59 protein-coding genes and 2 pseudogenes (2 of these 61 cut by a window edge) are annotated in these 55,288 nt (G+C 65.9%); 23 read left to right on the top strand and 38 right to left on the bottom strand.

Features of this window, described 5'->3' with window-relative positions:
• The 4 genes and pseudogenes from G6N13_RS25885 to G6N13_RS13140 form a co-directional block, all read right to left on the bottom strand.
• A pseudogene (locus tag G6N13_RS25885) lies at positions 1-240 on the bottom strand (aldo/keto reductase); its annotated part reaches 27 nt to the left of the window's first position; the annotation flags it as partial.
• Between the two features lie 38 nt (positions 241-278).
• On the bottom strand, positions 279-434 hold the full coding sequence (locus tag G6N13_RS24560; RefSeq protein WP_220096750.1) for an aldo/keto reductase: 156 nt from the start codon (positions 432-434) through the stop codon (positions 279-281).
• Positions 435-635: 201 nt separating this feature from the next.
• Positions 636-1,448 (bottom strand): annotated as a pseudogene (locus tag G6N13_RS13145) (DUF4436 domain-containing protein).
• Between the two features lie 136 nt (positions 1,449-1,584).
• The gene (locus tag G6N13_RS13140) at positions 1,585-3,042 is read right to left on the bottom strand and encodes an HNH endonuclease signature motif containing protein (RefSeq protein WP_163697614.1); all 1,458 of its coding nucleotides are present in this window, start codon (positions 3,040-3,042) and stop codon (positions 1,585-1,587) included.
• A gap of 16 nt (positions 3,043-3,058) precedes the next feature.
• On the opposite strand from G6N13_RS13140, the gene G6N13_RS13135 reads away from it, so the two are divergent.
• Complete coding sequence (locus G6N13_RS13135) at positions 3,059-3,229, top strand: hypothetical protein (RefSeq protein WP_163697612.1); 171 nt, start codon at positions 3,059-3,061, stop codon at positions 3,227-3,229.
• Positions 3,230-3,259: 30 nt separating this feature from the next.
• Entirely contained in the window at positions 3,260-3,715 is a 456-nt protein-coding gene (locus G6N13_RS13130; protein WP_163697610.1) for a pyridoxamine 5'-phosphate oxidase family protein, read from the top strand.
• Here the strand turns inward: G6N13_RS13130 and G6N13_RS13125 are convergent, their stop codons facing one another.
• A complete protein-coding gene (locus G6N13_RS13125) occupies positions 3,716-4,513 on the bottom strand; it encodes a dienelactone hydrolase family protein (RefSeq protein WP_163697609.1) in 798 nt (265 codons plus the stop codon).
• A 9-nt stretch (positions 4,514-4,522) separates the two neighbouring features.
• Positions 4,523-5,164: a DUF4245 domain-containing protein gene (locus G6N13_RS13120; protein ID WP_235677748.1), complete on the bottom strand. Its 642-nt coding sequence runs from the start codon at positions 5,162-5,164 to the stop codon at positions 4,523-4,525.
• 55 nt (positions 5,165-5,219) lie between these two features.
• Here G6N13_RS13120 and glpX point away from each other — a divergent pair, with 55 nt between their 5' ends.
• Both glpX and G6N13_RS13110 read left to right on the top strand, forming a co-directional pair.
• Positions 5,220-6,251 carry a class II fructose-bisphosphatase gene (gene glpX / locus G6N13_RS13115; RefSeq protein ID WP_108053436.1) on the top strand — a complete coding sequence of 344 codons (1,032 nt, stop codon included), beginning with the start codon at positions 5,220-5,222 and terminating at the stop codon, positions 6,249-6,251.
• A gap of 20 nt (positions 6,252-6,271) precedes the next feature.
• Complete coding sequence (locus G6N13_RS13110; protein ID WP_163697604.1) at positions 6,272-7,687, top strand: class II fumarate hydratase; 1,416 nt, start codon at positions 6,272-6,274, stop codon at positions 7,685-7,687.
• On the opposite strand, the gene G6N13_RS13105 is transcribed toward G6N13_RS13110, so the two are convergent.
• The 3 genes from G6N13_RS13105 to G6N13_RS13095 all read right to left on the bottom strand — a co-directional run bounded on the left by G6N13_RS13105 (position 7,684) and on the right by G6N13_RS13095 (position 9,183).
• Entirely contained in the window at positions 7,684-7,833 is a 150-nt protein-coding gene (locus G6N13_RS13105) for a hypothetical protein (protein ID WP_163697602.1), read from the bottom strand. The two genes, G6N13_RS13110 and G6N13_RS13105, sit on opposite strands and share 4 nt — an antisense overlap.
• A 70-nt stretch (positions 7,834-7,903) precedes the next feature.
• Positions 7,904-8,257 (bottom strand): cation:proton antiporter domain-containing protein, encoded by a 354-nt coding sequence (locus G6N13_RS13100; RefSeq protein WP_163697600.1) that lies wholly within the window; start codon positions 8,255-8,257, stop codon positions 7,904-7,906.
• 44 nt (positions 8,258-8,301) lie between these two features.
• Complete coding sequence (locus G6N13_RS13095; protein WP_163697598.1) at positions 8,302-9,183, bottom strand: polysaccharide deacetylase family protein; 882 nt, start codon at positions 9,181-9,183, stop codon at positions 8,302-8,304.
• A 175-nt stretch (positions 9,184-9,358) separates the two neighbouring features.
• Between G6N13_RS13095 and G6N13_RS13090 the strand changes: the two genes are divergently transcribed.
• Positions 9,359-9,631 (top strand): hypothetical protein, encoded by a 273-nt coding sequence (locus tag G6N13_RS13090; RefSeq protein ID WP_163697596.1) that lies wholly within the window; start codon positions 9,359-9,361, stop codon positions 9,629-9,631.
• Here the strand turns inward: G6N13_RS13090 and G6N13_RS13085 are convergent.
• The 5 genes from G6N13_RS13085 to G6N13_RS13065 form a co-directional block, all read right to left on the bottom strand.
• Positions 9,609-10,928 (bottom strand): RNA 5'-3' helicase PhoH2, encoded by a 1,320-nt coding sequence (locus G6N13_RS13085; RefSeq protein WP_163697594.1) that lies wholly within the window; start codon positions 10,926-10,928, stop codon positions 9,609-9,611. The genes G6N13_RS13090 and G6N13_RS13085 overlap by 23 nt on opposite strands.
• 184 nt (positions 10,929-11,112) lie before the next feature.
• The gene (locus G6N13_RS13080) at positions 11,113-11,943 is read right to left on the bottom strand and encodes an acyl-ACP desaturase (protein ID WP_163697592.1); all 831 of its coding nucleotides are present in this window, start codon (positions 11,941-11,943) and stop codon (positions 11,113-11,115) included.
• Between the two features lie 61 nt (positions 11,944-12,004).
• Positions 12,005-13,471: a glycine hydroxymethyltransferase gene (locus G6N13_RS13075; RefSeq protein WP_163697590.1), complete on the bottom strand. Its 1,467-nt coding sequence runs from the start codon at positions 13,469-13,471 to the stop codon at positions 12,005-12,007.
• Positions 13,472-13,577: 106 nt separating this feature from the next.
• A complete protein-coding gene (locus G6N13_RS13070; protein ID WP_163697587.1) occupies positions 13,578-13,988 on the bottom strand; it encodes a hypothetical protein in 411 nt (136 codons plus the stop codon).
• A gap of 91 nt (positions 13,989-14,079) precedes the next feature.
• Positions 14,080-15,291, bottom strand: coding sequence for a DUF885 domain-containing protein (locus G6N13_RS13065; protein ID WP_163697585.1), 1,212 nt, complete (start codon positions 15,289-15,291; stop codon positions 14,080-14,082).
• Positions 15,292-15,321: 30 nt separating this feature from the next.
• On the opposite strand from G6N13_RS13065, the gene coaA reads away from it, so the two are divergent.
• Positions 15,322-16,260, top strand: coding sequence for a type I pantothenate kinase (coaA, locus tag G6N13_RS13060; protein ID WP_163697583.1), 939 nt, complete (start codon positions 15,322-15,324; stop codon positions 16,258-16,260).
• Here the strand turns inward: coaA and G6N13_RS13055 are convergent.
• The gene (locus tag G6N13_RS13055; RefSeq protein WP_163697581.1) at positions 16,257-16,676 is read right to left on the bottom strand and encodes a hypothetical protein; all 420 of its coding nucleotides are present in this window, start codon (positions 16,674-16,676) and stop codon (positions 16,257-16,259) included. The genes coaA and G6N13_RS13055 overlap by 4 nt on opposite strands.
• A gap of 176 nt (positions 16,677-16,852) precedes the next feature.
• Positions 16,853-17,650, bottom strand: coding sequence for a (2Z,6E)-farnesyl diphosphate synthase (locus tag G6N13_RS13050; RefSeq protein ID WP_163697579.1), 798 nt, complete (start codon positions 17,648-17,650; stop codon positions 16,853-16,855).
• A gap of 53 nt (positions 17,651-17,703) precedes the next feature.
• Between G6N13_RS13050 and trhA the strand changes: the two genes are divergently transcribed.
• Complete coding sequence (trhA, locus tag G6N13_RS13045) at positions 17,704-18,438, top strand: PAQR family membrane homeostasis protein TrhA (RefSeq protein ID WP_163697577.1); 735 nt, start codon at positions 17,704-17,706, stop codon at positions 18,436-18,438.
• Here trhA and G6N13_RS13040 read toward each other — a convergent pair.
• Genes G6N13_RS13040 through mca form a run of 4 tightly spaced genes read right to left on the bottom strand, consistent with a single transcriptional unit; the run spans position 18,435 to position 21,939 of the window.
• Positions 18,435-18,800, bottom strand: a complete 366-nt coding sequence (locus G6N13_RS13040; RefSeq protein ID WP_163697576.1) for a nuclear transport factor 2 family protein — start codon at positions 18,798-18,800, stop codon at positions 18,435-18,437. The two genes, trhA and G6N13_RS13040, sit on opposite strands and share 4 nt — an antisense overlap.
• 10 nt (positions 18,801-18,810) lie before the next feature.
• A complete protein-coding gene (locus G6N13_RS13035; RefSeq protein WP_163697574.1) occupies positions 18,811-20,850 on the bottom strand; it encodes a thioredoxin domain-containing protein in 2,040 nt (679 codons plus the stop codon).
• The gene (locus G6N13_RS13030) at positions 20,795-21,070 is read right to left on the bottom strand and encodes a hypothetical protein (protein WP_163697572.1); all 276 of its coding nucleotides are present in this window, start codon (positions 21,068-21,070) and stop codon (positions 20,795-20,797) included. The genes G6N13_RS13035 and G6N13_RS13030 overlap by 56 nt, the downstream gene beginning before the upstream one ends.
• Positions 21,067-21,939 (bottom strand): mycothiol conjugate amidase Mca, encoded by an 873-nt coding sequence (mca, locus tag G6N13_RS13025; protein WP_163697569.1) that lies wholly within the window; start codon positions 21,937-21,939, stop codon positions 21,067-21,069. Before mca ends, G6N13_RS13030 begins: the two co-directional genes overlap by 4 nt.
• A 143-nt stretch (positions 21,940-22,082) precedes the next feature.
• On the opposite strand from mca, the gene G6N13_RS13020 reads away from it, so the two are divergent.
• From G6N13_RS13020 to G6N13_RS13010, 3 genes are all read left to right on the top strand, one after another.
• Entirely contained in the window at positions 22,083-22,517 is a 435-nt protein-coding gene (locus G6N13_RS13020; protein ID WP_163697567.1) for a DUF4307 domain-containing protein, read from the top strand.
• A gap of 235 nt (positions 22,518-22,752) precedes the next feature.
• On the top strand, positions 22,753-23,247 hold the full coding sequence (greA, locus tag G6N13_RS13015; protein ID WP_163697566.1) for a transcription elongation factor GreA: 495 nt from the start codon (positions 22,753-22,755) through the stop codon (positions 23,245-23,247).
• Positions 23,248-23,259: 12 nt separating this feature from the next.
• The gene (locus G6N13_RS13010; protein ID WP_163697565.1) at positions 23,260-23,919 is read left to right on the top strand and encodes a GOLPH3/VPS74 family protein; all 660 of its coding nucleotides are present in this window, start codon (positions 23,260-23,262) and stop codon (positions 23,917-23,919) included.
• On the opposite strand, the gene G6N13_RS13005 is transcribed toward G6N13_RS13010, so the two are convergent.
• The 5 genes from G6N13_RS13005 to G6N13_RS12985 all read right to left on the bottom strand — a co-directional run bounded on the left by G6N13_RS13005 (position 23,911) and on the right by G6N13_RS12985 (position 28,935).
• A complete protein-coding gene (locus G6N13_RS13005) occupies positions 23,911-25,083 on the bottom strand; it encodes a cystathionine gamma-synthase (protein WP_163697564.1) in 1,173 nt (390 codons plus the stop codon). The genes G6N13_RS13010 and G6N13_RS13005 overlap by 9 nt on opposite strands.
• 27 nt (positions 25,084-25,110) lie before the next feature.
• Entirely contained in the window at positions 25,111-25,641 is a 531-nt protein-coding gene (locus tag G6N13_RS13000; protein WP_163697563.1) for an Rv1078 family RDD domain-containing protein, read from the bottom strand.
• Between the two features lie 13 nt (positions 25,642-25,654).
• The gene (locus G6N13_RS12995) at positions 25,655-26,311 is read right to left on the bottom strand and encodes an Rv1078 family RDD domain-containing protein (protein ID WP_163697562.1); all 657 of its coding nucleotides are present in this window, start codon (positions 26,309-26,311) and stop codon (positions 25,655-25,657) included.
• A gap of 149 nt (positions 26,312-26,460) precedes the next feature.
• Entirely contained in the window at positions 26,461-27,855 is a 1,395-nt protein-coding gene (locus tag G6N13_RS12990; RefSeq protein WP_163697561.1) for a cystathionine beta-synthase, read from the bottom strand.
• Positions 27,856-27,888: 33 nt separating this feature from the next.
• Positions 27,889-28,935, bottom strand: a complete 1,047-nt coding sequence (locus G6N13_RS12985) for an alpha/beta hydrolase (RefSeq protein WP_163697560.1) — start codon at positions 28,933-28,935, stop codon at positions 27,889-27,891.
• 191 nt (positions 28,936-29,126) lie between these two features.
• On the opposite strand from G6N13_RS12985, the gene G6N13_RS12980 reads away from it, so the two are divergent.
• Both G6N13_RS12980 and G6N13_RS12975 read left to right on the top strand, forming a co-directional pair.
• A complete protein-coding gene (locus tag G6N13_RS12980; protein WP_163697559.1) occupies positions 29,127-30,092 on the top strand; it encodes an SGNH/GDSL hydrolase family protein in 966 nt (321 codons plus the stop codon).
• 44 nt (positions 30,093-30,136) lie between these two features.
• On the top strand, positions 30,137-31,354 hold the full coding sequence (locus tag G6N13_RS12975) for an acetyl-CoA C-acetyltransferase (protein WP_163697557.1): 1,218 nt from the start codon (positions 30,137-30,139) through the stop codon (positions 31,352-31,354).
• Between the two features lie 32 nt (positions 31,355-31,386).
• Here G6N13_RS12975 and G6N13_RS12970 read toward each other — a convergent pair whose 3' ends face one another.
• Positions 31,387-32,253: an endonuclease domain-containing protein gene (locus G6N13_RS12970; RefSeq protein WP_163697549.1), complete on the bottom strand. Its 867-nt coding sequence runs from the start codon at positions 32,251-32,253 to the stop codon at positions 31,387-31,389.
• A 205-nt stretch (positions 32,254-32,458) separates the two neighbouring features.
• Positions 32,459-33,310: a Bax inhibitor-1/YccA family protein gene (locus G6N13_RS12965; RefSeq protein WP_163697547.1), complete on the bottom strand. Its 852-nt coding sequence runs from the start codon at positions 33,308-33,310 to the stop codon at positions 32,459-32,461.
• 213 nt (positions 33,311-33,523) lie between these two features.
• On the opposite strand from G6N13_RS12965, the gene G6N13_RS12960 reads away from it, so the two are divergent.
• From G6N13_RS12960 to G6N13_RS12950, 3 genes are read left to right on the top strand one after another with little or no spacing between them, the layout of a single operon-like run.
• Positions 33,524-34,561, top strand: a complete 1,038-nt coding sequence (locus G6N13_RS12960; RefSeq protein WP_163697545.1) for an enoyl-CoA hydratase/isomerase family protein — start codon at positions 33,524-33,526, stop codon at positions 34,559-34,561.
• 9 nt (positions 34,562-34,570) lie between these two features.
• Positions 34,571-35,344, top strand: a complete 774-nt coding sequence (locus G6N13_RS12955; RefSeq protein ID WP_163697544.1) for an enoyl-CoA hydratase — start codon at positions 34,571-34,573, stop codon at positions 35,342-35,344.
• A 9-nt stretch (positions 35,345-35,353) separates the two neighbouring features.
• Positions 35,354-37,066, top strand: coding sequence for an alpha/beta hydrolase (locus G6N13_RS12950; RefSeq protein WP_163697541.1), 1,713 nt, complete (start codon positions 35,354-35,356; stop codon positions 37,064-37,066).
• Here the strand turns inward: G6N13_RS12950 and G6N13_RS12945 are convergent.
• Together G6N13_RS12945 and G6N13_RS12940 are read right to left on the bottom strand one after the other, a co-directional pair.
• Entirely contained in the window at positions 37,050-37,442 is a 393-nt protein-coding gene (locus G6N13_RS12945; RefSeq protein WP_163697539.1) for a rhodanese-like domain-containing protein, read from the bottom strand. The two genes, G6N13_RS12950 and G6N13_RS12945, sit on opposite strands and share 17 nt — an antisense overlap.
• 5 nt (positions 37,443-37,447) lie before the next feature.
• Entirely contained in the window at positions 37,448-38,035 is a 588-nt protein-coding gene (locus G6N13_RS12940; protein ID WP_163697537.1) for a cysteine dioxygenase, read from the bottom strand.
• A gap of 116 nt (positions 38,036-38,151) precedes the next feature.
• Here G6N13_RS12940 and lpqV point away from each other — a divergent pair, with 116 nt between their 5' ends.
• From lpqV to G6N13_RS12925, 3 genes are all read left to right on the top strand, one after another.
• Positions 38,152-38,583, top strand: coding sequence for a lipoprotein LpqV (gene lpqV, locus G6N13_RS12935; RefSeq protein ID WP_163697535.1), 432 nt, complete (start codon positions 38,152-38,154; stop codon positions 38,581-38,583).
• A 142-nt stretch (positions 38,584-38,725) separates the two neighbouring features.
• On the top strand, positions 38,726-38,905 hold the full coding sequence (locus G6N13_RS12930; protein ID WP_163697533.1) for a hypothetical protein: 180 nt from the start codon (positions 38,726-38,728) through the stop codon (positions 38,903-38,905).
• Positions 38,906-38,998: 93 nt separating this feature from the next.
• Positions 38,999-39,997, top strand: a complete 999-nt coding sequence (locus tag G6N13_RS12925; RefSeq protein WP_163697531.1) for a patatin-like phospholipase family protein — start codon at positions 38,999-39,001, stop codon at positions 39,995-39,997.
• On the opposite strand, the gene G6N13_RS12920 is transcribed toward G6N13_RS12925, so the two are convergent.
• The 6 genes from G6N13_RS12920 to G6N13_RS12895 form a co-directional block, all read right to left on the bottom strand.
• Positions 39,978-40,829, bottom strand: a complete 852-nt coding sequence (locus G6N13_RS12920; protein WP_163697529.1) for a patatin-like phospholipase family protein — start codon at positions 40,827-40,829, stop codon at positions 39,978-39,980. The two genes, G6N13_RS12925 and G6N13_RS12920, sit on opposite strands and share 20 nt — an antisense overlap.
• Positions 40,826-41,680 carry an ankyrin repeat domain-containing protein gene (locus G6N13_RS12915; RefSeq protein WP_163702076.1) on the bottom strand — a complete coding sequence of 285 codons (855 nt, stop codon included), beginning with the start codon at positions 41,678-41,680 and terminating at the stop codon, positions 40,826-40,828. The genes G6N13_RS12920 and G6N13_RS12915 overlap by 4 nt, the downstream gene beginning before the upstream one ends.
• A 164-nt stretch (positions 41,681-41,844) precedes the next feature.
• On the bottom strand, positions 41,845-42,993 hold the full coding sequence (locus G6N13_RS12910) for an aromatic ring-hydroxylating oxygenase subunit alpha (RefSeq protein WP_163697528.1): 1,149 nt from the start codon (positions 42,991-42,993) through the stop codon (positions 41,845-41,847).
• A gap of 9 nt (positions 42,994-43,002) precedes the next feature.
• Positions 43,003-43,881 (bottom strand): ABC transporter permease, encoded by an 879-nt coding sequence (locus G6N13_RS12905; RefSeq protein ID WP_163697525.1) that lies wholly within the window; start codon positions 43,879-43,881, stop codon positions 43,003-43,005.
• A gap of 61 nt (positions 43,882-43,942) precedes the next feature.
• A complete protein-coding gene (locus tag G6N13_RS12900) occupies positions 43,943-44,797 on the bottom strand; it encodes an ABC transporter permease (protein ID WP_163697523.1) in 855 nt (284 codons plus the stop codon).
• Between the two features lie 47 nt (positions 44,798-44,844).
• Entirely contained in the window at positions 44,845-46,089 is a 1,245-nt protein-coding gene (locus G6N13_RS12895) for a polyamine ABC transporter substrate-binding protein (protein WP_163697521.1), read from the bottom strand.
• 134 nt (positions 46,090-46,223) lie between these two features.
• Between G6N13_RS12895 and G6N13_RS12890 the strand changes: the two genes are divergently transcribed.
• Together G6N13_RS12890 and G6N13_RS12885 are read left to right on the top strand one after the other, a co-directional pair.
• Positions 46,224-47,600 carry an aspartate aminotransferase family protein gene (locus G6N13_RS12890; RefSeq protein ID WP_163697519.1) on the top strand — a complete coding sequence of 459 codons (1,377 nt, stop codon included), beginning with the start codon at positions 46,224-46,226 and terminating at the stop codon, positions 47,598-47,600.
• A gap of 25 nt (positions 47,601-47,625) precedes the next feature.
• Positions 47,626-48,768: an ABC transporter ATP-binding protein gene (locus tag G6N13_RS12885; RefSeq protein ID WP_163697518.1), complete on the top strand. Its 1,143-nt coding sequence runs from the start codon at positions 47,626-47,628 to the stop codon at positions 48,766-48,768.
• Here G6N13_RS12885 and G6N13_RS12880 read toward each other — a convergent pair.
• A complete protein-coding gene (locus G6N13_RS12880; RefSeq protein ID WP_163697516.1) occupies positions 48,765-49,418 on the bottom strand; it encodes a TetR/AcrR family transcriptional regulator in 654 nt (217 codons plus the stop codon). The two genes, G6N13_RS12885 and G6N13_RS12880, sit on opposite strands and share 4 nt — an antisense overlap.
• 116 nt (positions 49,419-49,534) lie before the next feature.
• On the opposite strand from G6N13_RS12880, the gene G6N13_RS12875 reads away from it, so the two are divergent.
• The 3 genes from G6N13_RS12875 (at position 49,535) to G6N13_RS12865 (ending at position 53,972) form a co-directional block, all read left to right on the top strand.
• The gene (locus G6N13_RS12875) at positions 49,535-51,157 is read left to right on the top strand and encodes a phytoene desaturase family protein (protein WP_163697514.1); all 1,623 of its coding nucleotides are present in this window, start codon (positions 49,535-49,537) and stop codon (positions 51,155-51,157) included.
• Positions 51,154-53,205, top strand: a complete 2,052-nt coding sequence (locus tag G6N13_RS12870; protein WP_179964983.1) for an acetate--CoA ligase family protein — start codon at positions 51,154-51,156, stop codon at positions 53,203-53,205. The genes G6N13_RS12875 and G6N13_RS12870 overlap by 4 nt, the downstream gene beginning before the upstream one ends.
• A gap of 227 nt (positions 53,206-53,432) precedes the next feature.
• Positions 53,433-53,972: a glycosyltransferase gene (locus G6N13_RS12865; protein ID WP_163697511.1), complete on the top strand. Its 540-nt coding sequence runs from the start codon at positions 53,433-53,435 to the stop codon at positions 53,970-53,972.
• An 87-nt stretch (positions 53,973-54,059) separates the two neighbouring features.
• On the opposite strand, the gene G6N13_RS12860 is transcribed toward G6N13_RS12865, so the two are convergent.
• Together G6N13_RS12860 and G6N13_RS12855 are read right to left on the bottom strand one after the other, a co-directional pair.
• On the bottom strand, positions 54,060-54,407 hold the full coding sequence (locus tag G6N13_RS12860; RefSeq protein WP_163697510.1) for a cupin domain-containing protein: 348 nt from the start codon (positions 54,405-54,407) through the stop codon (positions 54,060-54,062).
• Between the two features lie 20 nt (positions 54,408-54,427).
• On the bottom strand, positions 54,428-55,288 hold the 3' portion of the coding sequence (locus G6N13_RS12855; RefSeq protein WP_163697508.1) for an NAD(P)/FAD-dependent oxidoreductase. Its footprint extends 336 nt past the window's final position; the window shows 861 of its 1,197 coding nt (coding positions 337-1,197); its start codon lies beyond the right edge, outside the window — the gene reads right to left on this strand; the stop codon is at positions 54,428-54,430.

Here is a 55,288-nt window from a genome sequence, read left to right as displayed (position 1 = left end):
GGAGTTGAGACCACGGGCTCGCTCCAGAGAGACCTCAGAGATGTTGGCCTCCGTCATCCAGCGGCCCACACTGGCTCGCGAGCCGGCCGGAACCCCGTTGAGGTCGCGCGATGTCAGCAGGCCCTGCTCCGGGGCACCATCGAACATGTTGTAGCAGGGGTGGTGGATCGTCAGAGGCACGCCCTCTGCCCTGAGAGCGGCAGCAGCGAAACGGGTTTCGTCCGGATCGTAGTTCGAGATGCCGACATAGAGCGCCTTGCCCTACCGTACAGCGCGGGCTAAGGCCCCATGGTCTCTTCGATGGGCGTCTTGGGGTCGGGTCGGTGTGAACAGAAGATATCGACGTAGTCGACGTTCAGGCGCGACAGGGATTGGTCGAGTGAGGAGAGCATCGTCTCCCGCGACCCCCACTCGACGTGGGGCCCCTCGGACATGTCGTAGCCAGCCTTCGGCGAGAATGCGCCCGAAATTGGGCTCTTCCGATCCAGCCGGGGGACCGTGATTGTTGGCCGCATCGAAGTGGATCACGCCTAGGGCGAAGGCGCGGTGCGCGATGGCGCACTACACTTCGAGAGGTCGATCGTCGCCGAAGTTGTTCCACAGCGATCAGAAAAACTGATCGATGCTGTCGCGGCTCAGTCGACCTGGTTGAACCAGGAGATGACGACCATCACCGTTGCGGCGACCAGCGCGACGATAACCCACAGCACCAAGGCCATATCGATCCAGGCTCCCGGAGGCGGAGCGCCGGGCAGGATATTGCGCAGCGGCACGATGGCGAACAACATTGCGGCATACCAGGTGGCGAACGGCATCTGGAATTGCTTGCGCCGGGTGATCACCAATATCGAGGTGAAGATGGCGATCGTCGGCAGCGTGAGCAGAACGATGACGATGCCGAGGTCGAAGGCCAGCGGGCCGAGCGCGCGGCTGAAGGTGACCTGGGTGGCGTCACCGTCGCCCCTGGCGTTGGGCGACGGTGCCACCTGCTCACTGGACAGGTCCCCGCCCTGCAGGGCGCCGGCGATCTGAATCTTGGCCGGGATGATCTTGCGATCCTCACCCTCACCGACCAGCAAGTCAGCGCTGATGCCTGGTGTCTCATAGCGATCGAACGGCCAGGTGTTCACATCACCGTCGACATCGATGGTTGTCGTTACCTATGCCGGTGCCGCACCTGCCGGAAACTTCAACTCTCCCAGAGAATTCCACGGGTGCAAGCGGACCGCAATGCCTTCCTTGAGGGTGTCCAACTTCTCGTCGAGGAGGGAGTCTGCCGGGATGACAAGTACTTTGGCATCAACCTTGTAGTCGACGGTACGCAGCGTCTGCAGCGTGATGAGGACCGTCGTCTCGGATCCGTTGCCCTCCCCGGACGCCTCGAGCTCCTTGGCGGAACCGGACAGCCACCAGTAGCCGAACAAGGTGACGATGTAGGCAAGCCCCACTACCAGCGCCACGAGGATGCCGACGGTCTTACCGCGCTTGGCGGCGGGAGCCGGGGTCGCCGGCTCAGCGTGGGTCGGGGTCACGCGGGGAATGGTATGCGGACCCGCCCAAAATCACAGCCCTTTGCCAGAGCCCTTAAAAGGGCGGTGGGTCGTGGTCGTTTGCGGGTCGCGCGGAGCCCAACAATGCGCTGTGGCGGACGGTCCGCTCAGCGCGATTAAGGCACCGCTCGTCAGCGATGTATTTCGCACGGTTTTGCGCCCTCGTGGTCTTGCGCCGCGGCATCTGGACGGTTCGATCACCGTCCGACACGGCGATCGGTGGCCCCTGCGGAGCCGGGGTCGGGGCCATCAGGGAGGGGAACAGCAAGGCACTGCCCGGCGTGGTGACATACGTTTGCTGCCCGGGCAGCGACCAGATAATTGTGCCGTCTGCCAATTGCCTGTCGCGCCAACCCCAGAAGGTTTTGAGAATGTGGCAGTGACGGCAAAGGGATTTGAGATTGCCGGCGTGCGTCGGGCCGTACGGGTGCGGAACCGTATGGTCCAGATCGCATTGTGTGGCGGGCTTGTCACAGCCCGGGCCGCGGCAGGTGAGATCGCGGGCGCGCACGAAGTCGGCCAACGCACGGGAGGGGCGGTAGCCGGACTCCGGTGGGAGGTCGACCGGGTGGATCAGGGGGCTCAGCTTGGCATGTTTGGCCAGCTCCAGCAGCAGCTCACCGGGGATCAAGGTGTTGGCACCCAACACATGTGCCGGGTTATCGGAGCGACCTTGCAGGGTCGCTTCGTCGGCGACGACGTGGATGACGATAGGCCCCGGGGCCGGCTTGCCAGCCGCAGGGCAGTTCGCCTCGCCGCATTGGCAGGCCAACCGATCGGCGCGAGCAGCCAGTGCACCGTAGGCGTCGGCACGGCGCTGCTCCTTGGTTCTAGGGTCGGCCTCGCACACCGTGTTGGCCATCGCGTCGAGTCGTTGATCGAACGCCTGGGCATCGGTGGAGTACACCCGCGCGATGATTTCGGTGCAGCCATCCATGTCATCGGAGACGATCACCTCGCGGTCCTTGGCGCGGTTGCGGCGGCGACGCACGGCGTCAGGGTCGTGCTTGATGACGAGGCGATCGATTTCGGATGCCAATTTCCCGTCGGTCATCGACGGCCACCGGGCCGCCCGCCCGGCCAGCTTGCGGTCGACTTCGGCCAAGACCGCCTCATCGGTGATGAGGCCGGTGCGGAACACGACCGTTTGGAACATCCGCATATCGATCTCCCCGGCCAGGAACACCGCGGCGACTTCAGGCAGCTGCCGCATGGCCAGGCCGTAGGTCATATAGCTGCCGGCCTTGCCAAGGTTGACCCGGAGCGCGGCGGCTAACTCGGCCCCGACCGCCGCCCAGGTGTCAACCGCCCAGTCCTCTCGCTCGCCGCGTTCGCGACGCCGCAATTCGAACAGCTCCGCCGTCGCGGCCAGCTTCCTGGCGGCGTCCTGATTCTCGGCCCTGGCGGAGCTACAGATGCTGGTCAGCAGCGCACGCGACTCGGCCGTCTCCGAAGGCTCGAAATAGTCGTGCAACTGGCTTGATCCGAACATGCGTTCGATGCTACCCATGGGGGGTGACAACATCTGCCACAGCTGTTACGCCGTCGCGTGGGGTCAGGGCAACGTCGCTCAAAACATTTGGGACGGCCCGGATCCGCCTCCGCCGCTACCGCCGTGGGCCATGACGACCCGCGAGCAATGCGAGCAGATCCTGTGGACGTTCTGCCCCCACGCGTGATTCATGATGCGGCGCAGGCATGCTGAACCCATGACGACATGGCGCGATGTCCAAGCGGCAGAACCCGAATTCGCGGACCGGGTACAGGCCCTGTTCGATGCGCACACGCACAAGACGATCGCCACCCTGCGGGCCGACGGGTCACCGCGTATCTCCGGCATCGAGGCGACCTTCGCCGACGGCGAGCTCACCTTCGGTTCGATGTCCCATGCCCGCAAGCGCGCCGACCTCCTGCGCGATCCGCGATTCGCGCTCCACAGCGCAACCGTCGATCCGGTGGAGGGTGCCGAAGCCGACTGGCCCGGTGAGGCCAAGATCGCCGGGCGGGCAATACATTCCGGCCCGATCACCGATGGCCCCGACGGCGATCTGTTCCGCACCGATATCACCGAGGTAGCACTCACCCACCTCAACCACGCCGCGACCCTGCTCGTCATCGAATGGTGGACGCCCGCAGGCGGATTGCGAACTGCCGAGCGCGAGTGACTACGTCAGCCGTTCCTTGAGGAACTGCACCACCCGCTGGCGCGCCACATAGGCCGGCTGGTTCTCCACCTCGCGGACCTCCAGCGTCAGCACCGAGTGCGCCAATCGGCCGAATCCGCCGGTGTTGCCCTTCGACGAATCGATCTCGATGACCTCAAAGGCATCCCCGAGCCGGTCCTTGAGCGTCTTGAAACGCTCGCCCGGTGCCATCGGATCGCCGCTGAACCGCAGCGCCAGCGCGCACAACCCGTCCTCGGCGGCCCGCTTCTCGATCACCTTCAGCTCCCCCTCGGAAAGCCCGGGGTCACGCTTCTGCTTGGCGGTCAGCGCGATCGGCACCGAAGGCTGGCTGAGCACCGGGGCCAGCACACTGTCGTCAACGGCGGCCGCCAGCGCGAAACCACCGGAGAAGCACTGCCCGATCACCCCGACACCCTTGCTGCCGGTCTTCTCCTTCAGATCTCGCGCCAGTGCACGCAGATAGTGCGAGACCGGCCGTTCCTTATTGGTCGCGAACGCGGCGAACTCCTTGGCCACACACCCGCGCGCCAGATCCAGCACCATCCCAGGCCGCTGCGCAGCTGCACCCGGCGTGCCGTACAGCGACGGGATCGCGACGGTAAAGCCGTTGTCCACCAGGTGATTTCCCAATGCCAGCACGCCAGGATGAATACCGGGCATCTCCGGGATCAGCACCACACCCGGCCCCGCGCCCTTGCGGTAGACGTCATGGGTGAAACCCGCCGCACTGAACGGTTCCGCGATCCATCCGGTGAGGTCGGATTCGGGTCCGGGCATTGACGTCTCCTATCGGCCAGGTGGCAGAGGTTTCTGGGACTGCGTGCCGACGGCAAGTGTACGGAAGTCTGAGGTGCTGCCAGCGCCGGTGATCGCTACCTGCGCGGGCCCGGCAGGGCTGTCGAGACGGGCCGTCCACACCGGCTCGGTGCCCTCGCCACCCTCGTAGACGATCCACTTCACACCGTCGACGTCCTGGGCGCCGGTGGGATATACCGACTGGTGAATCGAGCCGACCAGCGCCTGCTCGTCGGCATTGCTCTGGGTGAGGCTCACATACATCTTGGATGCGGCCAGGTAGCCGACAGTCGAGGTGACGGCGCGCTGTCGCTGCCCGTTCGCATCGGTGCGGCCGCCATCGATCGCGCCGCGGCTGCCGGAGTTGGCCACCCACCCGGTGGGGAGCTGGGGCACCCGGATCGGGATGCCCAAGGCCTCGGCGTCCGCCTTCAACGCCGCGGGGGCGTCATATGGCGGCGGGGCCCCGTCCCGCGGGTCACTGGGCCGCACTGAGCACATCCCCACCAGACCGGCCAAAACGATGCAGGCCAGGATCAACGGGGCCAGTGACCAGAACATGTCGCGACCATCCTGGAGCAGCCGAGGCTTGGGCTCCTTGGGTGGAACTCCGGTCTCCGAAGGGGTGGTCACGCCAGCCAGTATCCCAGGTCTATAGGGCTCGCCGGCTTCTGGGACAATCTCAGCCATGCCTGAAGCCCGTCGCCGTGAAGCGCCCGACCGCAACCTAGCCCTCGAATTGGTTCGGGTGACCGAGGCGGGTGCCATGGCCGCCGGCCGCTGGGTGGGCCGCGGCGATAAGGAGGGCGGCGACGGCGCGGCTGTCGACGCCATGCGCGAGCTGGTCAACTCGGTGTCGATGCGCGGTGTCGTGGTCATCGGCGAGGGCGAGAAGGACAACGCCCCGATGCTCTACAACGGCGAAGAGGTAGGCAACGGCGACGGGCCGGACTGCGATTTCGCCGTTGACCCGGTGGACGGCACGACCCTGATGAGCAAGGGCATGCCCAACGCCATCTCCGTACTGGCGGTAGCCGAGCGCGGCGCAATGTTCGACCCGTCGGCGGTGTTCTATATGAACAAGATCGCGGGCGGCCCCGACGTCGCCGACTTCATCGACATCACGTCCCCGATAGCGGCCAACATCCAGCGCATCGCCAAGGTGCGCAAAGCGTCGGTTTCCGACATCACCGTCTGCATCCTGGACCGGCCCCGGCACACCAAGCTGATGGCCGAGGTTCGCGAGGCCGGCGCCCGGATCCGGCTGATCTCCGACGGCGACGTCGCCGGCGCGATCTCGGCCTGCCGCCCCGAGTCCGGCACCGACCTGCTGGCCGGTATCGGCGGCACCCCCGAGGGCATCATCACCGCTGCCGCCATCCGCTGTATGGGTGGTGAGATCCAGGCTCAGCTGGCGCCCACCGACGACGCCGAGCGCCAGAAGGCCATCGACCGCGGCCACGATCTGGATCGGGTGCTGACCACCCGGGACCTCGTCGCCGGCGAGAACGTCTTCTTCTGCGCCACCGGGGTCACCGACGGCGACCTGCTCAAGGGCGTCCGTTACTTCGGCGGCGGCTGCACCACGCAGTCGATCGTCATGCGCAGCAAGTCCGGCACCGTCCGGATGATCGATGCCTACCACCGGCTTTCGAAGCTCAATGAATACTCCGCGGTGGATTTCACCGGGGACAAGACCGCTGCATATCCACTTCCGTAACCGACAAATTAAGGGAGCACATGAGCACCGACAGTGTGGTCGAGGGCGAATACCGCATCGAGCACGACACCATGGGCGAGGTCCGGGTTCCGATCAACGCCTTGTGGCGAGCCCAGACCCAGCGTGCGGTCGAGAACTTTCCAATCTCTTTCCGCGGGCTCGAGCGCACCCAGATCCGCGCGCTCGGCTTGCTGAAAGCCGCTTGCGCACAGGTCAACAAGGATCTGGGCAAGCTCTCCGCGGAGAAGGCCGACGCCATCATCGCCGCCGCCGGCGAGATCGCCGACGGGCTGCACGACGACCAGTTCCCCATCGACGTGTTCCAGACCGGTTCGGGCACCAGCTCCAATATGAACGCCAACGAGGTGATCGCCTCGATCGCTGAGCGCAACGGCGTCACGGTGCACCCCAATGACGATGTGAACATGTCGCAGTCATCCAATGACACCTTCCCGACAGCCACGCACATCGCAGCGACGGAAGCCGCGGTGCGGCACCTGATTCCGGCGCTCGAGGTGCTTCACGAATCGCTGGCCAACAAGGCCCGGCAGTGGCGCACGGTCGTCAAGAGCGGACGCACCCACCTGATGGATGCCGTCCCGGTCACCCTGGGACAGGAGTTCGGCGGCTACGCCCGCCAGGTCGAGGCTGGCATCGAGCGCGTGAAGGCCACCCTCCCCCGCCTCGGCGAGTTGGCGATCGGCGGCACCGCGGTCGGCACCGGCCTCAACGCCCCCGACGGTTTCGGCGCTAAGGTCGTCGAGGTGCTCGTCGCGCAGACCGGCCTGGCCGAATTGCGCACCGCGAAGGACTCTTTCGAAGCTCAAGCCGCCCGCGATGGGCTGGTCGAGGCCTCCGGCGCGCTGAAGACCATCGCGGCGTCGCTGACCAAGATCGCCAACGATGTCCGTTGGATGGGCTCGGGCCCGCTGACCGGCCTCGGCGAGCTTGCCCTGCCCGACCTGCAGCCGGGCAGCTCGATCATGCCGGGCAAGGTCAATCCCGTTCTCCCCGAGGCTGTCACGCAGGTGGCCGCCCAGGTCATCGGCAATGATGCCGCCATCACCGTCGGCGGCTTGTCAGGCGCGTTCGAGCTGAATGTGTACATCCCGGTGATGGCGCGCAACCTGCTCGAATCGTTCACGCTGCTGTCCAACGTGTCGAAGTTGTTCGCCGCCAAGTGTATTGACGGCCTGGTGGCCAATGAGGCGCACCTGCGCGAGCTGGCCGAGTCCTCCCCCTCAATCGTGACCCCGCTGAACTCGGCGATCGGTTACGAAGAGGCAGCGAAGGTCGCCAAACAGGCCCTCAAGGAGAAGAAGACGATCCGCCAGACTGTCATCGACCGCGGCTTGATCGGCGACAAGCTCTCCGAAGCCGAACTCGACAAGCGTCTGGACGTGCTGGCGATGGCGAAGGTCAAAGACGGCGACTAGGTCGTGGCGCGGTAGCAGCGGATCCCCAGCGGTGCCGTAAGACTGTGCAGCACAAGGCTCAGCGTCACCGTGATAACCCCGGCCTGCGCCAGCAGGTCGGGGTGCTCGATCTCACTGCGCTCGATCACCAGCAGGCCGAGCACCACCCGCCCAAGCCACCGGTGAACGCAGCGACGAACCCGCTAGCGTGCACGCGCTCACCGAACTCGACACAGATCAGGGCGACGGCCAGGGCACCGCCGCCTCCCACCAGAGCAGCACCGACAACAGCACCGCGGCGGTCAACGTCCCGAGGACCAGCGTCAGTGTTATACCGATCACCAGCAGCCGGAACGTGACGTGCCCCCGTCGAAACACCTTGGCCGGGTCCAGTTTGGCCGCTTGATTGAACAGGATCACGGTCAGCGCCAGCTGCGCCAGGACCGTGAAGCCGGTGGTGCGCGGACCGGCATCCAGGAGGTTGAAACCGAAGGGGCCGAACAGCATTCCGAGCCCGACGAAGATCAGTGCGGGCACCACATACCAGCGATTCACCAAGCCCGATACGACGGCATAGCCCAAAACCAGCATTCGTTAGGACGAACTGGGTGGCGGTATGCACCTACGCGCCGGCTCTAAGCACCGTTGTTGGGCCCGCCGGAATTGGCTCCGGGGATGTCGGTGATCGGAATGTTCGGCATCGGCTTGGGCGACGGGGTCGCCGGCAGGGTCGGTATGTCGGCGACGGGAATGTCCTGCAGCGCGTTGGCCGGCGGGCCGTTGTCCCGCGAGCCGTAAACGCTGCCCGGCGCGCGTGGCCCCAGCATCTGGGTAACGGTCACCAGGTGATAGCCATTGGCTTTAAGCACCGGGATGAACTGCTCGACAAGGTCGACGGTCGACGAATAGGTGTCGTGGAACAGTACGACGGAGTTAGGCTTGATCTGGGTCATCAGCATGTAGCGGGTGGCGGCGGTGTTCGCGTCGTTCATCCAATCGAACGGGATCACGTCCCACAGGATCGCGGCCAATCCGTACTGGGCGGCGATCTCGTTGACGGCGTCATTAGTCAGCCCACCGGCCGGCCGCCACAGCACTGGCGTCTGCCCGGTGGCGGCCTTGATCGCGTCATTGGCCTTGCTGAACTGCGCCGGCACGTCCTCGATCGGGATCGCCGTCATGTTCGGGTGTTCCCAGGTGTGGCTGCCGAGCTCCATTCCGGAGTCGACGACCCGCTTGGCACCCGCCGGGTTGGCGGCCACCTTGTTACCGATCGCGAAGAACGTGGCCTTGGCATCGTTGTCTTTGAGGATGCCCAGCAGCCGATCCGTGTACGGCGAGGGCCCGTCATCGAACGTCAACGCCACACATTTGACCACCGAGCAGTCCACCGAATCGGCCTTGGCCACCTTCACGTGGCCGGTGAAACCGCCGATGACGACGACGGCCACCCCCGCGCAGACACCGATCACCGTCCGCAAATAGGACCAGGACAGGCTGTCGGGTGGGCGCCGCACGCGGCTGAGTTTACCGGCCGCGGCTGGCTGGTCCCTGTCCGCGCGCGGCACTGGGGGTTAGCCCTACCTCGGATGCCCGGCCGACTTTCATGACGATGACTACGGCGGTTGGGGACGATTAGGTGCTCTCCCATGCGGTGTCCACCGCGGTGACCGTTGCCGGCACACCAACACTGTGACGTCGCACCCCACGGCGCACTTCCTCGGCTTCATCGCCGAGCAGGGGCAGACATTCCCCGATGCGGCCGCGGCACTCCAAGAGGCCTCGGGTCGGCGCTGCCGTCAGCGGCTGGCCTGCACGGTGTACTCCAACCGCGGCACGATCGCCGAACTCACCGTGGGCCACACCGTGCTGATTCACGGCACCCACGACGCGATCAACTACCGACAGCACACGGTCGGCAAAGTCATCCTCGACAACCGCGTCAGGGCAGGGCGTTCGGGCTGATCTCCTCGAGCATCTCGGTGACCAGTGCGGCGATCGGTGAACGTTCGCTACGCATCAACGTGATGTGCGCGAACAGCGGGTGACCCTTGAGCTTCTCGATCACCGCGGCCACCCCGTCGTGACGTCCGACGCGCAGGTTGTCGCGCTGTGCGACATCGTGGGTCAGTACCACGCGCGACCCGCTACCCAACCGCGACAACACGGTCAGCAGCACGTTGCGTTCCAGGGATTGCGCCTCATCCACGATCACGAACGAGTCGTGTAGCGAACGACCGCGGATGTGCGTCAACGGCAGCACCTCGAGCATCCCGCGGGAGAGCACCTCCTCGAGCACCGCCGGCGAGGCCAGACCCTCGAGGGTGTCGAAGACGGCCTGCGCCCACGGGCCCATCTTGTCGCTCTCGCTGCCCGGCAGATAACCCAACTCCTGGCCGCCGACCGCGTACAGCGGCCGGAACACCACGACCTTGCGCTGGGTGCGCCGCTCGAGCACGGCCTCCAAGCCCGCGCACAGTGCCAGCGCCGACTTACCGGTGCCCGCCTTGCCGCCGAGGCTCACGATGCCCACCGATTCGTCCTGCAGCAGATCGAGTGCGACGCGTTGTTCGGCTGACCTTCCCCGGAGGCCGAACACTTCGCGGTCGCCCCGCACCAGCTGGACTTTCTTGTCCGCGTTCACCCGGCCCAGCGCGCTGGAGTTAGCGCCGATCAGCCGAACGCCGGTGTGGCACGGCATATTACGCGCTTCGTCAAGATCGATCTCACCGTCGACGAAAATTGTGTCGACATCCTCGCCGGCAACATCGAGCTCCGTCATGCCCGTCCAGCCGGAGGTGATCACGTCCTGGGCGTGATACTCATCGGCCAGCAGACCTACCGCACCGGCCTTCACCCGCAGCGGAATGTCCTTGCTGACCAACGTGACTCGCTTGCCCTCGGCGGCCAGGTTCGCGGCGACCGTCAGGATCCGAGTGTCGTTATTCTCCGTACGGAAACCGGACGGCAGCACCGACTGGTCGCTGTGGTTGAGCTCGACATTCAGCGTTCCGCCTTCTGTCCCAATGGGAATGGGTTGATCGAGGCGACCGTGTTCCAGACGGAGATCGTCGAACAACCGCAGCGCCTGCCGGGCGAACCAACCCAACTCGTGATGGTGACGCTTGGCTTCCAATTCACTGATGACCACGAGTGGTACCACCACTTCGTGTTCGGCGAACCGGGTGCACGCCCACGGGTCGGACAACAGGACTGAGGTGTCGAGAACGTACGTCCGAATGGGCGACTGCGAATCGGTCACTGGGCGCTCCTCAAGTTCACGCGGTCCCCGCGAACCCTTCGGCGGAAACTGCGGCACCAGGACCGGGACCGGTCCTGTCGTAGTCGATACGAAAGGTGCCGCCCGGACAGCAGAGCATGTCGCTAGCCATCGGAAGCGACGCTACTCCGGTCTGCGCCCACGCGCCGACCGGCGCGCCGCCGCGCTAGGAGCGAACGAATTTCTTCAGCACGGGCTCGTCGCCGAGGCCCCATGCCGTGATGCGATCGGAGATCACCTGACGCGAGGCGTCCAAGTCGAAAATGCCGGCCTTCGCAACGTTCGGCAGCTTGTCTTCCTGATACTCGATGATGTCACCGCCGACCACGCCGAACCCGACCGCGCGGCGGTTGATCGAGTTGATCGTCGAGTCGCGATGAGTTTGCACGCAGTGCGCCACGAGATTGGCGAAGAACACTTCGTGCCGTTCCTCATCGTTGGCAATCCGGCCGACGAGACCCTTCAGCACGGGGTCGGTGATCCTCGCTTCGAGGTTGCGGGCGAACACCGCATGCGCGCGCTCGTAGAACGCCATGAACACCAGCGTCTCGATCTGGCTGAACTGGTCGGCCCGATAGCCGCGCATGACGTGCGCAAGGCGCACGTCCTCGTCAGCGGTCGGGTCGAAGTTGCGCGTGACCACGAGGTAGTTGCGCAGCACGATCGCGTGCAGGTGCTCTTCGGCGGTCCAGCGGCCCAACCAACGGCCCCATTTGTCCTCGAGGATGAAGTGCTCGACCAGCTCGCGGTGATAGCCGGCGAGGTTGTCCTTGGTGATCAGCAGGATCTCGAGGGCGTCGACGATATCGGAGGGCAGGGTGACCTGTGAGGGATCCCAGTCCTTACCGCCCAGGAACGCGAAGTTCTCACCCTGGTCGAACGGGACGTAATCGTGGCCGTACCACTCGTCGGCGGTCTCCAGATACTGAGCCAGATTGTTGGCCACAATCGGCTCGAGCTCCAAGGTCAGCGCATTCGCGACAGGTTTTCGTGCCATAAAGTAACCGTAACTCAAAGACACGTATGTTTGAAAATTCCGCCGTCCGGCGTTTCGCAGCCTAGAGGGTGAGACCTGGGTACAGCGGGTTGGCGTCCAGGAGCTCGGCCGACGCCGCACGCACGCGGTCCGCGACGCCGTCGGCCAGGGTGTACTTGGCTTTCGATGAGCCGTCGGCCTCGGTGTTGGACAGCACGTCGACCACCAGCTCGGCGACCCGATCGAACTCGGCCGGTCCGAACCCGCGCGTGGTCAGCGCCGGAGTTCCGAACCGGATGCCACTGGAGTACCAGGCCCCGTTGGGGTCGTTCGGAATCGAATTGCGGTTGGTGACGACGCCGGCGTCGAGCAAGGCGGACTCGGCCTGCCGGCCGGTCAGCCCGAAGCTCTGCACGTCGAGCAGCACCAGGTGGTTATCGGTGCCGCCGGTGACCAGCCGGGCGTCGCGCTTGAGCAGACCCTCGGCGAATGCCTGGGCGTTATCGGCGATCCGCTGGGCATAGGCCTGGAACGACGGCTGGCGCGCCTCGGCCAACGCGACGGCCTTGGCGGCCATGACGTGGGACAGCGGGCCCCCGAGCACCATCGGGCAGCCCTTGTCGACTGCAGGTGCGTACTCCTCGGTGGCCAGCACCAGCCCGCCACGCGGACCGCGCAGGGACTTGTGCGTGGTCGTGGTGGTGACGTGGGCGTGCGGCACCGGGTCCTCGTCGCCGATGAAGACCTTGCCTGCGACCAGGCCGGCGAAGTGCGCCATGTCGACCATGAGGGTGGCGCCCACCTCGTCGGCAATCTCGCGCATGGTCGCGAAGTTGATCCGCCGCGGGTAGGCCGAATAGCCGGCCACCAGGATCAGCGGCTTGAACTCGCGGGCGGCGGCGCGGACGGCGTCATAGTCGATCAGCCCGGTTTCGGGGTGGGTGCCGTAGCTGCGCTGGTGGAACATCTTGCCGGAGATATTGGGCCGGAAGCCGTGGGTAAGGTGCCCGCCGGTGTCCAGTGACATGCCCAGTAGTCGCTGGCTGCCCAGCCGGGCGCGCAGGCGCTCCCACTCGGCTTCGGAGAGATCGTTGACGTGCTTGACGCCGAGGTCTTTGAGCGCAGGAGCTTCGATCCGGGTGTTCAGGATGGCCCAGAATGCGACCAGGTTGGCGTCGATGCCGGAGTGCGGCTGGGCGTAGGCGTACGGCGCGCCGAACAGCTCACGAGCGTGCTCGGCGGCCAGCGCCTCAACGGTGTCGACGTTCTGGCATGCGGCATAGAAGCGGTGCCCGACGGTGCCCTCGGCGTACTTATCGGAGAACCAGGTGCCCATGGTCAGCAGCACCGCCGGCGAGGCGTAGTTCTCGCTGGCGATCAGTTTGAGCGAATCCCGTTGATCGGCAAGCTCTTTACGGGTAGCCGCAGCGATCCGCGGCTCGACTGATTCGATGACCTCAAGCGCGGCGCGATAGGCCTCGCTGGCGGTGGCTGCGTAGTCCGCGCCCGGGGCGGGCGCGTGCGTCGAAATCGTCGAGTCTGCGGTCATACGCCCAGCCTATCCGGAACCCCGAGTCGCTCGGAGCGCTGGGCGATCGCGAACCTCAACCGCCCTCGAGGCCACTGTCCCAACCGTCATGCCGGGTGAGTGATGACTAGTTGTTCAGCGCGGGTTTGTTCTCAAAAATGGGGAAGGGGAAGACGGATTCGAGTTCACCCTCAGGGCTATCGGCCAACCCGATCTCGTAGACGCCTGCAGTTGTGACCCACATCGGCACCTCATGCACGAAGACCCGGAACTTGACCGGCACCCCGGGTGTGTCCGGCCACTGCCAAGCAAACTCCAATAACCCCACCCGCTCACCTTCCGGTGACTTGGCGACGATATAGCGGCGCGGCTCGAAATCGATACCAGCCTTGGTGTGCACGGCGAGTACAAACGGAACGACGATCTGCGCGGGGAGAACCTCGACGTAGGCGCTGGTCATGGGGAAGCCCTCAGCAAGTACCCCACCCGCGTCTTCAAGCTCCGACTTTCGTGCTGGTGCGAACGCGACAACCTGCATGATTTTCTTCCCAACTTTTGTCAACTCGCAGATCCCCGCCCGCGGCGCTTGCGATGCTACCGCAGCGCTAGGGCCGGTCTTGACGCCTTGATCAAACGGCGCGCAACGCCGAGGGGATCAGCGGCTCGTCGAGCAGTCGTCCGAACCGCTCGGTCAGCCCCACCCCGGCGGGCCGGTCGTCGAGCCAGGTCCGCAGCAGCCGGTAGCCCTCGACGTAGGTGCTCGTGTAGGCCCGCCACAGCGGCGAGGACAGGAATCGCAGCATCTGCCGGGCCCGGGTATCGTCGACCAGCAGCCAGCGCTGCAGGAAGGCGACGACGTCATCGACGTCGCGGTGTTCGTCATGCAGCATCAGCGCCGCGTCCTGGCGCACATCGGCCAGCGCCGCCGTGGCCTCGGACAAGGCTTCGGCGCGCTCGCCGTCGAACCGCAGCCCCAGATCGGCATAGATCTCCGAAGCCCAGCTCCCCCAGCCTGCCCCCACCACGGCGTGCAGCGCCAGATCCGCCAGCCCCTCGGCCATCAGGCACTGGGGGGTATTCACCAGGAAGATCGTCTGCTCCTGCTGATCCAGGCCGGCCACCAGCCCGGCCTCCTTGCGGCAGTGTTCGGTGTGGTGACCCGGATAGGACTCGTGGGCCACCAGCCGCGGCAGGTTGGCCATCTGCTGCTTGAGATCGGCATTGACCGCCACCGTCGAGCGGTAGTTGCCCTCGTAGTAGTTGAACCCCGACCACGGTTTGTCGGTGACCACCTCATAGACGATGGTCTCGGCGTCCGGCAGCGGGTACGTCGCGCGGACGGTATCGCGCAGCGCGCTGGAGAACGCGTGCATGCATTCCTCCAGACGGTCGGGTGGGATCTCGTCGGCGCGCCGGTGGGCCTCCATCCGCTCGACCAGCGGGCCGCTGCCGCCAAGCACCTCGTCGATGCGGGCGTGCGCGGCGCGATAGCGCTCGGGGTCGCCGCGGCTGATCTCGACGTCGAAATAGTTGCGCACCTCGTCGACGAAACCGACCTGCTCACCGGCGAACTTGCGCGCCGAAAACGCCAGCGCCCGCAGGTGCGCGCCGATGAAGTCCGCACGCTGGTCGGTGAAGCCGGCCTCGCGCGGCACCTGCGGCAGCTCGGCCAGCAGCCGGTCGGCCTCGCGAGCCAGCTCGGCCGGCTCGGGAGCGGGTTCATCGGCGACCGCGCGGCGCAATTCGGGGTCGCCGGTAAAGGAGTCGACGTAGCCCTCTTCGATGCGGTCGAAGCGCAAACCGAGGGTCAGGTAGTCGCAGATGAGGGTGCCGGGATGCATGTCAACCAAGCTAACTGCAAGACTGGCACGATGGCGCGGCTGAGTGAACCCAGCCCTTACGTCGAGTTCGACCGGAGTCAATGGCGTTCACTGCGCATGTCGACCCCGTTGAAGCTGACGGAGGACGAACTGGTTGGGCTGCGCGGTCTGGGTGAGCAGGTCGACCTGCTCGAGGTCGAAGAGGTCTACCTGCCGCTGGCCCGGTTGATCCACCTGCAGGTGGCCGCCCGACAGCGGCTGTTCGCGGCGACCTCGGAATTCCTCGGCGAACCGCAGCAGAGTCCGGACCGTCCGGTGCCATTCATCATCGGCGTCGCGGGCAGTGTGGCCGTCGGTAAGTCCACCACCGCGCGCGTGCTGCAGGCGCTGCTGGCCCGCTGGGAGCACCACCCCCGCGTCGACCTCGTCACGACCGACGGCTTCCTCTACCCCAACGCCGAGTTGTCTCGTCGAAACTTGATGCACCGCAAGGGTTTTCCGGAGAGCTACAACCGTCGCGCATTGATGCGGTTTGTGACGACGGTGAGATCCGGCGCCGACCAGGTGTGCGCCCCGGTGTACTCACACCTGATCTACGACATCGTGCCCGGCGAGAAACATATCGTCACCCACCCGGACATCCTGATCCTGGAGGGGCTCAACGTTTTGCAGACAGGGCCGACCCTGATGGTGTCGGACCTGTTCGACTTCTCGGTGTACGTCGATGCCCGCATCGAGGACATCGAGCAGTGGTACGTCAACCGCTTCCTGGCCATGCGGGCCGGCGCCTTCGCCAATCCCGCGTCGCACTTCCACCACTACGCGGGATTGACCGACAACCAGGCCGTCGCGGCCGCCCGCGATATCTGGAGTTCCATCAACCGGCCGAACCTGATCGAGAACATCCTGCCGACCCGTCCGCGGGCAACGCTGGTGTTACGCAAGGACGCCGACCACTCGATCAATCGGTTGCGGCTGCGGAAGCTCTAGCTCGTGGGGACACCGGTGAGCGGGTTGAGCTTCAGGATCGGCAGCGGAAAGGCCGCTTCCGGTTCGGCGTCGACATCCTCGTACAACCCGATCGAGTAGACGCCCGACATGGGCACTTCGAGGGGGAGCCGGTGGGCGAAGACCCGGAATTTGAACGGACTTCCCGGCTTATCGGGCCAGTGCCACACCGACTCCAGTGATCCGACCCGCTGCCCGTCCGGCGATTTCGCGACGACGAACCGTCGCGGCTCGTATTCGCTCCCGCCACTCGTGTACACGGCGAGGATCACGGACACGGTGATCTGGGCGGGGAACCGATGGACATAGCAACTGGTCATCGGGAAGCCTTCCGCGATGACCCCGCCCGTCTCTTCCAAGCCTGCCTCGCGTGCGGCTGCGAACGTGATGACCTGCATCGCGCACCCCTTCCCCGGAAATATCTATGCTGACATTCAGTGGTGCCCGCACACGCGGAAGCACTAAGCGGCGTGGACTGCGCCGTATCCTATGCGAGGCGGGCACCGACGCAGGCGGCCGGGGTGTCGACATGTCATCGGCGTTCCATGAAGACCACCGCCGACAGCGCAGCCATTCACATGCCGAATCGGCGGTGTCTGCGGCTGTAGGCGCGCAGCGCGCGCAGGAAATCGACCTTACGGAACGCCGGCCAATGCGCCTCGGTGAACCACATCTCCGAGTAGGCGCTCTGCCACAACAGGAACCCGGACAGGCGCTGCTCCCCCGAGGTCCGGATCACCAGATCGGGGTCGGGCTGACCCGAGGTGTAGAGGTTCTCCGAGATCCCGTCGATCGTGACGGCCTCGATCAGCTTCTCCGCGCTGGCACCGTTAGCGAGCTGCTTACTCAGTAGCGCCCGCACCGCGTCGACGATCTCTTGCCGCCCGCCGTAGCCGACGGCGACGTTGACGTGAAACGACGCCGCCGCGGCCAGCGAGGCGGTGCTGTCGACGGCGTCGCGCAGCCGCTTGGCCGGTTCCTCACCGAGCAGTTCGAGATCGCCGACGGTCCGCACGCTCCAGCGGTTGGCGGGTGCGCAGATCTGTTCGACGACGTCGGTGATGATCTCGATCAGCGATGACAATTCGTCCGGATCACGCTGCAAATTTTCAGTGGACAACAGGTAGACGGTGGCCATCTCGATGCCGGATTCTGCACACCAGCGCAGCATTTCGGCGATCTTGGCCGCACCCATCAGGTACCCGTAGGCAACATCATCGTGACCAGCATCACGAGCCCAGCGTCGGTTGCCGTCGCACAGCACGGCTATGTGGCGGGGTAGCTGGGACTTGGAGCGCGCCAGCTCCTGGCGCAGCCGCATCTCGTAGAGCCGGTAGGCCGGATCCTTGAGGCGAGGCGGAATGATCTCCACGACGAATCAGACTACTGTGACGATCAGGTAGCCCCTGGCGCAATGGAGGTGAGATGACCGCAGGAGTCGACACCACCGATCCCCGCCAATCCAAGTCGTCCGACGCGGAGGATTTCCCCGAGGCCGTCGTCGACGCCGCTGTCGAGTTCTTCGGAAAACCGCGGCTGCGCGGCTGGATTCACGTCTATGCCGCTGTCATCGCGGCGATCGCCGGTGCCGCGCTGGTGTCGGTGTCGTGGTCGGTGGAATCGACGAGGGCCGGCGTCTCCACGCTGATCTACACGCTGACGATCGTGGCGATGTTCACCGTCAGCGGCACCTACCACCGGGTGAACTGGACGTCGCCGGACGCCCGCAAGTGGATGAAGCGGCTCGACCACTCGATGATCTTCATCTTCATCGCCGGCAGCTACACGCCGTTCGCGATGTTGGCGCTGCCCGAGAAGAGCGGTGCCGTTCTGCTGACCATCGTGTGGAGCGGCGCGCTGGCCGGTGTGCTCCTGAAGTGCTTCTGGCCGTCGGCGCCGCGGTGGGTGGGCGTTCCGCTCTATCTGCTACTGGGCTGGGTCGCGGTGTGGTTCATCGTCCCGATCATGAACGGTGCCGGAGTCGCCGCCATGGTGCTGTTGATCGTCGGCGGCGCGTTGTACAGCGTCGGCGGGGTCCTGTACGGACTGAAGTGGCCCAACCCGTGGCCGACCACGTTCGGCCACCACGAATTCTTCCATGCCTGCACCGCAGTGGCGGCAATCTGCCACTACATCGCGATGTGGTTCGCGGTCTTCTAGAGCTGGGTGACGTTCTCCGGGCCCCAGTAGGCCTTCATCGAGGTGACCTCACCGTCGTGGTTGAACGTCATCACCTCGATGACCTCGATCCGCATGGCGCCGGCGACGGTGAGCGCGAACAGGAACGCCGCCTCTTGGCCACCGGACCGGAACGTCAGCAGTTCGGCGCTCACCTCGGCGCCCTCGATCGCCTTGTAGAAGCCCTCGATCGCCTGCCGGCCGATGTGGACGTCGCCGCCGCCTACTGGGTCCTCCAGGGTGGCGTCTTGGGCGTAGAGCGCCGCCACGTTGGCCGCGTTACCGGCGGCGACGGTGCTCAGGTAGCGGTTGACCAGGGCTTCGAGATCGAGGGCATCGCTCATGGGCGGAACGCTACACGGGCACGCCGAGCGCGTCGGCAAGTTCCCCGGCACCGGTCACGGGCAGGTCGCACATTCGGCCCCGGCAGACGTAGGCGGCGTCGTTTCCGCGGACTCGGTCGCGGCCTTCCAGCAATGGCGAGGAGTCGACTGCGCCACCGACCACGATGGTGCCGCCCGGTGCCAACTGCCTTGCCGCAGCGAGTAATTCGGAATCGGTACCGTCGGTGGCGACAGCCACCTGAAGGGGCCCGCGGACCGCGGCCTCGGCGACCGCCAGCCAGTGGCCGGACGACCGCGGCGCGCGGGCCAGCAGCGGCGAGTGCGCCAGCAGAGTGTCCTCGGCAGCCTGCTCGTAGCGGGCCACCCGGTCCGCGTCGACCATATGCGCGGCGGTCAGCAGCGCCTCGGCGATCGAGGACGCTCCCGAGGGCGTCGCCCCATCCAGGGGGTCGGCAGGCCGGACCATCAGCTGCTCAGCGTCATCGGCAGTGTCGAACCAACGACCCGGACGTTCGGGGTCGGCGAAATGCGTCAGCACCACGTCGAGCAGATCGGTGGCGCTCCTCAGCCACTTCTCCTCGCCGGTGAGCTGGTGCAGCGTCAGCAGCCCGGTGGCCAAGGTGGCGTGGTCGTCGAGGATGCCCGCGCTGTCGCCGACCACACCGCCGAGGCTGGCCCGCCGCAGCCGGCCATCGGCGATATGAAGGTCGAGCAGGGCCGCGGCACAACGAACGGCCGCGTTCAACAGCGGCGGAAAATCAAGGGCCACACTGGCTTCGGCTAGGGCGGTGATCGCAAGCCCGTTCCAGGCGGTGACGATCTTGTCGTCACGCGCGGGCTGCGCACGGGTCAGCCGGGAGGCCAGCAGGGCCAGTCGTACCCGCTCGAAACGCTCGGCGTTGTCGGGGTCCGTCGGCAACTGCAGCACCGACGTCCCGTGCTCGAAAGTGCCGCGGTCGGTCACCTCGAAAAGCATTGCAGCCCAGAGTCCATCGTCCTCGCCGAGCACTTCGTTCAGCTGCTCGGGCGTCCACACATAGGTGGAGCCCTCGACACCGGCCGCATCAGCGTCCAGCGCGGAGGTGAACATATCGCCGTCGGCGAGGTCGTTGAGCAAGAACCCCGCGGTCTGCGCCGCGATCCGCCGGGCCAACGGATCGTTCGTGCGGCGGGCCCAGTGCGCGTAGGCCCGCAGCAGCAAGGCGTTGTCGTAGAGCATCTTCTCGAAGTGCGGCACCACCCAGTCCGCGTCGACGCTGTAGCGCGCAAAGCCGCCGGCCAGCTGGTCGTAGATACCGCCGCGGGCCATCGCTGTCCCGGTGCGGATCATCGCCGCCAGCGGCAGTGGAGAGCCAGTGCGCTCGAACGCACGCAGCAGCGCTTCGAGCAATGCCGACGGCGGGAACTTGGGGGCCTGACCGAAACCGCCCCGCTCGACGTCCTCATCGCGCAGGATCGCCGCGACGGCGTGGTCGCACAGCTCGGCGTTGATCTCCGGCCCGCCGTCGGGCAGCCCGGCGGTGATCTGCCGCAGCTCGCCGGCTACCTGATCGGAGGCTTCCTCGACCTCGCCGCGGCGATCCCGCCATGTCTCGGCCACCGCGTCCAGCAGTTGCAGGAACTGCGGCTTCGGGTAGTAGGTGCCGCAGAAGAACGGCCGACCGTCGGGGGTCAGGAAGCAGGTCATAGGCCAACCGCCCTGGCCGGTCATCGCCACCGTCGCGTTCATGTACACCGCGTCGAGGTCCGGCCGCTCCTCACGGTCGACCTTGATGCACACGAAATTTGCGTTCGCCACCACTGCGACGTCCTCGGACTCGAAGGACTCGTGGGCCATGACGTGACACCAGTGGCAGGCCGCATACCCGACCGACAGCAGGATCGGCACATCGCGGGTGCCGGCCTCGTCAAGCGCTTCAGGGGTCCACTGCTGCCAGTGGACGGGGTTGTCAGCGTGTTGACGAAGATAGGGGCTGGTCGCGCCGGCGAGCGTGTTACCCGCTGGGCTCACGCGGGGGCCTCTCGGGCTCGCGCTCGGAACCCACACCATCGTCGTTCGCCGCGCCGGCGGTGTCGCCGTCGTCCGGCCCGCCGAGCGTCTCATCGAAGCTTTCGGGGAGCTTCTTCAGATGCCGGTTCATCGACCACACGAGGGCAAAGACGCAGATCAGCAGGATCACGACGATCAGCAGACCCAAGGGGCTGGCCTTGCCGAAATCCGGACCGGTGTTCTTCGGCGCATCCGCCAACACCGAGATCACTGTATTCACTCGAAGATCTCGATTCCGGCGAACAGGTCGTCCTCAGGCAATTTGGCGGGCACCCGCGAACGAGCCAATTCGAACTCCTCCGTCGGCCACAACCGTTGCTGCCACTCTATGGGGGTCGCGAAGAAGAATCCGTCCGGGTCGATCTGGGTGGCGTGCGCCTTGAGCGCCTCGTCGCGCTGATTGAAGTACTCCGAGCACAGCACCCGAGTGGTCACCCGCCCGGCAAAGATGTCGATCTCGGGATCCCACTTCTTCAGCCAGTCGGCGAACGGGCCCTCCTGACCATGCTTGGCGAACTCGTCTTGCAGCAGCTGCAGCCTGGCCCGCAGGAAGCCGTGGTTGTAGTAGAGCTTGCTGACCGCCCACGGTTCGCCGGCGTCGGGGTAGAGCCGGCAATCGGCGGCAGCTTCGTAGGCGGCCACCGAAACCTGGTGGCAGCGAATGTGATCGGGGTGCGGATAACCGCCGTTCTCGTCGTAGGTCGTCATGACGTGCGGACGGAACTCGCGGATGACCTTCACCAGGGCTTCCACCGGCTGCTCGATCGGCACCACCGCGAAGCAGCCGTCAGGCAGCGGCGGCAGCGGGTCGCCTTCCGGTAGCCCGGAGTCGACGAACCCCAGCCAGTGGTGTTCAACGCCGAGGATCTCGGCCGCCCTGGCCATCTCGTCCCGGCGGATGTCAGTGATACGCCCATGCACTTCCGGCAGGTCCATCGCCGGGTTGAGGATGTCGCCGCGCTCGCCACCGGTCAGCGTCACCACTTGAACCCGGTGACCTTCGGCGGCATACCGCGCAGCCGTAGCCGCGCCCTTGCTGGACTCGTCGTCCGGATGGGCGTGGACGGCCATCAACCGCAGTTCGGTCACGTCTCCCCTGTAATTGCTCGTCCGCTGGTCATTGCCTCACGTGCTGATGCAACAGTTGCAGCACGCCCTATAGTCCAATAGTTCCATCCAAGGCACGGATACCCCCAATCGAAACCTGCTCACGAGAGACACATCGCATTCCGATGACCGACGGCCCCCCGCAACTCCCCCAGTCCCGATACGGGCGCCAGGGGATGCCGCCGGCCACCCGGCGCCGGGTGGCGTTCGCGCTGGGTGTGCTGGTTCTGGCGGCCGGCGTCGTGCTGGCCCTGATTGCTTACCAGCGCTTCGAGGGCAACGATGTCGAGGGCGCGATCGCCACCTATCAGGTGGTCGACAATCAGACCGTCTCGGTAACGATCAGCGTGACCCGAAAGAACCCCTCGCAGCCGGTGCATTGCATCGTGCGGGCGCGGTCCCACGACGGCGATGAGACCGGCCGTCGAGAAATTCTGGTCCCGCCATCTCAGGCGGCGACGGTGCAGGTCACGACGTTGGTGAAGTCCTACAAGCGCCCGTTCGTCGGTGATGTTTACGGCTGCGGGACCGACGTGCCGGGCTACCTGGTTGCGGCCTGAACCGCGTCGGCGGAACGAACAGCGAACTGCCAATGTATGAAAACTGATTGTCGTCGCGGTGGTAGGCTTGTCCCATACACGGTTCCTGCTGGGAGCCGTGTATTGCTTCATTAGCGCGTTTGCTCGCAGCTCTTCGAAGGGAATGCACGCGGAGAAATCCGCACATTCCCAGCAGTGACAACAGACTGCAACGCGAACATATGCGCGGGAACCAACGAATGAGGAGCGCGACCAAATGACCGACACCCAGGTGACTTGGCTTACCCAAGAGTCGTATGACCGCCTCAAGGCCGAGTTGGATCAGTTGATCGCGAACCGTCCGATCATCGCTGCTGAGATCAACGACCGCCGCGAAGAGGGTGACCTTCGTGAAAACGGTGGCTACCACGCCGCCCGCGAGGAGCAGGGCCAGCAGGAAGCCCGGATCCGCCAGCTGCAGGAACTGCTGAACACCGCCAAGGTGGGCGAGGCGCCCAAGCAGTCCGGCGTCGCGCTGCCCGGCTCGGTGGTCAAGGTCTACTACGACGGTGACGAGTCCGACACCGAGACCTTCCTGATCGCCACTCGCCAAGAGGGTATCGACCACGACAAGCTCGAGGTCTACTCGCCGAACTCACCGCTGGGCGGCGCCCTGCTGAATGCCAAGGTCGGCGACACCCGCGAGTACAACGTGCCCAGCGGTAAGACGGTGAAGGTCACGCTGGTTAGCGCGGAGCCCTACCACTCGTAAGCGTCGACGCGCATGGCGCGCATCGCCGAAGATCTCCTTCTGCTGCTACTCGACAATGCCGCGGCTCAGCCCGGCGTCGAGCCCGCCCTTCTGCAACGGCTGTTGGCCGGTGCGGTGTTACTGGACCTGGCCTACGAGTGCCGGATTCGGCCCGCACTACCGCACGAATCGGTGCCGGCCGGCCGGCTGATCGTCTTGACGGGACCACCGCCGCTGGATCCCGTTGTGCGCCCGGCCCTTGCGATGTTGCAACAAGCCCCGATCACCGCGAGCGTCGCGATCGGCAAGCTGCGCAAGCACACCGAGGACCGGGTGCTCGACCAACTGCTACGGACCGGGCAGCTTCACCAGGTTGCGTTGTCGGCGAACCGATTTCGCCGTAACTCGTACGCATGGCCGCTGGCCAGCCGGGCGCGGGTGGACGCGGCACGGTCGGCACTCTTGGCCACGTTATTCGACGGGCATCGTCCCGATCCCACGACGGCCGCGATCGTCTCACTGCTGCATGGCGTGCAGGCACTCGGCGCGGTATTGAGTCTCAACGACCGCGGCTGGCAGTGGGCTATCGATCGTGCCAGCGTAATCTCAAGCGGCACATGGGTTGACGACCAGAAGATAGCTGACGTCAACCTCGCGGTGACCACCGCCGCAGTGCGTGCGGCGCTAGCTTAGGGCTTGTTCGAGGTCGCCCAATAGGTCCGCCGGATCCTCGATGCCCACCGAGAGGCGGACCAGGTCGTCGGGAACCTCGAGCTGGGATCCGGCGGTCGATGCGTGCGTCATCGCACCGGGATGCTCGATCAAAGACTCGACCCCACCCAGCGATTCCGCGAGGATGAAAACCTCTGTGCGCGAGCACAACCGGCGCGCAACCTCGGCACCCCCGCGCATGCGCACCGACACCATGCCCCCGAAGCCGCTCATCTGACGGGCGGCGACCTCGTGACCGGGGTGGCCGGGCAGGCCGGGATAGAGCACCGAGTTCACGGCTTCATGGCCGGCCAGCAGCTCGGCAACCTTCGCGGCATTGGAGCTGTGTCGCTGCATGCGCAGCTCGAGAGTCTTCAGACCGCGCATCGTCAGGTAGGCGTCGAATGGGCCGGGCACCGCGCCGGCACCGTTCTGCAGGAAGGCGAACTTGGTGTCGAGCTCCTCGTCATTGGTCACCAGCGCGCCGCCCACCACATCGGAGTGCCCGCCGATGTATTTCGTCGTCGAGTGCAGCACGATATCGGCACCCAGGTTCAGCGGCTGCTGTAACGCGGGGGAGGCGAACGTGTTGTCTACCAACACCTTCAGCCCCGAAGCCGCGGCGATCTCGGCGATTCCGGAGATGTCGGCGATCGACAGCAGCGGGTTGGTGGGCGTCTCCACCCAGATCAGCCGGGTATTGGCGGTGATCGCCGCGCGCACCGCGTCGAGGTCGGACAGTGCCACCGGGGTGTGCTGCACACCCCACTGGGTGAACACCTTGTCGATCAGCCGGAAAGTGCCGCCGTAGGCATCGTCGGGGATGACGATGTGATCGCCGGGCCGCAGCACCGCGCGCAGGGCGCAGTCGGTGGCGGCCATGCCGGAGCTGAACGCCCGTCCGAAGGCGCCGGCCTCGACCGAGGCCAGCACCGCTTCCAGCGCTTGCCGAGTCGGATTGCCGGTGCGGGCATATTCGAACCCGCCGCGCAGACCGCCCACCCCGTCTTGGGCGAACGTGCTGCTCGCGTAGATCGGGGCGTTGACCGCTCCGGTCGCCGGATCCGGCCGGTATCCGGCGTGGATGGCCCTGGTCGCGAACCCCTGTGCTCGGTGCCGGTCGGCGGCGCTGCGCTGCTCACTCATCGGTTTCGAGCCTAACGGCTCGAGACGTCAGAGCGGCACGCACACCGTCGTCATGATTTTATCGGCGATAGTCTGCCGCTTGGCGTCCCACAACGGGAACAGGTAGCCGATGTAGCAGATGATCGCGTCGACGAAGTGGGCGATTTGGCGGACGATCGACAGCCCGAACCCGATGGGCTGGCCCGTCTTCTCGCCGATCACCTTGAACTTGAGCACCGACTTACCGATGCTCGACCCGGTCGTGCCCTGGCGGTAGCCGTAGTTCCATACCCAGAACGCGATAGCGGCGAGCCCGAACACCAGCGACAGGATCAGCCCCAGCGCCGACGGCTGCGACGTGCAGTACACCCCGTAGGTGTTATCGCCGCTGCTCGACGTGCAGTTGTTCTCCCCGGTGGCCACCGACAGGCCTTGACCAACACCGGACAGGATCGCGATCGGGATGGCGTCGACGATGTAGGCGCCGACCCGCTTGATCCAGGGGGTGTAGGCATCCTTGGGCAGCAAGCCGGCCCCTGGCGGCGGCGGATAGTCACCCGGCGGCGGAGGCTGTGTCATCGGGGTCCTTGTCTTACCGCGGGAGGCAGATGGTTGACAGAATCTTGTCGACTAGCGTCTGCCGCTTGCTGTCCCACAGTGGGAACAGGACGGCGACGAGCCAGAGGATGCCGGCGCACACGTACAACGCCACGTTGTAGAGCACCTCACGCACCACGGACAACCAGAAACCGATTGGCTGCCCAGTCTTCTCGCTGACCACCTTGAACTTCATGATCGACTTGCCGATGCTCGAACCCGTCTTGCCCTGGCGCCATCCCAGGTTCCAGATCAGGTAGAGATACGCCAGCACAATGGACCCCGTCATCGCGGCCTGACCAGTCGCCGATGGATCCGTTGCACAGGTCGAATCCGCGGCGTATTCGGTCGACTCCGTCAGACACGACGTGTCCTGGGTGGCAAACAGTACGCCGACGCCGATACCGCTGATCACAAAGACCGGAAGGTAGTCGATGATCCACGCCACGACGCGGGTGAACCACGACGTGTATGCGCTCTGCGGCAGCTGCGGAACTGACTGACCGGCCGGCGGCGGCGCATAGCCGGTGCCGGGCGGCGGCGGCGTATAACCACCTTGCGGGGGCGGTGGAGGCGGGTAGCCCCCGGCCGGTGGCGGAGGTGGTGGCGGGGGGTAGTTCCCCAGTGGGGGACCTGGCGGTTGTTCAGTCATGGCTCGCCTTCCACTTCTCCAATGATCACCCGAGGTGAAACGGCATTAATGTACCTGAGACATACCTGCATATCGCGGGAAAGCGGAATCTTCATCTGCCCGACGTATCCGGCGTCAACCAGCGGCAAACATTTGCGTCGGCAATAATCTCAGCGACGCCGCGGCCCATCGGAGAGGAACCCGAGCAGATCGTGCCGGGTGATGACGCCGGCGGGTTTACCGTCATCGACGACCATCAGCGCATCCCATTCCCGCAGGGACTTCGCCGCGGCACTGACCAACTCCCCCGCCCCGATCAGCGGCAGCGGCTGACTCATGTGTAGCGATACCGCGTCGGCGAGCTTGGCCCGGCCTTCGAACACCGCGGACAGCAATTCCCGCTCGGACACGCTGCCTGCCACCTCACCGGCCATCACCGGGGGCTCAGCACCGACGACCGGCATCTGGGAGACGCCGTATTCGCGCAGGATGCCAATAGCGTCGCGCACGGTTTCCTGAGGGTGGGTGTGGACCAGGTCGGGCAGCGCACCGGACTTTCCCCGCAGTACGTCGCCGACCGTCGGCTCGACCGCCGAACCGTCGAGGCGGGTGCGCAGGAATCCATAGGACGACATCCACCCGTCGTTGAAAATCTTCGACAGGTAGCCACGGCCGCCGTCCGGCAACAGGACCACGACCAGCGAATCCGGCCCGGCGTCCTGGGCCACCTTCAGCGCGGCGACGACGGCCATCCCACAGGAGCCACCGACCAGCAGGGCTTCCTCACGGGCCAGCCGCCGGGTCATATCAAAGGAGTCGGCATCGGAGACCGCGATGATCTCGTCGGGCACCGACGGGTCATAGGCGGACGGCCAGAAGTCTTCACCGACACCCTCGACCAGGTAGGGCCGGCCGGTTCCGCCCGAGTACACCGAGCCCTCGGGGTCAGCGCCGATGATCGTGACCTTGCCGCCGGATACTTCCTTGAGATAGCGGCCCGCACCGGTGATCGTGCCGCCGGTTCCCACGCCCGCGACGAAGTGGGTGACCTTGCCATCGGTATCGGCCCAGATCTCCGGGCCCGTCGTCTCGTAGTGGCTGGCCGGCCCGTTCGGGTTGGAGTATTGGTCGGGCTTCCAGGCACCCTCGATCTCGCTGACCAGCCGGTTGGAGACGCTGTAATAGCTGTCCGGGTGATCGGGTGGCACAGCCGTCGGGCAGACCACGACCTCGGCACCGTACGCGCGCAGCACGTTCTGCTTGTCCTCGCTGACCTTGTCCGGACAGACGAAGATGCACTTGTAGCCACGTCGCTGCGCGACGAGGGCCAGCCCGACGCCGGTGTTGCCCGAGGTGGGTTCGACGATCGTGCCGCCGGGCTTCAATTCGCCGCTGGCTTCCGCCGCGTCGATCATCTTGGCGGCGATGCGATCTTTGGCACTACCGCCAGGGCTGACGTACTCGATCTTGGCAGCGACCAACCCTGAACCCTCCGGAACGACGGAGTTCAGTTGGACCAGGGGGGTGTTCCCGATCAGCTCGCTGATGTGGGACGCGATGCGCATGCCTACATGTTGTCAGGCGGCGTGCTGTGACGCCTAGCCGGTCGCTTCGCGGATGTACTCGCCGATCTGCCGCAACGAGCGCGTGGCTTCCGGAATCAGCGGAGCCGCGAGCTGGAAATCATGGATCTGGCCGGGCCACACCCGCACCTCGGTGGGCACTCCCGAGGCAGCCAGCCGGCGCGCGGCCAGGCGTGCGTCATGCAGCAGGACCTCCGAGCCGGACACATGGATCAGGGTGCGCGGAAGTCCCGGCTCGATGTGGTCGAGCGGTTCGTAGACGCCCTCGGGTTCGCCGTCGACGACGTTCTTCGCGGCCGCCTTGGCCACCAACGCAACCAGGGCGTCAAAAGCCTTGGGCGGGAACATCGCATCGGTGTGGGCGTTCGGGTGCGTGAGCTTCTGCTCGTGGTCGAGCTGCAGCAGCGGCGAGATGGCCACCAGCGCAGCGGGCTCCTCGCCGAGCGCCTGCAGCCGCTGCGCCAGCGTGAGCGCGAGGTATCCACCGGCGGAGTCACCAGCGAGCACGATCTGATCGGGCTCGTAGCCGCGCGTCCGCAGCCATTGGTAGGCGTCATAGCAGTCGTCGACGGCGTTGCCGATCGTGTGCTTGGGGATCAGCCGGTAATCGACGACCAATACCGGGGAATCGGCGAACTTCGACAGCGCGACCGAGATCCGGCTGTGCGAGTTCACCCCGCACGTCAGGAACGCGCCGCCATGCATGTAGAGCACGACCCGGCGGTGCCCGTCGGCCGGCAACACTCCGGGGGCGCGGACCAGTTGCGCGGAGGCGTTGGGCAAGCCGACGGTGGCCCGCACGGTGCCGGGGGTTGGCAACAGCGCCCGGGCGACGAAGTCGACCAAGCCGAATGGCCATGGCCAGTGCGGGACGTGACTGAGCACGGCCAACGTGGGCCACATGGTGGCGCGGGTGCCCATCGAGACCAGTCGCGCGGCGACGCTGGGACCGCTCTCAACGACTTCGACCGGTGCGCCGTCCGAAACCGGGTAGCGACGCGGACCTCTGCCGGTCTGAACACGACCGGGGGCCGTAGCCCGGGTCTTACTGGGTGCGGTCATCGTCAACACTCCCTACGCCAATGTAGATACGTGTCCCGGGCGATCGAGCGAAACCCGGTGACTTAGCTTGCCACGCGTATTACCTACAACAACTAACGATTTGATTTCTTACCGGATCCGATACCTCTCCGTAATCGCGGGGCCACCGTCGGAGGGGGATTCACGCCCGAGCAGCACCTAAACTGGTGGGCGTGGGCATACGCGCTACGCGAAAGTCGACAGCGGCACTGGCAGCGGCGGGGGTTCTGGCGTCTACCGGCACCGCCGTGTTGGGTGCGCGCAGTTTGCTCAGCGGCCAGGCGGATCAAGTCCGCAGCGTCATCCCCAAAGCCTGGGATGTGCCGCCGCGCGCCGACGGTGTCTACGCACCTGGTGGCGGACCGGTCCGCGGGTGGGAACGGGGTGTGCCATTCGACCTTCATCTGATGGTGTTCGGGGACTCGACGGCCACCGGATATGGCTGCCGCACCGCCGACGAGGTGCCCGGGGTGCTGGTCGCGCGGGGGCTGGCCGAGGAGTCCGGCAAGTTGATCCGGCTGTCCACCAAGGCGATCGTGGGCGCGACGTCCAAGGGTCTGTCCGGTCAGGTCGACGCCATGTTCGTGGCCGGTCCACCGCCGGATGCCGCGGTGATCATGATCGGTGCCAATGACATCACCGCCCTGAACGGGCTCAGCGCCTCAGCGCGCCGGCTCGGTGCAGCGGTCCAGCGCTTGCGTGCCTCCGGCGCGGTGGTGGTCGTCGGCACGTGCCCGGATTTTGGTGTTATCAAAGATATTCCGCAGCCGCTACGGTGGACTGCCCGCGCCCGCGGGCTACGTCTGGCCCGCGCCCAGGCCACCGCGGTGCGCGCCGCCGGGGGTGTTCCGGTGCCGCTGGCGGATCTGTTGTCGCCGAACTTTCTCCAGGCACCCGAGGTGATGTTCTCCGAAGATCGCTACCACCCATCGGCGGCAGGATATGCGTTGGCCGCTAACCAGTTGCTGCCCGCGCTGTGCCACGCACTTGGCGAGTGGACCGGGGAAACGGTTCCCGACCTGCCGTGGGCGACCCGCTCAGAGGTCAGGGCGTTGACCGACCGGCTCGGACCCTTGGTGAGGCTGCTTCGCCGCCGCACGACCGGGGTGCCCGCACCGATCGTGGTGCCTGCGAGCTAGGTTCGTGTGCAGTCGTTGCTGCATATCTCACGAGGAGCCGTCTCATGCCCGAAGCCGTCATCGTTTCCACTGCCCGCTCGCCGATCGGACGCGCGTACAAGGGGTCGCTGGCCACCATCCGCCCGGACGATCTGGCCGCCCAGATGGTGCGCGCCGCGCTGGACAAGGTGCCCTCGCTGGATCCCCGCGAGATCGACGATCTGATCATGGGCTGCGGACAGCCCGGCGGTGAGTCCGGGTTCAACATCGGCCGCGTCGTGGGCGTCGAGCTGGGCTATGACTTCCTACCCGGCACCACGGTGAACCGTTACTGCTCGTCGTCGCTGCAGAGCACCCGGATGGCGTTCCACGCGATCAAGGCCGGCGAGGGCCACGCCTTCATCTCGGCCGGCGTGGAGACGGTCTCGCAGTTCGGCAAAGGCAGTGCCGACGGCTGGCCGGACACCAAGAACGCGTTGTTCGCCGAAGCGCAGGAGCGATCGGCGGCGGGCGCTGCCGGCGGCGAGGAGTGGCACGATCCGCGCGAAGACGGCCTGCTTCCCGACGTGTACATCGCAATGGGCCAGACCGCCGAGAACGTCGCGCTGCACACCGGTATCAGCCGTGAGGACCAGGATCACTGGGGCGTGCGTTCGCAGAACCGCGCCGAGGAGGCCATCAACAGCGGCTTCTTCGCGCGCGAAATCGTCCCGGTGACCCTGCCCGACGGCAGCGTCGTCAGCACGGATGACGGCCCGCGCGCCGGAACCACCTACGAGAAGATCAGCCAGCTCAAGCCGGTGTTCCGACCCAACGGCACGATCACCGCGGGCAATGCCTGCCCGCTGAACGACGGTGCCGCCGCGCTGGTGATCGTCTCCGACACCAAGGCCAAGGAGCTGGGGCTGACCCCCCTGGCGCGCATCGTGTCGACCGGAGTGTCCGGGTTGTCGCCGGAGATCATGGGGCTCGGCCCGATCGAGGCCGTCAAGAAGGCGCTGGCACAGGCGAACAAGAAGATCTCCGATATCGACCTGTTTGAGATCAACGAGGCGTTCGCCGTTCAGGTGCTGGGTTCAGCCCGCGCCCTCGGCATGGACGAGGACAAGCTCAACGTCTCCGGCGGCGCGATCGCGCTGGGACATCCGTTCGGCATGACGGGCGCGCGGATCACGGCCACGCTGCTCAACAACCTGCAGACCCACGACAAGACGTTCGGCATCGAGACGATGTGCGTCGGCGGTGGCCAGGGCATGGCCATGGTCATCGAGCGCCTCGCCTAGAAGGTCGCCGAGCGTGCGTGCAGATCGCTGGATTACGCAATCCTTCGATCTGTGCGCACGCTCGATGACCAAACCCGGCCGAGCCGTCGCAAGATCTCGGCTCTGCGCATACCGGCGACCACGCGGATGACTATCCAGCCAAGTTCGGCCAACGTCTCGTGTCGCACGATGTCGTGGCGAGCCTGGTCAGGATCGCTGCGGTGATGTGCGCCGTCGTACTCCATGCCGATCATCCGGTCCTCCCAGCCCAGATCTAGGTGGTACCGGGGATAACCATCGCCGCAGTCGACAGGTATCTGCGTACGGGGCCGTGGATAGCCGGCGTCGATGACCAGTAGACGCAGCCACGTCTCCTGCGGTGATTGCGCACCTGGATCATGTACTGCCAGTGCGGTATTCAACCGCCGAGTATGTCGTGCGCCCGGATGTCGGCGACTTATCTCCAGCACCTGTTCACGGTCGAATCCGGTGGCGTGGCCCAACGCATCGAGTCGTGCGACGGCGTCGTTGCGGCCAAGCCAGCGGCCGAGATCGAACGCGGTTCGTGCGGCGGTGGTAGCCGGCAGACCAGCTCTAAGCCCGAATTCCCCAGGGAAAAGTGTGTCGCGATGCGTGATGATGCCGCGTGGCGCACGCGGATTGGGATGGATCAAATCGACGGGCACGCCGTCCTGAACCCACTTGGCTCCGTGAAGAGCTAACGCGGCGACGCCACTGACTATCCCTTGTTCACCCGACCACAGCCACGCCGCCTCAGTCAATTGTCGGAGCGTGAGAGCAAGACCGTCGTCGCGCACGTACACATCGGGGAAGACGGCGCGGAATTCAGTACGAAGCCGGTACTTGTTCGCGACTGCCCCGGTGGCAAGAGCGCGACTGCCGACAAATGGCCGTTGCATGACGCCACCGTCGTGGTGGGCGCCGACGGGGATTGGACCCGCGCAGACCGGCTTTCAGGAACCTGGGGATGCATGCCCGTCTGTGTAACGCCTCGAGTGTGCGTCCAGATCGCGGATCACCGCGCGAAATCGACCTGGGCGCACACTCAACACGCATACGACAAAGCCCCGGCCGTACAGGCCGGGGCTTTGTGCGTGAGAGCGGCTAGCGACTCTGGAAGTACGACAGCAGTCGCAGGATCTCCAGGTACAGCCAGACCAGCGTCACCGTTAGACCCAGCGCCACACCCCAGGCCGCCTTCTCCGGTGCACCGGCGCGGATCATCTGATCCGCGGCGTCGAAGTCGATCAGGAAGCTGAACGCCGCCAGCGCGATGACGAACAGCGAGAACGCGATCGCGATCGGGCCGCCGCTGCGCAGGCCGAGGCCGTCGCCGCCACCAACACCGAACATTGCCAGCACGAAGTTGCCGAGGATCAGCACCAGGACGCCGACCATGCCCGCGACGATCATGCGGGTGAACTTCGGGGTCACCCGGATGGCACCGGTCTTGTAGACGACGAGCATGCCGAAGAAGACGCCGATGGTGCCGAGCACCGCCTGGCTGATCATCACACCGGCGTTGGCGCCGGACACGACGACGTTGGCGAAGATGAACGAGACGGCACCGACGAACAGGCCTTCCAGCGCCGCGTAACTGAGCACGATCGCCGGGTTGTCCTGCTTACGCCCGAACGTCGCGACCAGCACCAGGGCCAGGCCACCGAGCGCACCTACCAGGGTGAACGGCGTAGCCAGCGCCAGGTTGGCCGACACCAGGAAGTAGGAGATGACTGCGACGACGGATAGCACAGCCAGCGTGATGCCGGTCTTGGTGACGACGTCGTCGATCGTCATGGGCCGCGAGACGCCGGTCTGCGGCGGGTACTGCGTCGTATAGGGGTCGGCCTGGTAAGCGACCTGCTGAGCACCGGCGACACCGGTACCGAATTGTGCGTATCCGCCCTGCTGCTGCTTGGGCAGCGAACGAAACACCGGGTTGCTGGTCTCCCGCACCGTCGGAATCCTCTCCTGGAAATCGAGTAACGCACCGTCAACGAACGGTGGCTCAAACCGGTTCCCAGGAAGTCCACAAATTTCTTCCCGGCGTGTCCGGTCCTACGAAGCCTGAGCTTACCTGTGGACGGCAACCGGCGGGTGCTGATCTAGATCGGCCTAGTGGTAAAACTAGGACATCCAACCTTTCCAAGCACGGAAGGAACCCCCGTCGTGACGGCTGACACCGACGAAGTCGTGACCTATGTCGAGGGCGGCATCGGCTTCCTGACGCTCAACCGGCCCAAGGCCATCAACTCCCTGACCCACACCATGGTCAGGATCATCGCCAAGGCACTCACCGAGTGGGAGCGCGACGACACCGTGCGCGCGGTGGTCCTTGCCGGCGCGGGCGAGCGCGGCCTGTGCGCCGGCGGTGACGTGGTGGCGATCTATCACAGCGCCAAGGCCGGCGGAGCCGAGGCGCGGCAATTCTGGGCAGACGAATACCGGCTCAACGCCCAGATCGCCGGCTACCCCAAGCCGTATGTGGCGATCATGGACGGCATCGTCATGGGCGGCGGTGTCGGAGTCGCCGCGCACGGCAGCGTGCGGGTGGTGACCGACACCTCGAAGGTCGCCATGCCCGAGGTCGGCATCGGCTTCATCCCCGACGTCGGCGGCACCTACCTGTTGTCCCGGGCGCCCGGCGGTCTCGGACTGCACGCGGCGTTGTCGGGCGTGACGTTCCGCGCGGAGGACGCCATCGCCCTCGGGTTCGCCGACCATTACGTGCCGCATTTCCAGCTCGAAGGCCTCGTCGCCGCGATCGTCGCCGACGGCGTGGACGCCGCCATCCACCAATTCGCCGTGGATCCCCCGCCGAGTCACCTTCTGGCCCAACAGCACTGGATCGACGAGTGCTATGCAGGCGAGACAATCGGCGATATCGTCGCTGCCCTGCAGGAGCACGACGAGGACGAAGCCCGCAAGGCCGCCGAGGTCATCGCGTCGCGCTCCCCTATCGCGGCGTCCGTGACACTGGCCTCAGTCCGGCACGCCGCGGGGCTTGCCACGCTGGAAGACGTCCTGGTGCAGGAGTACCGGGTGTCCTCGGCCTCGCTGAATTCCCACGACCTCGTCGAAGGCATCCGCGCGCAGCTCGTGGACAAGGATCGCAACCCGACGTGGAACCCACCTTCGCTGGCTGCGGTGACCGAGCAGGATGTGGAACAGTACTTCGCGCCGGCGGACCCGGACCTGACCTTTTAAGGAGCACAAGTGAGTTATGAAACCATCCTGGTCGACCGTGACGAGCGCGTCGGCACCATCACGCTCAACCGCCCGCAGGCGCTCAACGCGCTCAACAGCCAGGTAATGGCCGAAGTCACCACGGCCACGGCCGAATTCGACGCCGACCCAGGTATCGGCGCGATCGTGATCACCGGCAGCGCCAAGGCGTTCGCCGCCGGTGCTGACATCAAGGAGATGGCGACCCTCTCGTTCTCGGAGGTCTTCGACGCCGACTTCTTCGCGGCCTGGAGCAAGCTCGCCGCCGTCCGCACCCCCACGATCGCGGCGGTGGCCGGTTACGCATTGGGCGGCGGCTGCGAACTGGCGATGATGTGCGATGTGCTGATCGCCGCCGACACCGCGAAGTTCGGTCAGCCCGAGATCAAATTGGGCGTGCTGCCCGGCATGGGCGGCTCGCAGCGGCTGACCCGCGCCATCGGTAAGGCCAAGGCGATGGACCTGATCCTGACCGGCCGCACGATCGACGCCGCCGAGGCCGAACGCAGCGGCTTGGTGTCCCGGGTGGTGCCCGCCGACGATCTACTCACCGAGGCCAAGGCCATCGCCACGACGATTTCGCAGATGTCGCGCTCGGCCGCGCGAATGGCTAAGGAAGCCGTCAACCGGGCGTTCGAATCGACCCTGACCGAAGGCCTCCTTTACGAGCGCCGGCTGTTCCACTCCGCCTTCGCCACCGAGGATCAGACCGAGGGGATGGCTGCCTTCACCGCGAAGCGCACTCCGAACTTCACGCACCGCTAAAGTGCTGTCGTGACCGCAGCCGAGCCGGAGCAGCCTGGACCCACCGACTCCGCGGTCGCCACCGCGCCGGAGCCCGAACCCACCCCACGGCAGGACTGGTGGCAGCGGCACTACACGTTCACCGGAACCGCCGTGGCCCTGGCATTCCTGTGGCTTTCACTGACTCCGTCGCTGCTGCCGCGCGGGCCGCTCTTCCAGGGTCTGGTCAGCGGTTCGGCCGGTGCGATCGGCTACGGCCTCGGTGTCTTCGCCGTCTGGGTGGTGAACTTCATGCTCTCTCGACCGACGAGTCCGCACGCCCCACGCTGGGTCTGGCCTGTTCTCGTCGTCGCCGGCGTCATCGGACTGGTCTTCGCGATCTACTTGTTCCACCTCTGGCAGGACCAGGTCCGCGACCTGATGGGCGTGCCACGGCTGACTTGGTACAACTACCCGCAGGCCGCGATCATCGGCGTGATCGTGTTGTTCATTTTCGTCGAGATCGGCCAGCTGGTCGGGCGACTCGTCAGATTCCTGGTCCAGAAGCTGAATCGTTTTGCCCCACCGCGTGTTTCAGCTGTCGTCGTGGTCGCGATACTACTGAACCTAACGATCGCCATTCTCAACGGCGTTGTGGTCAGGGGTGGTATGAGCTTCCTGAACAGCACCTTCGCCTCGGCGAACGACGAGATGGACCCGGACAATCCGGCACCCACCACCCCACTGCTCTCGGGCGGTCCGGGCTCGTTGGTGTCCTGGGACACGTTGGGCCATCAGGGCAGGGTGTTCGTCTCTGGTGGTCCCAGCGTCGAGCAGCTGACGAAGTTCAACGGCGCCCCCGCGGTCGAACCGATCCGCGCCTACGCCGGCAAGAACTCGGCCCCGAACATCAGGGCGACAGCGGAGCTTGCCGCGCGTGAACTGGAACGCGAGGGCGGGTTCAAGCGCAAGGTCATCGCGGTCGCGACGACGACGGGAACGGGCTGGATCAACGAGGCCGAAGCCTCCGCGCTGGAGTACATGTACAACGGCGACACCGCGATCGTGAGCATGCAGTACTCGTTCCTCCCGAGCTGGCTGTCGTTCCTGGTGGACAAGGAGAACGCCCGTCAGGCCGGCCAAGCCCTCTTCGAGGCGGTCGACGCGCGGTTACGGGAGATGCCGGAGGCGCAGCGTCCCAAGATCGTGGTGTTCGGCGAAAGCTTGGGATCCTTCGGCGGCGAGGCGCCGTTCCTAAGCCCGAACAACATCATCGCCCGCACCGACGGTGCGCTGTTCTCCGGCCCGACGTTCAACAACACGATGTGGGACGACGTCACCGTCAATCGCGACGAGGGCTCGCCGATGTGGCTCCCGATCTACGACGACGGCCAGAACATCCGGTTCTCCGCACACCCGGACAACCTGGCCAGGCCGGACAAACCGTGGGGGTATCCGCGTATCGTCTACCTGCAGCACGCGTCGGACCCGATCTCCTGGTGGAACCCCAATCTTCTTTTCGCCGAACCGGATTGGCTACGCGAACCGCGCGGCTCCGACGTGTCCCCCGACATGTACTGGATTCCGATCGTGACATTCCTTCAGGTGTCAGCCGATATGGCGGTGGCCGTCGATGTGCCCGACGGGCACGGGCACCGTTATGTGCGCGACGTCGTCAACGCGTGGGCGGCCGTCCTGCAGCCACCGGGGTGGACGGCAGAGAAGACCGAACGGCTGCGCGGGATCGTTACGGCGCCGGAGTGAGCTCGGCAAGCACGCCGGCCTCGGTCAGTGCCTGATAGCCGCCGATGACGTCGGTGGCCCGGTGCAGTCCGAGGTCCTGCAGTGCAGCCGCGGCCAGGCTCGAGGTGTAGCCCTCCGAGCACAGCACCACCCACTCGACGTCATCGTCTTTCGCCTGCGGCAGCCGCGCATCGCTGGTCGGGTCGCATCGCCACTCGAGAACATTGCGTTCGATCACCAGCGCTGCTGTCGTCCCCCCTTCGACAGCGCGCTGGGCGGCCGGGCGGATGTCGACCAGAATGGCACCACGACGCAGCGCAGCGGGGACTTCTCCGGCCGTCAGCCGATGCAGCCGCGCCCGGGCGTCGGCCAGGATGCGATCGATTCGGCTGGTCATCGGAATCACTGCCCTTCGGGTTCGTCAGTCAGTTCGGTGCGCGTGCGGCGCAGCGTGTTACGTTGGGTCACTTCGTAATACGACATCGCGGTCAGCGGCGGCGAGTAGGCGTGCACACTCAGCGTAGCCGCAGCGGGCGTGGCCGCGGTCGGCGGCGCGACAGCCGGTGCCACCGCCGGGGCCCGGACCACATCGTGCACCCAACCCAGGGGAAACGCCGCCTGATCGCCGGCGTCGAGGCGGCGGCGGTGCAATCGCTCGCCGTCCCAACGGTATTCGTGCAAGGCGCCGGAGAGCACCGTCAGCGCACCGAGCGATCCGCCGTGATCGTGCAATTCGGTGAAATGGCCGGGGACCCAACTGATCAGCCAGACGTCAAGATCGTCGTCGGCGTAGAGGCGGGTGAACCACCGTTCGTCGGTCGGCGGGCCACCGACGGGTAACAGGTCGTTGTATTGACCGCGCAACACCTCATCGGCGTACTGATCGGTGGCGCGCAACAGGTCGGGCAACCGCAACCGGGTCGGCGCGGAGACCGCCGGTGCGGTGGAGGGAAATGTGGCAAGGGAAAGGGCAGCGCCCGAATACGGCATGACGAGGGACTTTCTCCAGATCGCAGGGTCAAATCAGGGGGTTGGCTGGCGCCTAACAACACTCCCGATGCCCGGTGCGCTTCGTCATGGCCGCCAGTGTTGCATAGATTGATGCCATGCGCGGGTACCGAAGTCGCTCCCTGTTCGCCGCTGCGGCGTGTGCCGCGGTGCTGACCGCGTGCTCATCGGGCGGTGGCGGGAACGGCGCCTCGACAGCCCCGACCTCCTCAACCAGCGTCCAGCAGTCCGGTGATGCGGGCGCGACCTCGGGTGCCATTGCGACGTCACCCGGCGGGGTGACCACTCGAATTGACGTTCCCGCAGAATCAACCGAAGAACAATATGCGCAGGCCTGCATGGCCACCAAGACGTGGATGGAAGGCAAGGGCGGCGATCCCGCGACGTTGGTCGAGCCGTATCTCAAGGAGCTGCAGAGCAATCCGGCCGCCGGTCCATCAACGTTCAACAGCACGTGGGGGCAGCTGTCCGAAGCGCAGCAGGCCGCCGTCCTCATCGCGGTGCGAGCGGCCGCCGAGGGCGGCTGCTAACCGTTGGAATCACGGCCAGCAAAAGTCACGCCGGGCGACGGATTCCTGCCGGCAACCAACCAGTTCCTGCCAACGGAATTGTTTGCCTGAACTCCGGGTTTACACCCTTGTAACTGGAGAAACACGAGGAAGAGGCAGCAACATGACCAAGTTCGCAGTCGCGACCCTGCTGGGTTCCGCGATGAGCGCGGTCGTCATCGGCTTGGCCGCGCCAGCGGCCCCACGCGGGTCCGGTGACACCCGCCACACCACATTCGACTCGCTGGGATACACGGTGGGCAGCGACAAGCTCGGCACCATTGACGCAGTCCAGCGCGACTAGCCGGCGCGCAACGACGCGCACCGACTACGGAAGGGCACCCCGCAGGGGTGCCCTTTTTCGTTTCGCCGGGCCACGGATGAGCAGAATGGAGCCATGGCCGAACAATCGCCCACCGGGCGCGTGGCACTCGCCCTGGGCAGCGGTGGCGCGCGTGGGTACGCGCACATCGGCGTGATCGACGAACTGCAGCGCCGCGGATACGAAATCGTCGGTGTCGCGGGTTCGTCTATGGGAGCGTTGGTCGGCGGCTTGCACGCCGCGGGATCGCTCGACGAATTCTCGGACTGGGCCAAGACGTTGACGCAGCGGGCCGTCCTGCGACTGCTCGACCCGTCGATCACCGCGGCCGGTGTGCTGCGTGCCGAGCGCATCATCGACGCGGTGCGCGACATCCTCGGCGAGGCCACCATCGAAAGCCTCCCGATTCCCTACACCGCGGTGGCCACCGACCTGATCGCCGGTAAGTCGGTGTGGTTGCAGCGCGGACCGGTCGATGCCGCGATCCGGGCCTCGATCGCGATCCCCGGCGTCATCGCGCCGTATGTGCTCGACGGCCGGCTGTTGGCCGACGGCGGCATCCTCGATCCGCTGCCGATGGCGCCGATCGCCGCGGTCAACGCCGACGTCACCATTGCCGTCAGCTTGTCCGGCCCGGCTCCGGGCGACAGCGAGGACGCCACAACCGACCCCGAGACCCGCGCCAGCACCGAATGGCTCAGCAAGCTCCTGCGCAGCACATCCGGTCTACTCGACACGAACACCGCGCGTTCGATTCTCGACACCCCCGCAGCCCGCACGATGCTGAGCCGGTTCGGCACGGGGTCGGATTCCGAGGACGCGGGCGAGGATCCCGAGCCTGTACCCAAGCTGGGCAGCTTTGCGGTGATGAACCGCACCATCGATATCGCGCAGGCCGCGCTGGCCCGTCATCAGATGGCGGCCTATCCGCCCGACCTGCTCATCGAGGTACCCCGAACTGCTTGCCGCAGTTTGGAATTCCACCGCGCAGCCGAGGTCATCGACCTTGGCCGCGAGCTTGCCGCCAAAGCCTTGGATGGCTACCGCACCACCGTCACGCCAGAAACTCCGTGACGGCGGCCGCAACCCGGCGGCCTTGTTCGCGACCGGCCAGCGCCGACGGGCGCCGGCAACGCGGGTCGAGCAGGTTGGGGCCGAACGCCGCCAGTGCCTCGTCGTCGGCGAAGATCGCGAAGGTTCGCGCACCGAAGGCCGCGATCTCTGCTGCCGTCCCGGCACTGAACGGTGACGGCGCGGTTTCACTCGCGGGCACCAGTACCACCGCCGTCGCGCAATCGGAGGCCACCGCGGTGTGCACCGGGGTGCTGACGCCGCCATCCATGTAACGCCTGCCACCGATCGTCACCGGCGGCCAGGTGCCGGGCACCGCGCAGCTGGCGGCCACCGCGTCGACCAGATCCACCCCGGACGACGAGTCGAACACCGCCAAGTCTCCGGTCACGGTGTCGATCGCGGTGATACGCAGAGCCTGAGCGGGCCAGGTGTGCGACGGCAACCGAGCTTCGATGACACTTCGGCGGGCCGGCTCGGGCACGGTCGGCGCGTTCAGGGCGATCGTCCCGATGCGCTGCAAGCGCTCCCGGAGGTCACCCGGTTGCGATAGCGCGCTCAGAAACAGCGCCGTGATCGTGTCGACATCGGCACCCGAGTCGAGCTCGGCTGACGTGTCACCAATTTGGCGCTCGAAGAGCTCCGTCAACGACAGCGGGCTGCTGATCTGCGCTGCGACAGTGGAGCCAGCCGAGGTGCCGACGAGGACGTCGGAGTCCAGCAGCGCCCTCGCGGTATCCGGGGCTTCGTCGGCGATTCCCTGCAGGATGCCGGTTTCCCAGCCGATGCCGGCAAGTCCGCCGCCGGCCAGGATCAGGGCTCGTTTCGTCGTCACAGCCTGCGAGTCTGCCAGTTGTCCAGGTATGCAGCCGCCTCGGTCTGGTAGGCGTGCTGCGCCCAGCCCCTTGGCGTCGTCCCGTAACGATGATCGACGAGATCGGGGTCGGCACCCGCGTCGAGGAGGCGTCGGATCAAGGCCAGATCACCACACCAGGCCGCGTGGTGCAGCGGCGTGGCGCCGCCGTCGTCACGGATGTTCGGGTCAGTGGGAAACTCGTGTTCGACCAGCTCGGCGGGCCCTATCTCGATCCCGTGCCCAGCCAACAACGCCAGCCGGCCGGCGAGGCCGTGTGCGGAGGCCCAGTCGATTTGGCGCTGCCACATCTGTGCACGGGTTTCCATCGCCTCGCCCAGGCGCCGTTCCCACGGACTGGGGCCGGCGCCGGCGTCCAGCAGCATGACGGCCGCTGCGAGCACCTCATCCTCGTTGCGCGGCAGGGCAAGCCGCGAGTAGCACAGGTACATCAGGGGAACCCAGCCGAACGGGCCGCCCGGCGTGTTGGCCAACGCGGGCCGGGCCTCGAGGTGACGACTCAGCGCCAGCGGGTCGGCAGCCGATGCCGCGGACCACACATGATGGTGTGGCACATCGGGATTCGCCTCGATCAGTTCGCCAGCGGCGCGCCACCGCGGTGGGGCGTCGGAGTGGTCATAGCGCAGTGATGCCAGCGCGCAGAACTGGTCGGCAGCGCTGAGCGCGTCCTCGGCGATTCCACCGGGATCAACCGCGAGTTCGTCGGCGATCGCCAAATAGCCGACGAGCGCCGGCCAACCACTGAATCCGTAGTTGCGGGCCACGACAAGTTGTGCGTCGTGCAGCCGGAATCGCTCCGCTTCCAACGCGATATCGGGACGCGGATGGTCCTCTCACGTGCCTTGCGTCCGCGAGGCCAGGCCGAGAAGGAGGTCGGTTAGGAATCAGAGGTCTAAAGCAGGGAGGCTGAGCCTCTTCGAGCGGACGTCGGGCGGTCCTGCGCGCCCGCTCCGAACGCTACCAGCCGCAACGTTGTTCAGCGGGACCCGCTGTAGGCCCGGGCAACCCGGGTGACGAACTGGTAGACGCCGTCCTCGTCGGGCGCCAGCGGTCCCGGGCGGGCGTGCGGGGAGCTCAGCCCCCGCTGTACCGATTCGCAAGCCGTCCAGTCCTGCCGGTTGGTCAGATCCCAGAAGTCCACCGCATAGGAGGGATCGAAATCAGGCTTGTCCAGGGCCTCTTTCGGGAACGCCCAGGCGCACTCGACGTGGGTGCGGTCGACGGCCAATGGCGTCATCAGGTGCGTCATCACGTAATCGGGATGCAGGCTGACCAACAGGTTGGGGAATCCCACCAGATACATCACGCTGCGAAGTTCTTGTTCGGATAGGCCTTTGATCGCCACGCCGCCGCTGCGCCCGCTCAGCGACATGGTCTCGGCCTCGTCGATCATGCTCATCCAGCCGCCGATCCAGTCGCCGGGCAGGTCGAGGTTCTCCCCGCTCGTCGGTGGGCTGATCTTGGACAACTCGGGGTGGATCGTCGAGCAGTGGTAGCACTCCTGATAGTTTTCAACAATGACCTTCCAGTTGGTCGCGAGCTCGTAGGAGTGCCGCGCCACCACGGTCAAATCTTCCGGACGGTACGGGCCGATGACGTCTTCCATCCCCGCGACGTGCTCGTCGAAATCGATGTCGGCACCGCTGGGGTCGACGAACAGGTAGCCGTGCCAGTTCACCAATCGCAGCTCGGCCAGGCCGAATTGGCTGGAATCGAAGTCCTTGGCGGCGTCGAAGCCGGGCGCTTTGCGTAGTTCGCCGTCGAGCTTGTAAGACCACGAGTGGTAGGGGCAGACGATGCCGCGCCGCTTGGCGGTGGCACCGCATGCCAGCATTTCGTGTCCGCGGTGGCGGCACACGTTGGCGAAGGCGCGCACCTGATGGTCCTCCCCGCGCACCAGCAGGATTCCGTTGGCACCGGAGCCGACGGCCTTTTGGGCGCCGACACCGTCCAGATCGCTCGCCTGACCCACACAGTGCCAGCCAGAGAAGATGTGGAGCTTCTCCCACTCGAACACCTCGGCGTCGACGTAGGCCGCCCGGGGCAGCATTCGGGACTGCCCGAACGGCGCGAGCGAGGCCGCGAGATCTCCGGCAGGCACCGGCGCGGGAGTCTGTTTGAACATACAGTCAGACTATGCCTCGCCCGCGAAGGCGGCAATGCCACCGCGCGTTGAATTGTCGCCGCGAGTCATCCGGCGGTACACCAGATATCCGATGGTCACCGCGACCAACGCCGCCAGCAGCAACAGGGTGGCCAGCGCGTTGAGAGCCGGGCTCGGCGCGGCTCGGGCGGTGTTGTAGATCTTCACCGAGACCGGTTCGGTCGAGGAGTTCCCCGAAAGGTAACGCACCAGCACGAAGTCGTCGATGACGTCCGCGAATACCAGCACGGTGCTGGCGAAGATCGCCGGGAACAGCATCGGTACCGTCACGCGTCGTAGCGCCTCCATCGGCGAAGCGCCCAAATCCATTGCTGCTTCTTCATATTGGTTGCCGATCGTGGCCAGCCGGGCGCGTACGAGCACAGCCGGATAGGCGATCTGGAAGGTGACCAGGCCGATCACTTGCGCGGAAGTGCCGAGCCCGATCGGCAGTGCTAGCGAGGTCATCACAAACAGCAATGCGACGGCCAGCAGTACCTCGGGGACCACGAACGACACCAGCATCAGCAGGTTGGCGCCGGCGGGCAGCCGCCCCCGCCAGCGGTCGACACCGATCGCGAACAGCACACCCAGCGGCACGGTGATCAGCGTGGTGATCACGCCGAGCTTCAGGGTCTGTAGCAGCGCGGTGTGCAGCGAGGCGTCATGCCACACCGATTTGGTCGCATCACCCCAGTACCAGCGAAACGAGAAGCCCTGCCAACTGGTCCGCGACCTGCCGTCGTTGAAGGAGAACATCACCGCGATCATTACCGGCAACAGCGACCACACCAGATAACCGGCGGTGACGGCCATCAGAATCCGCGGCGGCCGCCATGGGTCTTTCCACCACGAGATCGGCCCTCTCATGCCGCCCCCTCGCAGGCTCGGTCGCGCCATGTCCGCCCATGATTCGCTCCGCAAGCATCGCTCATGTGGACACCTCGTCGCGCGCAGTCACCCGCACGTAGTAGAACATCGGCAGCACGGTGACGAGCAGGACCAGCATCACGAACGCGCCGGCCTGCCCGGTCTGTCCGGGCGCCTGCACGCTGTCGTTGATCAGGTTGCCCACCATCGCCGTCTTCGGTGAGGCCGACAACATGTCGGAGGTGAAGTAGTCGCCGAGCATCGGCAGGCACGTCAGCAGGACACCGGCCACGATCGTGGGCCGACACATCGGCAGCGTCACCCGCCAGAACGACGCCAGCCGGTTGGCCCCCAAATCACGGGCGGCCTCCAGTGTCGACTGCGGCAACCGGTCAAGACCGGCATACAAGGGCAGAATCATGTACGGCGCATAGCCGTACACCAACCCCAGCACCACCACCACCGGCTGGCCGGTCAGCCAGTGCACGTTCGCGTCGAACAGACCACCGAGACGCAGAAACCCATTGACCATGCCGTCGTCCTGAAGGAGGTTGACCCAAGCCAGCATTCGCATCATGTAGCTGATCCAGAACGGTGCGATAAGCGCGGCGAGCAGCACCCCGGCCCACCGTCCGGCCAGCCTCGCCGTGTAATAAGCCACCGGGAAGGAGATCAGCAGGCACAGCACGCTTGCCAGTGCGACGTAGACCGCGGTACGCACCAGCGCCGGCCCGAACACCCCGTTCTCGCCGACGATGTGGGTCAGGACGTAGGTGAACTGAGAAGGGTCCCACTCCAACGGATTCCATACCGGGATCGGAGTGCGGAAGATCGGGTCGACCTGGCCGAAGACGATGGCCAGCACCACATAGAGCGGAGCCAGGAAGAACAACGTCAGCCAGACGACCCCGGGCATGGCGAGCAGGGGCCACAGGCCGGTGTTGCGCGACCGCGGCGCCAGGGTCAGTTACCTCCGGCCTTGAAGGCGCGCCAGACATTGTGCCAGGCAGCGTCATTGGCGGTATCCAGCTCCAGCAGCCGGTAACCGGCGTCGAAGTACTCCGGGCGCACGATCGCGCTCTTCAGGTTCTCCGGGACCAGCCCATCAGCGATCAGCGTGTCCGGATTGAGTGACACCTGTGGCGGCTGGTAGCCGATCTGCTGGAGGTTCTGCTTGGCGACCTCCGGGTCGAGCATATGGTTGAGGAACAGGTTCGCCAGCACCGGATTCTTGCCGCCACGAAGCTGCACGATCAGGTCGTTGTCGACCAATCCCTTGCCGTCGGAGGGGAACCAATAGCGCAGGATCTCCGGTCCGGTTCCCTCCGGCAGGTAGTTGACGGCGTTGATGATGTCACCAGACCACATCTGCGACAGGCCGATCTGACCCGCGGGCAGATCGCTGTACATCGTGACGGTGACCTTCGGCGAGGTTGCCTTCACGAGCTCGGTCAGCTGGTCGCCGAGCTTCTTGAGATCGTCTGCCGATGATGTGTTGACATCGGTGATGCCCAGTTTCAGCAGCACCATGGCCATCGCGGTGTGCCAGTCATCGATGACGGCGGTCTTGTTCTTATAGGTCGGATCCCACAGTGCCTCATAGGGATTCTTCAGCGCACCGATATCCGCCGGCACCTGGTCGGCACGCCAGCCGATGCCGGTCGTGTAGACGGTGTAGGGCACCGTGAACCGCCACTCCTGGTCATACCAGGGGTTGGAGAAGAACGGCCAGACATTCTTGATGTTGGGGACATAGCTGTGGTTGATCGGGCGGACCAGTCCGCCGTTGACCAGCCGGCTGATCTGGTCGTAGCTCGGGAAGTAGATGTCGTAGTCGACGTTGCCGCCGCGGATCTTGGTGATGGCCTCGTCGGTGTCGTTGAAGGTCGAGACGGCCACCTTGGTCGAGTACTTCTCCTCGAACGACTTGATCGCGCCGGGCGCGATGTAGTCGGCATAGCTGTAGAGCTGTAGCGTGGCACCCTTTTCCGGGGCCAGCCCGTCGGCGATCGGCTTGTTATCGCCAGCGATGTCCCATGTCACCGGGTTCTTCGGTGACGCGATCTTCAGGGTCGGGGCCGAAGTCGATTGTCCGCCTTTGGAACACGCATCGAGAAAGGCCACGAGCGCGGGGGTTCCAGCGGCCAGTAAGGCGGCCCGCTGCAGGAATTGACGACGATTCGGGCCGGGTCCTGTCGGTGCTGGCATCCGCGCCTCCGTGGTTTCGAGTCTTCTCGAGTCTTGTTTGTTCCTTGGACTCTGGCATAGACTGAATGCTCAGTCAATAGATGCAGCGGCGCTTCTTCGCAGGTCCGCACAGCATTCGAGCGGAAGGTTTCCCCGTGGCTTCGCCGATTATCGAGAGCCCGGTTCACGACGCGGTCGACCAATTGATCGCCGATCAGGAAAAGGTGTTTCTGGCCCGCCAGCCGCGCAGCACCGAAATGATCGGCCGCGCAAGCGAACACCTTGCGGGCGGTGCCACGTCCAACTGGCAGATCGCCCAGCCGCAGGCGGTCTGGATGAGCCACGGCGCGGGTTCCAAGGTCTACGACGTCGACGGCACCGAGTACGTCGATATGCACGGCGGCTACGGCGCGTCCATCGCCGGACATGCCCACCCCGCGATCGTCGAGGCGGTCAGCAGGCAGGTTCGCCGCGGCACGCACTTCGCACAACCCACCGAGGACGCGATCTGGATCGCCGGCGAACTGGCCCGCAGGTTCGATTTGCCGTTGTGGCGCTTTGCCAATTCCGGCACCGAGGCCACCATGGACGCCGTGCACCTCGCCCGGTCGGTGACCGGGCGAGATCTCATCATCAAGGTCGAGGGTTGCTACCATGGCCATCACGACTCGGTGGAGGTCTCGGTGCTCCCCGAGGCAGACCAGGTCGGCCCGCGCGATCATCCGACCGGGGTGCCGGGTAACAGCGGTATCCCGGCGGCGATCCGCGATCTGGTGGTCGTCGTGGGATTCAACGATCCCGACGCGGTTGCCCGGGCACTGGCCGAGCACCGTGGCGAGGTGGCGGCAATGATCGTCGAGCCGGTGATGATGAACGCCGGCATCATTCCCCCTGACGTCGGCTACCTGGCCGCGATCCGCGAGCTGCTGCACGCCGAGGGTGCACTGCTGATCTACGACGAAGTCAAGACCGGCTTCACCACCGGACCCGGCGGTGTCACCGCAATGTCGGGTGTTGTCCCCGATATCATCTGTCTGGCAAAGGCTTTGGGGGGCGGGATCGCGGTGGCGGCGATCGGGGGCAGCACCACCGTGATGTCGGCGATCGCCGACGGCCGTTACGAACAGGTCGGCACCTTCAACGGCAATCCGCTGGCGATGGCGGCTACCCGGGCCACCCTGGCCGAGGTGCTGACCCCCGCTGCGTACGCACGCATGGCATCCCTGGCAGAGCGGCTGCGCGGCGCTTTGGAAGCGACGACGGCCGAGCACGGTTACGGTTGGCACGTGGTGAGCGTGGGCGCCAAGGGTTGTGTGACGTTCACACGCGAGCCGGTGCACGATTTCCGCGATTTCCTCCAGATCGACGATCGGTTGGGCCACTTGCACTGGCTCATGCAGCACAATGGCGGTGTATTCCTGCCGCCGTGGGGCAAGGTGGAGCAATGGTTGCTATCTGTTCAGCACGACGAGGCCGATGTCGACCGGTTCGCCGCGAACTTCGCCCGGCTCGCTTCGGCGGTGGCGGCCTGACCGCCTGTTGCGGGGACGGCCGCCGGTGACCGGCGGCGCCATCCGGCTGCACCAGCTGGCGAAGTCGTTCGACGGAGTACCCGCCGTGACGGGTATCGACCTGGATATCCCGGCAGGACAGTTCTACTCACTTCTCGGCGCATCCGGCTGCGGTAAGACCACCACACTGCGGATGATCGCCGGTTTCGAGAAACCCGACTCCGGCCGCATCGAACTCGACGGCCGTGACGTCGCGCAGGATCCACCGCACAAGCGGCCGGTCAATACCGTGTTCCAGACGTACGCGCTGTTTCCATTCATGACGGTGTGGGACAACGTCGCGTTCGGTCTGCGCTACAAGAAAACCCCCAAGGACGAGACCAAGCGCCGCGTCGGCGAAGCGCTCGAACTGGTCCGGATGAGCGGGTACGCCAAACGCAAGCCCACCCAGCTCTCCGGCGGCCAGCAACAGCGTGTCGCACTGGCCCGGGCGCTGGTGCTACAACCCAGCGTGCTGCTGCTCGATGAGCCGCTCGGAGCACTCGATGCCAAGCTGCGCAAGCAACTTCAGCTCGAACTGCGCGCCGTACAGCGCGAGGTCGAGATCACGTTCGTGTACGTGACCCACGACCAGGACGAGGCGCTCACAATGAGTGACCAGATCGCCGTCTTGGCCGAGGGACGGGTCGAACAGGTGGGACCCCCGCAGGAGATCTACTCCGCGCCAGCCACCACCTACGTGGCTGGATTCCTCGGTGCGGCAAACATTTTCGATGCCGATGTCCTGGAGAACGACGGCGGGTCGGCGCTGTGCTCGGCACTGGCGACCAGACTCGGCGCCACGGTGGACGCCTCGTGTCAGCCCGGCCCGGCCGCCATCGTCATCCGGCCGGAACGCATCACTCTGCAGTCCCCTGACGACCCGGTGTCGCCCGGGCACAACGCGATCACCGGGACGGTGGCCCAGGTCGTCTATCACGGGGCGTCGACGCAGGTTCATGTCAACGTCGGTGAACCCGCCGCCCTGGTCGTCGATGTCCCCAACCGCTCCGGGCCTGGCTCCGTGGCCTACGACACGGGGATGTCGGTCACCTGCGTGTGCACCGATGACGCGGTGCGGGTGCTGGCCCGAAGTACCGCGGCCGTTATCAAGGATCCGGCGGCTGATCTGGTCGCCAGCCCGGTTTAGCGCGACCGCCGGCCGCGACCGGCCGCCACCGGACGCCGCTTCTCCCGCGGCATTTCCAGCTCACGTTCGGCGAAGCGCATCGCGATGTCGTAAGCCACGGTCGAGTCGACATCCGGATCTTCCAGCGCAACCTGGATCGACAACCCGTCCAACAGCGCCGAGAACTCCAGAGCGAACATCTTCGCGTCGACCTCGGACTCCAGCTCGGCCGATTGCACCGCATCCACGATCATCCGGCGCCAGCGCGCATCGAGTTCCACCCGGCCCGTCTTGACCTCGTCGTGCCGGAAGGCTTGCGCCCAGAGGTCGAACCACAGCCCCCACGCGCCGGGGATCTCGTTCTTGCCCTCCGGGACGCAGGTCCACTGGATCAACAGCGAGAGCCGGTCACGCAATGAGGACACCTCGGCGAGCATCTGTTCGGCCGCCTCGTAGAACGATTCCTCGGAATAGCGCAACGCATCGACGAGCAGCCGATCGCGGGTGCCGAAGTAGTAGATGACCAACGCCGAGCTGACCCCGGCCCGTTTGGCGACATCAGAGATTCGCGTCTCGGAAAAGCCACGTTCGCATATGAGCTCCGCTGCGGCGCGCAACATCTGGATGCGCCGCGCTTCGTTGTTCTCGGTCGCGGGTGCGGGTTCTGCCATCTCGTCGTACTCCCCTTAGATCGCGCCTGCGCTGGCACTTGTTCTAAGCCTAACACTTGGTTAGATTGAACAGTCAGTCAAAGCTGCCCGTTCCGGGCTGACGAAAGTAGAGCGCCATGTCGAACACCTACGACGCCATCGTCATCGGCGGCGGTCACAACGGACTGGTCTCGGCCGCCTATCTGGCACGCTCGGGCGCCAATACCGTCGTCCTGGAGTCTCGGAGCGCATTGGGCGGCGCCGCCACCACTGAGGCGCCGTGGGAGGACGCACCCCACCTCCGGGTGACCCGGTTGTCGTACGTGATGAGCCTGATGCCGCCGACCATCGTCAACGATTTGAGCCTGGAGCGCCACGGCTACAAGGTGCACCCGATGGGCCCCTACTACCAGGCATTTCCCGAGGGTGGCTCGCTCACCATCTACGAGGACGACCCGGCACGCACCCACGAGCAACTGGCCAAATTCTCGAAGAAGGACGCCGAAACCTGGCCCAAGTGGAACGCCTGGCTGGAGGGTATCGCCGATGTCATGGGCCCCCTGCTGACCCAGGTGCCGCCCAACATCGGTTCGCACAAGCCGTCGGATTTGTTCGAGCTCGCGAAGCTGGGCTGGAGCCAACGCGGCATGACCACCCGGATGATGGGTGACGTCACCCGGCTGCTCACCATGAGCATCGCCGACCTACTCGACGACTGGTTCGAATCACCGCAAATCAAAGGTGCGCTGGCGGTCAACGGTGTCATCGGAACCTGGGCCGGACCGTACGAACCAGGCACCGCCTACGTGATGGCGCACCACTCCATCGGCGACGTTGGCGACGGCCAGCTCGGCAGCTGGGGCTACCCCGAGGGAGGCATGGGCGCGGTGTCGGAGGCCATCGCCCGCTCCGCACGCAGCTTCGGTGCCGAAATCCGCACCAAGGCTCGGGTGTCGCGGATGTTGGTGCGCGGCAGCCGGGTCGAGGGCGTGGTCCTGGACAACGGCGATGAGATCCGCGCACCCTTGGTCGTGACCACGCTGCACCCGAAAATTGCTTTTCTGGAACATATTCCGCGCACCGAGTTACCCGCGGAGTTCGTCTCCGACATCCAGCATTTCAAGACCCGCAGCGGTGTGGTGAAGATCAACCTGGCCTTGGGAGAGCTACCGAACTTCACCGCTGATCCCAGCGACGGCCAGGCCGAACACCACACCGGCTCGGTCGAGATGGCACCGACGATGGAGTACATCGAGGCCGCGTTCCAGGACGCCCGCGTCGGCAAGCCCGCCTTGATGCCGTTCAGCGACGGTGTCATCCCCACAACCCTCGACAAGACACTCAATCCCGATGGAACGCATATCATGTCGCTGTTTACCCAGTGGGTTCCCGCAGCATGGGCCGATGCTCCACACACCGAGGAGCTCGATGCATATGCCGACCGGCTGATCGATCTCTACGACCAGGTCGCCCCCGGCTTCAAGTCCTCGATCCTGCATCGCGACGTCATCGGACCGCACGAGATGGAGCAGGAGTACGGCTTGATCGGCGGCAACATCTTCCACGGCGAACTGTCGCTGGAGCAGCTGTTCCACATGCGGCCCGCACCGGGTTACGCCGACTACCGCACGCCGATCGCCGGGCTCTACAACGGAAGCTCAGGCACCCATGCCGGCGGCGGGGTGTGTGGCATCCCCGGGTGGCAGGCCGCCAAAGCCGCACTGGCCGATACCAAGAAGAAGCGTTTCCGCAAGCGATGACCGACAGCCGCCGTGCGGCCGTGGCCGCCATGCTAGGGGCGCGTTCGGTGGCGCTCGTCGGGGCCAGCCCACGGCCGGGCAGCTTCGGCGAGCGGATGATGATCGAAGCGCGCCGAAGCTCGGGGCGCATGCATCTGGTCAACCCGCGCTACGACAGGATCGACGGCATCGTGTGCGCGCCATCGCTGGCCGCGCTCGACGAGCCGGTCGATCTGGTGCTGCTCGGCGTCCCCGACGCGGCCCTGCTCGACGAACTGAAAGCCGCTGCCGCGATCGGGGCGCCGTCCGCGGTCATCTTCGGTTCGGCGCACGGCGCGTCGTTGCGCCAGGGCGTCACCGAGGTCGCCGCCGGGGCCCGGATGGCGGTGTGCGGGGCGGGGTGCATGGGATTTGTCAACAACACCACCGGCCTGCGCGCGCTCGGCTACCTCGAGCCCGATCCCCTACCGCCGGGCGGGGTTTCGCTCGTGACACACTCGGGGTCGGCGTTCTCCACGATCCTGCGGGCCGGCCGTGGGTTCGGCTTCCGGTTGGCGGTTTCCTCGGGTCAGGAGCTCGTCACCGATACCGCCGACTACGTGGACTACATCGTCGAGGACCCGGACACGTCGTTGATCGCGCTGCTGCTGGAGACCCCGCGCTCGGTGGGCCGCCTGCGAGCCGGACTGCACCTCGCCGCCGAGCGCGGCATCCCGGTGGTGATCCTGCCGGTCGGGCACTCCCCCCGTGGGCGCGCTATGGTCGCCGCGCACTCCGGTGCGCTGGCGGGTGACGCCGCCGGCTGGCGGGCATTCTGCGCCGACACCGGGGCCATCCGAGTATCGGATATGGCCGAATTCGTTGACACGATTGAGCTTTTCGAGGCGGGCCGACGACGCAGGCCGGGCTCGCGGGCAATCGCGACTGCGCACGACTCCGGAGCCGAACGCGCCTTGTGTGCCGATATCGCCCACGAGCTCGCCGTCGACTTCGCGGAGCTGACCCGCGCGACCCTAGCCACCCTCGGTGAACTGCTCGACGAGGGACTGACCGCCGGCAATCCGCTCGACGTGTGGGGTACCGGCGCGGACACTCGCGAATTGTTCGGCGGCTGCCTGCGTGCGCTGGTCGATGATCCAGGGGTGGCGGTGACCGCCCTTGCCGTCGACTTGGTCACCGAGTTCGACGGCGACACCGCCTACAGCGATGCCATTCTGGACATCGCGGCCGACACCGATGCGCCGCTCGCAGTGCTGGCATCGGTCCCTTCTGCGATCGACAAGACCACGGCGAAGAGGCTCCGCAACAACGGAATTCCTCTACTCGAAGGCACCCGTAGCGGGATCGCGGCACTCGGGCATCTGGCGCGCTGGCCACTACCGGTGCCGGCGGGTATCCCTGAGATCGACACCGCCCGTGCGCAACGCTGGGCCGCCAAGCTGGGCGAGCCCGGCTGGGACTCCCCCACCGCCTTTGCGTTGTTGGCCGATTACGGCATTTCGGTGACGCGCTCGCGCGCTGCCCATAACGCCACCGAGGCGCTGGCCGCGGCAGAAGCGCTCGGTTATCCGGTCGCACTGAAAACTCAAGGCAGCGAGCATAAGAGCGATGTCGGCGGGGTGGTTCTCGACATCAGCGACCGTGAGGCGCTGTGGGTGGCCTACGAGGAGATGGCCGGCCGCCTCGGACCCGACGTCAGCATCGACGCGATGGCTCCTGCGGGCGTGGAGATCTCGCTGGGCGTGGTACGCGATGACAACTTCGGACCGCTGATCGTGGTCGCCGCCGGGGGCACGATGGTGGAACTGCTGGCCGATCGCACGGTCGCGTGTGCGCCGGTCAGCCGGGAGGCAGCCGTGGCGCTGCTGGGCTCGCTACGCGCCGCACCTCTGCTGGCCGGCTGGCGCGGTGCACAGCCGGTCGACCTGGCGGCATTGACGGACGCCGTCGTCGGATTCTCGCAGCTGGCAATCGAACTCGGTGAGTATCTCGACGCCATCGAGGCCAATCCCGTCATCGCGTCTGCGGCCGGGGTGCTGGCTGTCGACGCGCTGGTGATCCCGCGCTAGGGCGGTGGTGGAGTGGGCGCGCTGATTGCCCGCACCGTGCAGAGCCCTTGGTCGAACGGCATCGTCAGCACTTCGTCTGTGATCGTCGCAGACACCTTCTCAGTCATCGGCCGCATCGTCGCGACGATCCCCGGGTGCAAACATCGGAGCGCTGTCTGCGAGCGGTCGAAATCCTCCGAAATGACTACGGTGTCGCCGACGCTTCACCTTTCTCGTACGCGTCAGGGTTGAGCCCCTGGCTGAATCTGTACTGCGAGCTGAGCGCTTTTCCGACCGACGAAGAGCGGAACGTCTTCGAACCGGTCGCCTTGTTCGGCTCGCACCCCGGACGGTCTACAACGCTGCGCCACGAGCCGTATTTCAGCGATATCGCCCTCAAAACCTGCGCCTCATTCGGGACGATCATCTGGCGTCACTATTCCGGTGTCGCTATCGCCGCGCTCGTAGCGATAGCCGATTCACTCAGCACACTCCCGGAAGCCGAGTTGGTCGTGAGTCTCGGCCGTAGCGATACCAGCCTCGGTTCGACACCACCGAACGTCACCGTCGTTGACGACGTCGATCAGGAGGCCATCCCGCGTGAAGCGGACATCTTCATCACTCACCAGGGGATGAACTCCACCCACCAAGCCATCGTGCATACGGTCCCCATGATCTCGTGTCCGTTTTTTGGTACCAGCCCTCGCTTGCCGCCAAATGCGCTGCGTTGGGAATCGCGCAGCCGCGCATCGACACCCCGGGAGACCCGATCACCGTCGCGGGTGTGAGCCAGACACTGCGCCGGGTCATCGCTAATCGGGCTGGCATCGGCGATCGGCTGCGCGAAGTCCGCCGCTGCCGTCCGCTGGCGACGATCAGAAAATGGCGTAGGCCTTGCGCAGGATCTCGTGGATCACCCACGTCCCGGTCCAGCCGAGCGGAAAGACCGCGAGGTCACCTGCACCGACCTCACTGGGCTCACCGCCATCGGGAGTGACCGTCATCCGCCCGGACACCACGTAGATCACTTCGTTGACCTCGAGCGTCCAGTGCGACGGCCCGGGGGCGCACTGCCAGATACCCGCCGACTTGTCGCCGTCGACCCAGACCTCCAGACCGTGGGTCGCCATCGGGTCACCGGTGGCTTCCTCCAACGGACCCCAGTCTTCGAGTTCGGCATCGGCCGCATTGGCCAGCACGGTGGTGAGTACTGCAGCGTTCATGGGAGGTAAACCCTTCATTGTCAGGCGTGTTCGGGGAACGGGAGAGAAATCGGTTCAGGCTCGAGGCGACTGTTCCCGTCGGCGTCGAAACGGTCCAGTCCAAGGTCGGTGAGGTCCAGCCAGTCGCATCCGCCCGTGAGAGTGATGTCGGCGGCGGCCTCGGCCACCGCGGGACCCCACATCATGCCGTGCCCGGCCGCGCAGGCAACCACGGTGCCGTCGATCGCGCCGTCCTCGGTCAGCAGCCGACCCAGGATCGGCAGGTGGTCGTTCGTGTAGTCGATCGTGGCCGCCCACGTGCGCCGAAGTCCCAGCCCGCGCACCGCCGGCAACAATGACTCGATGCGGGCGAGCGCCTTCTGGTAGTAGCTCCAGTCGAATTCGGTAGCTTCGCCGGGCTGCTCGTCGGGGTTGCTCATCCCCCATAGCACCCCACCGTATTCCCCTGGTCGCCAATAGATTCCTTCACTGACGTCGAAAACCATGGGCAGCTCGTCGATGTTGGCGCCGCGTAGTGGTTCGGTGACCACGACCTGATGGCGGGTGCCGCCGGCGGGAATCCGGCCGCCCGCCGTCACACCGACCTCGCCGAGCAAGGGGCCACCGGTCAGCACCACCCGGTTGGTGTCGATGGGTCCGGCGGCGGTATCGACGCCGACGACACGCCCCTTGGCCACCCGCAAGCCAGTGAACGCACAGCGTTCGCGGACGTCGACTTCGTGTGCGGTAAGCGCCGCAGTGTAGGCCAGCACATTGCGCGGGGCGTTAATGTATCCGTCGCCGGGAGCATACGAGCCGCCAGCCGTGATGCCTGGCGCCAAACCGGTGTTGCGGCCGTCGATATCGGTGCTGGACAACCATTCCACGGTCAACCCGAGCGA

This window comes from Mycolicibacterium sarraceniae, assembly GCF_010731875.1.
GTDB classification, from domain to species: domain Bacteria; phylum Actinomycetota; class Actinomycetes; order Mycobacteriales; family Mycobacteriaceae; genus Mycobacterium; species Mycobacterium sarraceniae.
Note: the sequence above shows the minus strand (reverse complement) of the source record. Positions and strands in the feature narration are given on the sequence as shown.

Excerpts from the sequence above, each read along its gene's own strand:
- G6N13_RS13080 (WP_163697592.1), bottom strand. The coding sequence starts at position 11,943 with ATGGCACGAAAACCTGTCGCGAATGCGCTGACCTTGGAGCTCGAGCCG.
- G6N13_RS12930 (WP_163697533.1), top strand. The coding sequence starts at position 38,726 with ATGACCAAGTTCGCAGTCGCGACCCTGCTGGGTTCCGCGATGAGCGCG.
- G6N13_RS12925 (WP_163697531.1), top strand. The coding sequence starts at position 38,999 with ATGGCCGAACAATCGCCCACCGGGCGCGTGGCACTCGCCCTGGGCAGC.
- G6N13_RS13140 (WP_163697614.1), bottom strand. The coding sequence starts at position 3,042 with ATGTTCGGATCAAGCCAGTTGCACGACTATTTCGAGCCTTCGGAGACG.
- G6N13_RS12990 (WP_163697561.1), bottom strand. The coding sequence starts at position 27,855 with ATGCGCATCGCGTCCCACATCAGCGAGCTGATCGGGAACACCCCCCTG.
- G6N13_RS12870 (WP_179964983.1), top strand. The coding sequence starts at position 51,154 with ATGACCGACAGCCGCCGTGCGGCCGTGGCCGCCATGCTAGGGGCGCGT.
- G6N13_RS13075 (WP_163697590.1), bottom strand. The coding sequence starts at position 13,471 with ATGACCGCAGACTCGACGATTTCGACGCACGCGCCCGCCCCGGGCGCG.
- G6N13_RS12970 (WP_163697549.1), bottom strand. The coding sequence starts at position 32,253 with ATGCAACGGCCATTTGTCGGCAGTCGCGCTCTTGCCACCGGGGCAGTC.
- G6N13_RS13020 (WP_163697567.1), top strand. The coding sequence starts at position 22,083 with ATGACCGACGGCCCCCCGCAACTCCCCCAGTCCCGATACGGGCGCCAG.
- greA (WP_163697566.1), top strand. The coding sequence starts at position 22,753 with ATGACCGACACCCAGGTGACTTGGCTTACCCAAGAGTCGTATGACCGC.
- G6N13_RS12975 (WP_163697557.1), top strand. The coding sequence starts at position 30,137 with ATGCCCGAAGCCGTCATCGTTTCCACTGCCCGCTCGCCGATCGGACGC.
- G6N13_RS12910 (WP_163697528.1), bottom strand. The coding sequence starts at position 42,993 with ATGTTCAAACAGACTCCCGCGCCGGTGCCTGCCGGAGATCTCGCGGCC.
- G6N13_RS13005 (WP_163697564.1), bottom strand. The coding sequence starts at position 25,083 with ATGAGTGAGCAGCGCAGCGCCGCCGACCGGCACCGAGCACAGGGGTTC.
- G6N13_RS13070 (WP_163697587.1), bottom strand. The coding sequence starts at position 13,988 with ATGCAGGTTGTCGCGTTCGCACCAGCACGAAAGTCGGAGCTTGAAGAC.
- trhA (WP_163697577.1), top strand. The coding sequence starts at position 17,704 with ATGACCGCAGGAGTCGACACCACCGATCCCCGCCAATCCAAGTCGTCC.
- G6N13_RS13055 (WP_163697581.1), bottom strand. The coding sequence starts at position 16,676 with ATGCAGGTCATCACGTTCGCAGCCGCACGCGAGGCAGGCTTGGAAGAG.
- G6N13_RS13130 (WP_163697610.1), top strand. The coding sequence starts at position 3,260 with ATGACGACATGGCGCGATGTCCAAGCGGCAGAACCCGAATTCGCGGAC.
- G6N13_RS13040 (WP_163697576.1), bottom strand. The coding sequence starts at position 18,800 with ATGAGCGATGCCCTCGATCTCGAAGCCCTGGTCAACCGCTACCTGAGC.
- G6N13_RS13000 (WP_163697563.1), bottom strand. The coding sequence starts at position 25,641 with ATGACACAGCCTCCGCCGCCGGGTGACTATCCGCCGCCGCCAGGGGCC.
- lpqV (WP_163697535.1), top strand. The coding sequence starts at position 38,152 with ATGCGCGGGTACCGAAGTCGCTCCCTGTTCGCCGCTGCGGCGTGTGCC.
- G6N13_RS12940 (WP_163697537.1), bottom strand. The coding sequence starts at position 38,035 with ATGCCGTATTCGGGCGCTGCCCTTTCCCTTGCCACATTTCCCTCCACC.
- G6N13_RS13100 (WP_163697600.1), bottom strand. The coding sequence starts at position 8,257 with ATGCTGGTTTTGGGCTATGCCGTCGTATCGGGCTTGGTGAATCGCTGG.
- coaA (WP_163697583.1), top strand. The coding sequence starts at position 15,322 with ATGGCGCGGCTGAGTGAACCCAGCCCTTACGTCGAGTTCGACCGGAGT.
- G6N13_RS12860 (WP_163697510.1), bottom strand. The coding sequence starts at position 54,407 with ATGAACGCTGCAGTACTCACCACCGTGCTGGCCAATGCGGCCGATGCC.
- G6N13_RS12905 (WP_163697525.1), bottom strand. The coding sequence starts at position 43,881 with ATGAGAGGGCCGATCTCGTGGTGGAAAGACCCATGGCGGCCGCCGCGG.
- G6N13_RS13110 (WP_163697604.1), top strand. The coding sequence starts at position 6,272 with ATGAGCACCGACAGTGTGGTCGAGGGCGAATACCGCATCGAGCACGAC.
- G6N13_RS13035 (WP_163697574.1), bottom strand. The coding sequence starts at position 20,850 with ATGGTGTGGGTTCCGAGCGCGAGCCCGAGAGGCCCCCGCGTGAGCCCA.
- G6N13_RS24560 (WP_220096750.1), bottom strand. The coding sequence starts at position 434 with ATGTCCGAGGGGCCCCACGTCGAGTGGGGGTCGCGGGAGACGATGCTC.
- G6N13_RS13135 (WP_163697612.1), top strand. The coding sequence starts at position 3,059 with ATGGGGGGTGACAACATCTGCCACAGCTGTTACGCCGTCGCGTGGGGT.
- G6N13_RS12875 (WP_163697514.1), top strand. The coding sequence starts at position 49,535 with ATGTCGAACACCTACGACGCCATCGTCATCGGCGGCGGTCACAACGGA.
- G6N13_RS12995 (WP_163697562.1), bottom strand. The coding sequence starts at position 26,311 with ATGACTGAACAACCGCCAGGTCCCCCACTGGGGAACTACCCCCCGCCA.
- G6N13_RS12985 (WP_163697560.1), bottom strand. The coding sequence starts at position 28,935 with ATGACCGCACCCAGTAAGACCCGGGCTACGGCCCCCGGTCGTGTTCAG.
- G6N13_RS12945 (WP_163697539.1), bottom strand. The coding sequence starts at position 37,442 with ATGACCAGCCGAATCGATCGCATCCTGGCCGACGCCCGGGCGCGGCTG.
- G6N13_RS12880 (WP_163697516.1), bottom strand. The coding sequence starts at position 49,418 with ATGGCAGAACCCGCACCCGCGACCGAGAACAACGAAGCGCGGCGCATC.
- G6N13_RS13010 (WP_163697565.1), top strand. The coding sequence starts at position 23,260 with ATGGCGCGCATCGCCGAAGATCTCCTTCTGCTGCTACTCGACAATGCC.
- glpX (WP_108053436.1), top strand. The coding sequence starts at position 5,220 with ATGCCTGAAGCCCGTCGCCGTGAAGCGCCCGACCGCAACCTAGCCCTC.
- G6N13_RS12900 (WP_163697523.1), bottom strand. The coding sequence starts at position 44,797 with ATGCCCGGGGTCGTCTGGCTGACGTTGTTCTTCCTGGCTCCGCTCTAT.
- G6N13_RS12895 (WP_163697521.1), bottom strand. The coding sequence starts at position 46,089 with ATGCCAGCACCGACAGGACCCGGCCCGAATCGTCGTCAATTCCTGCAG.
- G6N13_RS13125 (WP_163697609.1), bottom strand. The coding sequence starts at position 4,513 with ATGCCCGGACCCGAATCCGACCTCACCGGATGGATCGCGGAACCGTTC.
- G6N13_RS13065 (WP_163697585.1), bottom strand. The coding sequence starts at position 15,291 with ATGCATCCCGGCACCCTCATCTGCGACTACCTGACCCTCGGTTTGCGC.